Origin of the sequence: Microbacterium sp. SORGH_AS_0862 (assembly GCF_030818795.1) — a bacterium.
In the GTDB taxonomy this organism is placed as follows: domain Bacteria; phylum Actinomycetota; class Actinomycetes; order Actinomycetales; family Microbacteriaceae; genus Microbacterium.
Genome location: NZ_JAUTAY010000001.1, coordinates 1,709,159 through 1,765,021, shown reverse-complemented (window position 1 = coordinate 1,765,021; position 55,863 = coordinate 1,709,159). Strand labels below are relative to the sequence as shown.

The following is a 55,863-nucleotide window of genomic DNA, read 5'->3' as shown; positions in this document are numbered from 1 at the left end:
CCTCGGCCGCCACCCGCGGTGCGACCGTCCAGGAGTACCGCATCGCCCGCGCGCCGTACGTGGGCGAATGGTTCGAGTCCGACGGCGAGAACACGATCTACCTCGTCTCGGGTTCGCTGACGGTCGAGCTGGAGGACCGCGGTGCGTGGACGCTCACCGCGGGCGACGCTCTCTCGCACCCCGGAGCACTGCGCAACCGCTGGCGCATCGACGGCGCCGAGCCGGCCGCGCTCCTGCTCGTGCACGTCGCCGAGCGCTGAGCCCGCGCCCCCATCCGCCTACTCCCGGAGCCCCACCCCCGCTCCCCCGGAGGCTCGCCTCGCTCCCCCGGAGGCGCGTCTCGCTCCCCCGGAGGCCCCCTCCCCCGGAGGCGCGTCTCGCTCCCGGAGGCTCGCACTCGCTCCCCCGGTTCGCCTGTCACAGATCGACGCGGTCGCGTCGATCTGTGACAGGCGAACGGATCGGGCGGTTCCGCCGCACGGCTCGGCCGAGAGGTAACGCGCGCGAAACGTGATTGGTATGTGTAATCAACGATAGGTATCTACGATCGGCAGCGTGCCTCCCACCGCGCGCCTTTTTCTACCCGATCTCGTCGTCACGATGGACGACGAGCGCCGCGTCCTCACGGATGCGGGCGTCCTCGTCACCGGCGACACGATCACCGACGTCGCGCCCCGCGCCGAGCTGATCGCGGCGCACCCCGACGCCGAGCGCATCGAGCTGCCCGACCGTCTGCTCATGCCGGGCCTGATGAACGCCCATCACCACTCCGGGATGCTGCGCGGCACCGCCGAGCACCTGCCGGTCTGGGAGTGGCTGCGGCTGCACATCGACCCGATGCACCGCGTACTGCGGCCGGACGAGGCCGAGGCCGCCGCGTGGCTCTGCTACGCCGAGGGGCTCCTGTCCGGCACCACGACCGTGGTGGACATGTGGCGCTACATGGACGGCGCGGCGCGTGCCGCATCCGTCCTCGGCAACCGCGTCGTGACGGTCAACTACGTCGGCGAACACCCCGATTTCGACTACTTCGACACCCTCGACGACAACGAGCGGATGCTGGCGGAGTGGACGGGAGCGGCCAACGGCCGCGTCATGCCGTGGGTCGGACTCGAGCACCCGTTCTACGCGGATGCGGCGGGTCAGCGCCGCGCGATCGCGCTGGCGAACGCCTACGGCACGGGTCTCTACACGCACTGCAGCGAGTCGGAGATCGAGATCGCCGACTTCGCCGACCGTCACGGCGCGCGCCCCATGTTCGCCCTCGAGGAGCTCGGCTTCTTCGATGTGCCGCGCGCGATGATCGCCCACGCGGTGTGGCTGGATGCGGCCGAGGTCGACCTCATCGCCGCGCGCGGCGTCGGCGTCTCGCACAACCCGGTCTCCAACATGAAGCTCGCCAGCGGCATGGCGCCGGTCGCCGAGATGCTGGCCGCGGGTGTCAACGTGGGACTCGGCACCGACGGCGAGAAGGAGAACAACAACCTCGACATGTTCGAGGAGATGAAGGTCGCCTCGCTTCTGGGCAAGCTGCGCACGATGGATGCGGCCGCGATGGACTCGTGGCAGGTGCTGGGCATGGCGACCCGCGGCGGCGCGGCGGCGATCGGCCGCGGCGACGAGCTCGGCGCGCTGACGCCGGGCCGGAAGGCCGACTTCGTGGCCGTGCGCACCGACACCCCCCGCATGACCCCGTTCATGCCCGACGGCGCATATCCCAACATCCACCACAACCTCGTGCACGCCGTGCGCGGGTCCGATGTCGACATGACGGTCGTCGACGGCGAGATCGTCGTGCGGGACGGCCGTCTCGTGAACGCCGACCTGGGCGAACTCATCGACCGCGTGCGTGCGCTCGTCCCGGATCTCTTCGCCCGCCGCTCCGCCTGGATCGAGGCGCAGGGCGAGCTCGACGGACTGTTCCACGGAAAGGCCACGCCATGACCATCGCGCTCGATCACGGCCCGCTCCGGAAGCGAGTCGCCCGCTTCCTCGCCGACGACCCCGGACGCCTGCTCATCGGCGGGCGCTGGGTCGCCGCATCCGCCACCTTCGCCTCGCTCGACCCGGCGACGGGCGAGACGCTCGCGGAGGTGGCCCGCGCCGGAGCCGCCGACGTCGATGCCGCCGTCCGCGCAGCCGGCGCCGCGCTGGAGAGCCCGGCCTGGGCGCGGATGCGGCCGGCCGACCGCTCGAAGCTGCTGTGGCGCATCGCCGACGTCATGGAGGAGCACCTCGACGATCTCGCCGAGCTCGAGACCCTCGACCAGGGCAAGAGCCTCGGCACGGCCCGCTTCGGCGAGGTCCCCGCGGCCATCTCGCAGTTCCGCTACTACGCGGGCTGGCCCACGAAGATCACGGGCGAGACGATCCCCACCTCGCTCACCCGCACCCCCGAGGGCAAGAACGTCTTCGCCTACACGCGGCGCGAGCCGGTGGGCGTGGTCGCGGCGATCGTGCCGTGGAACTCGCCGCTCATCATGACGGCGATGAAGCTCGCCCCCGCTCTGGCGGCCGGCTGCGCGATCGTGCTCAAGCCCGCCGAGAACACCTCGCTCAGCGCGCTCTACCTCGGTCGCCTCCTGCAGGAGGCGGGGGTCCCCGACGGCGTCGTCAACATCGTCACCGGCTACGGACACGAGACGGGACAGGCGCTCGTCGAGCACCGCGGCGTCGCGAAGATCGCCTTCACCGGCTCCACCGCGGTCGGCAAGAAGCTGGTGGCGACCGCATCCGATCGCCTCGCCCGCCTCACGCTCGAGCTCGGCGGCAAGTCGCCCTCGATCATCCTGCCGGATGCGGATCTGTCCGCCGCCGTCGCGGGCGTCTCACGGGGCATCTTCGACAACGGCGGCCAGGTGTGCGTCGCGAGCGCACGCATCTACGCGCACCGCGACGTGTACGACGAGGTCGTCGCCGGGATGGCGGCCGCGGGTGACGCCCTGCGACTCGGCCACGGGCTCGCGGCCGGCACGGATCTCGGCCCCCTCGTGAGCGAGACGCAGGCGCGACGCGTCGCCGCCTACGTCGACGAGGGCGCGGCCGACGGTGTCACCGTCGTCACCGGCGGCGAGCGCACCGGAAGCGCCGGAACCTTCTTCACGCCGACGGTGCTGACAGACGTTCCCCCGCACGCCCGTCTCATGCGTGAGGAGATCTTCGGTCCCGTCGCCGTCGTGACCCCGTTCGACGATCTCGACGAGGTCGTCGGTTGGGCCAACGACAGCGACTACGGGCTCGCCGCGAGCATCTGGACCGAGGGACTCAGCAGCGCCCACCGTGTCGCCGCACGCCTGCAAGCGGGAACCGTCTGGGTGAACTGCCACTCCTTCCTGGGGCCCGAGCTGCCCAAGGGCGGGCACAAGGAGTCCGGATGGGGGTACGAGAACGGAGCGCAGGGGTTGGAAAACTACCTCGAGACGAAGTCGGTGGTGATGGTCGTATGACAAGGATCGCGCTCGGGGTCTTCGAGATGATGAACCCCTCCAACGGGATGCCGACGTGGACGCACCCGGACGGCCGCGGCGACGATTGGGACCGTCTCGACTACTGGGTCGAGCTGGCGCGCGAACTGGATGCGGCCGGGTTCGACTTCCTCTTCTTCGCCGACACCTACGGCTACGCCACGCTCGAGGGGCGGATGCCCGACGAAGTGGCGGCCCACGGCATCCAGTTCCCCGCGCTGGATCCGATGCTGGCGATCGCGACGCTCGCTCAGGCGACCGAACGCCTGGGCTTCGTCGTCACCTCGCCCACGACGGTGGAGAAGCCCTACGGCACCGCGCGTCGCTTCGCGACGCTCGACCGCTTCACCGGCGGACGCATCGGCTGGAACGTCGTGACCGGCAGCTCGCAGGCCACCACGGACCAGCTCTTCGGGGTGACCGAGACGCTCGACCACGATCAGCGCTACGACGCCGCCGACGAGTTCCTCGACACGTGCCTGCGTCTGTGGGAGCACAGCTGGGACGACGACGCCGAGCTGCGCGACCGCGATCGGGGCGTGTACGCGGATCCGGCGAAGCTGCACCGCGTGGAGGTCGCGGGCACGTACCAGCGCGCCGCAGGGATCTTCGCGGTCCCGCCCACCCCGCAGCGCACACCGGTGCTCTTCCAGGCCGGCACCTCGGACCGCGGCCGGGCCTACGCCGCCCGCAACGCCGAGGCCGTGTTCATCCAGGGCCAGTCGATCGCCGCCGCCAAGGCGCACGTCGACGACATCCGGGCGCAGGCCGTGACGCACGGTCGCGACCCGCACGACATCGCCGTGATCTCGGGCATGACCGTGACGGTGGCGGCGACCGAGGCCGAGGCACGCGCCCTGCGGGACGAGTACGAAGCCGTGCTGCAACGCGCGGATGCGGCCGTCATGTTCGCCGGGATCACGGGACTCGACCTGACCGGCATCGACCCCGACACCAGGGTCGTGGACCTGCGCACGGACCTCGGCCAGACCCTCATCCAGCGCTACGCGCGGCAGAACGCCGAGATGCGGGTGGGCGAGATCCTCGATCAGTTCCGCACGAAGGCGATCCGGGGGTTCCAGATCACCGGGTCCCCGGAACAGGTCGCCGACGAGATCGAGGCGATCGTCGACGGCTCCGGACTCGACGGCCTCATGCTGGAGCCGACTTTCGGCGGCCCGGCCGCCTACCGCGCGTTCATCGACCTCGTGGTGCCCGTGCTGGCCGAGCGGGGCCGGGTCAGCGCGCCTGCCGGCGCCACGCTGCGCGAGCACTTCGGCGGCGGCCCCCGCCTCGCCGCCACGCACCGCGCGCACCGCCTCGCGGCGCGCGAGACCGCATCCCTTCCGTCCTGACCCGACGCCCGCAAGAGACTCCACCCACCCGTCAGAAAGAGAGACCACATGAGAGCCGATGCCGTCGAGGCGGTGATCCGCGGGCTCAAGCGAGCCGGCGTCTCCGTCGCCACGTACCTGCCCGACTCGCTGCTGAAAGAGCTGTACCCGGCGCTGGATGCGGACCCCGACATCCGCACCATCCCGGTCACGAACGAGGGCGAGGGCGCCGCGATCGCCGGCGGCGTGTTCCTCTCGGGCAAGCGCGCCGTGCTGGTCATGGAGAACTCGGGGCTGCGCGCCGCGACCGAGCACCTCGCCCGCATGGGACTCGGCGCCGGCATCCCCGTCGTCATGATCATGAGCTACCGCGGCGAGATGGGCGAGAACAACTGGTGGGCCATCCCGCACGGCATCACGATGGAGCCGCTGCTGAAAGCCCTGCGCACGCCGTACACGATCGTCCGCGACGTCGACCAGCTCGAGACGGCGATCGTCCGCGCCTATGACACCGCCTACGCGTCGTACTACCACGCCGCCATCGTCCTCGGAGGGGATCTGGTCCGATGAGCTACTCCCGGTTCGAAGCCATGAAGCTGCTCGCCGCACGTCTTGCGGACGAGCTCGTCATCCTGTCCCTCGGCGGCGCCGTCGACGAGTGGTACAACGCGGCCCCGCACATGCGCGAGGCGAGTCTGTTCCAGCAGCAGCTCGGATGCGTGACGCCGGAGGCCTTCGGCCTCGCCGTGGGCCTCCCGCACCGCCGCATCGTCTCGCTGGACACCGACGGCGGCCTGCTGTTCAACCTCGGCATCCTCGCGACTCTCGGAAACGAGCGCCCGGAGAACCTCTTCATCGTCGTGTGGGACAACGAGCAGTATCAGTCGATCGGGGGACCTGCCACGCACACGGCGAAGGGACGCGTCGACCTCGCCGCGATCGCCCGCGGCGCGGGCGTCGAGAAGGCTTTCACCGCCGAGACGCTCGAGGAGTTCGACGCGCACTGCGCGGCGGGACTCGCCGCATCCGAGCCGTACATCGTCGTCGCGAAGACCGACGGGATCCTCGAGCCCGGGATCAAGCGCAAGCACTCCGACGGACGCGAGGACAAGTACATCTTCGTGCGCCACGTCGAGGCCACAGAGGGCATCAGCATCATGGGTCCGAGCGAGCACAACTGATGATCGCGCCTCGGATCGTGCCGGTCGCTCCACGAGCGTCGCGAGACGACACCCTCGCGCCCGGGAGCGCGTGATGCACCTGGCGCGCACCCCCGCCGCCGGCTACGATGAGATCGTGGTCGGCGGCGGGGCGGCCGGGTGCGTGCTGGCGGCGCGCCTGTCCGAGGATCCCGCGGTCCGCGTGCTCCTCATCGAAGCGGGCGGCGACCACCGCGGCGTGCGTGAGATCCTCGACGCCGCCCACTGGGATGCCCTCATCGGCGGCGCGTACGACCACGGCTACCGATCGACGCCCACTCCGCACGTGCTCGGTCGCTCGCTCGCGATGCCGCGCGGCAAGGTGCTCGGGGGATCATCCTCGACGAACGCCATGCTCTGGTACCGCGGCAACCGCGCGGACTACGACGCGTGGGCGGATGCGGGCGCCACCGGCTGGGGCTACGAGGATCTGCTGCCGTACTTCCGCCGATCGGAGGCCCGCGCCGGAGGCGACCCCGCGTATCGCGGGGTCTCCGGCCCCATGCGGGTCGGGCCTCTCGCGCACGTGCACCCGATCGCGCACGCGCTCATCGCCGCATCCGCCGAACGCGGTCTCCCGGTGATCGACGACGCGAACGCGGCGTCCAACGAGGGCGCGACCTACCCGGACTACAACGCGATCCAGAACGGCGACGGCTCCTTCGAGCGCTGGAGCACGGCGCGAGGCTACCTCGAGCCCGCGCTCGGCCGAGCGAATCTCGACGTGCTGGTCGACAGCCGCGTGCATGCGCTCGTGCTGACCGGAGACCGCGTCACCGGCGTGCGGCACACGGTCGGCGACGTCGCCGTGGAGACCACCGGAGCTCGGATCGTGCTGGCGGCCGGTGCGCTCGACACGCCGCGGCTCCTGCAGCTGTCGGGGATCGGGGACGCCGACCGGCTCGCCGCATCCGGCATCCGCGCGACGCACCATCTGCCCGGGGTCGGCGAGAACTTCCAGGATCACCCGTTGATCCTGGGCATGAACTTCCGTGCCCGGCGCGACCTCGGTCCGGTGGTCGGCAACGGGGGCGGCGCGATGCTGAACTGGCGCAGCTCCTACGCCGAGGCGGGCCCCGACCTCCACACCGTCGTCGCGCACGGCTCTCGCGGCGACGAGACGCTGCACGCGCGGCACGACCTGTCGGGAAACCGCGTCTTCGCCCTGGTCCCCGGTCTGTACCGCTCGCGGAGCGTGGGCTGGGTGCGGGTGCGCTCGGCGGATCCGGATGCGGCCGCCGACATCCATCCGAACTACCTCGCCGATCCGACGGACCTCGCCGCGATGGTCGAGGCGGTCGACGCCGTGCAGGATCTCGTCGCCGCATCCGCCTACGCCGACCTCGCGGAGGGCCCGATCACACCGGCTGCGGGAATCGCGCACACGGACAAGGTGCGTTTCGTGCGCGAGAACATCGGTACGTTCTTCCACTGCTCGGGCACCGCGCGTATCGGCACGGATGAGCTCGCGGTGGTCGACCCCGGCCTGCGGGTGCGGGGCCTCGAGGGGCTGTGGGTGGCGGATGCGTCGGTCATGCCGTCGATCCCCACGTGCAACACGCAGGCGCCGACGGTGGCGATCGCCGAGCGCGGCGCCGAGCTCGTCGCCGCCGCTCGCTGACCCCCGCTCTCACGGGAGGTCCATGAGAAGCGCGCGGGATGTCGTGTGCTCTAGGGTCTGAGCCTGAGCGCCCACGGCGGGCGGCTCGACGGGGGAGCGAGCATGGACCACAACGCCGAGCGACCTGCGACCGTCACGGTTTCCTTCTGGCTCTGGATCGTCACGGTCGTGCTGTCCGCGATCTCGATCATCACGTCGCTCGTGAACGGGAGCTATGTCATGGCCGACGTGGGCGGCGACGAGCAGGTCGCGGCCGCGGTCGGTCCCGCTGCCGCGATCATCGGTCTGGCCGTCGGGGCGACGCTACGGGTCCTGTTCGCCCTGTACATGCTGCGCGGGCGCAACTGGGCGCGCATCGTGCTGCTCAACCTCGCGATCATCGCCGTCCTGGCGGGGCTCCCTGCCTTCTCGGCGGGCGATCTCGTCGACATCTTCCTCGTCGCGGTGGTGCTCATGGCCGCCGTCCTCATGTATCTGCCGACCTCGAACCCGTACTTCCGTCGGCGCCCGTGACCGCAGAACGACGCTGACGCGCGGTCGTCTCGTACACCAGTTCAGCGCAGCGACGACGGAGCGATCCCGCCGCCGCGACACGAATCGACATCGAACGACACACGTCGTTGTCGGTCTGGTGGGCGCCCTCCTGTCGGCCCTAGCTTTCCGGGCAACCCCACCGCCGACAGGAAGTCAGCCATGCCCGCCATCCCCTCTGCGCTCCGCCGCACACCGCGACGCACCGTCGCCCTCACCGTCGCCGTGATCGGCGTCATCGCCCTTGCCGGGTGCGCCGCCGGAGGCACCGGCGGCGCAGAGGTGCCCCAGGTGCTCACGTACCTCGACGCCGAGGTTCCCACCAGCGCCCAGGTGCAGGAGAGCGGCACCTGGCAGACACGTGCGCTGCAGCAGAACGTCACCGATCGCCTCATCTCCCGCAACCCCGAGACGAACGAGCTCGAGCCGTGGATCGCCGAGAGCTGGGAGCAGAGTGCGGACGGCCTCGACTACACCTTCGTCATCCGCGACGGAGTCACCTACTCCGACGGCACGCCGCTGGATGTGAACAGTGTGAAGAAGAACCTCGAATGGCAGTCGGCCGGCGATCCCGACAACGGAGTGTCGGCCAACGGCCAGTTCCCCGCCGATATCACCGTGACCGTCGACGAAGCGGCCCGAGAGGTTCACGTCCACCTCGCCGAGCCCTACGCACCGTTGCTCAACGTGCTCAGCTCGTGGAGCGCCGGACTCGTCGCTGACGCGACGATCGACGCACCGTACGAGGAGCAGACGCAGTTCATCAACCTGATCGGCAGCGGCCCGTTCGTGGTGACCAGCGAGACGTATGCACAGGAGATCGTGCTCACGCGTCGCGACGGCTACGCGTGGGCTCCCCAGAGCTCCGAGAACCAGGGCGAGGCCTACCTCGAGACACTCACCTGGATACCCGTCGAGGAGGACAGCGTCCGTCTCGGGACGCTGACCTCCGGCGAGGCGGGCGCTATCCGCTACGTCGAACCGAGCGAGGAGGCATCACTGAGCGCACAGGGCTATCACGTGCAGTCGAAAACGGGCGTGGGCCTGTCCAATCAATGGTTCCTGCGCCCCACGACTGTGCCGCTGGACGACCTCGCCGTCCGCCGCGCCGTCTCGCACGCGATCGATCGCGAGGCGATCCTCGAGGCGATCTACACCGACAACTGGTCGGCGGCCACGAGTCCGCTCGCTCCCGGCACCGACGGGTACGTCGACGAGTCGGCCAAGTTCGCGTACGACCCGGTACAGGCGGCCGATCTCCTGGACGAGGCGGGATGGACCCGGAAGGATGCGGACGGCTACCGGACCAAGGACGGCGAGCGTCTGCATCTGAAGACCTACGTCGACGTCTACGACAACACGGCCAAGAGCCTCTTCCAGCACGTGCAGGCGCAGCTGAAGGATGCGGGCATCGAGCTCGAGCTCGACGAGTTGGACTACTCGAGCTACTGGGGTACGGCATTCGCCGATCCGGAGGTGGGCTTCCTGCGCGTCGGCTGGCCGCATCCGGACTCCGGCGTCGGTCTCGCCGAGTACTACTCGGCCGACGGATCCGACCTGCTGGGACTCGATGGCTCGGACTCGACCCTGGAAGAACTTCTGCAGCAGCAGTACACGCTGGTGTCGCCAGCGGACCGCGAAGCGGCTCTCGGCCGGATCCAGGACTACCTGATCGACAACGCCTACGTGCTGCCGATCCTCAACGACAGTCAGGTGATCGTCACGCGTCCGGAGGTCGAGGGCTTCGCCTTCACCGATGGCGCGCTTCCCTCCTTCTACAACGTGAAGATCACGTCCTGACGGACGTGGGCTGCGGAGACCGACCATGTCGAATGCCGGCTACGTCCTCAGGCGATCCCTCCAAGCGCTGATCGTCATCGCCATCGTCTACACGTTCACGTTCTTCATCCTGTTCGTGCTCCCCGGCGACCCGCTCGAGAACAAGATCACCAACCCGGTCAACCCGCTGCCGAGCTCCACGGCCGACGCGCTTCGGGCCTACTACGGGTTCGACCAGGGGCCGGTGGCGCAGTTCTTTGCCCATCTGGGCCGCCTGTTCACGGGAGACCTCGGCTTCTCGCTCGTCAACGGCCGCGCGGTGTCCGATCTGATCGGGCAGGCACTGGGCGAGACGATCGTCCTCGCCGGGCTCGCTCTGTTGTTCACCGCCGCGCTGTCGTCCGCCGTCGCGCTGACGGCCGTGTTCGCTCCGTGGCGATGGGTGCGCGAGGCGGCCCGGGGGCTTCCCGTGCTCTCGATCTCGGCTCCGAGCTTCCTCGTCGGCTACCTTCTGCTCGCGATGTTCTCCTTCCAGTTCGGGTGGGTGTCCTCCATCCGCGATCAAGGGCTGGCCTCCTTCGTGCTGCCCGCCCTGACTCTGGCGTTCGCCAGCAGCGGCACGCTCAGCCAGGTGCTCATCCAGGGACTCACCGGCGCATCGCGCCAGCCGTTCGTGGCCGTGCTCGAGGCCAAGGGCGTGTCCGGGATTGGGATCGTCCTGCGCCACATCCTGAAGAACGGCGCGATCCCCTCACTGACGCTCCTGGCCCTGGTCGTCGGGGACCTTCTGGCGGGTGCGGTGGTCGTCGAGACGATCTTCAACCGCCACGGTCTGGGCTACTTCACCTACACGAGCGTGCGCGACCAGGACACACCGGTGATCGTCGCGATCGTGCTTCTGGTCTCCGTGGTCTACATCGCGATCAACCTCGCCACCGACCTGCTCTACGTCCGGCTCGATCCTCGTATCGGGCAGTCCTTGATCCGTGCGGGGACGCGCCGACGCGCGCCTCGCCTGCAACAGCCGGAGGCGGTTCCCGCATGACGACGCAAGAGAACGCGGTCTCCCTTCTGGCCACGCCGCCGATCCCTCGCCGCACGGACGCCCTGCGGCGCACGGTGGCCCAGTTCACGGTGCTCGACTACGCCGCGATCACGGTGATCCTGCTGCTCGTGGTCGCGGTCGTCGCCCCGGCGGCACTCACCCCGTACGACCCTCTCGTGGGCGACGATGCGATCACGCTGGACCCGCCCTCTCTCGCCCATCCCCTGGGCACCGACAACCTCGGGCGCGATGTGTGGTCGCGCATCGTCCACGGCACTTCGGCGACCCTGCTCGCGTCGGCTGTGGCCGTCGCCCTGGGGCTCGGCGCGGGAACGGTGCTGGGGCTCATCGCGGCCGTCGTCGGCGGGGCGGTGGATGCGGTCATCAGCCGCGTCGTCGATGCGCTGCTGTCGATCCCGGGCCTCCTCCTCGCGATGGTTGTCGTCGTGTCGCTCGGCTTCGGCAGCCTCAACGCCGCGATCGCCGTCGGCGTGTCCACCGTGGCGACCTTCGCCCGCCTCATGCGGTCGGAGGTGCTCACGATCACCCAGCTCCCCTTCGTCGAGGCCAGTCGTCACATCGGTGGTCGATCTTTGTACGTGCTGCGTCGTCACGTCTTCCCGAACTCCTTCTCCGCCGTTCTGTCGCTGGCGGCGCTGCAGTTCGGGATCGCGATCCTGTGGATCTCCGCCCTCAGCTTCCTCGGGTACGGCGCGCCACCCCCGCAGCCGGAATGGGGACTGCTCGTCTCGGAGGCGCGCACCTACGTGGTCTCCTCCCCCTGGCTGGTGGTCTTCCCCGGCCTCGCCATCTTGATCACGGTGTGGGCCGTCAACCGGCTCAGCTACTCGGTGAGAGGAAACAGGAACGATGTCTGAACGCACCGCCACGCTGCTGAGGGTCGATGACCTGGCCGTCGCCTACGCCCGTTCGCGGTGCGACCGCGTCGCCCCCGACGTCGTGCACGGCGTCACCTTCTCGATCGACAGGGGCGACACCCTCGCCCTGGTCGGCCAGTCAGGCTCCGGCAAGAGCACGATCGCGCAGGCGATCTCGGGGTTGCTGCCGGCGAACGGCCGCATCAGCCGGGGAACGATCCGCCTCGACGGGCACACGGTGTCCGACTACGACCGCCGACGCTGGCGTCCGCTTCGAGGACGCACGATCGGCTACGTGCCGCAGGACCCGCTGAGCTCCCTCGATCCCCTCCAACGCGTGGGCGCGCAGATCGTCGAGGCGATCCGTGTCGTCACACCGAGCATCTCGAAGGCGCAGGCGCTCTCCCGCGCCGAGGAACTGCTCGAGCGGGTGGGGGTGAAGAACGCACGCGCGAGACTGCGGTCGTACCCGCACGAGCTCTCCGGCGGTCAGCTGCAGCGCGTGCTCATCGCGATCGCGATCTCGAGCGACCCTTCCTTCCTCATCGCGGACGAGCCCACGAGCGCGCTGGATGTCACCGTGCAGCGCCGCATCCTCGACCTGCTCGACGATCTGCGCGACGAGCGCGGCCTCGGCGTGCTGTTCATCACGCACGATCTCGCGCTCGCACAAGAGCGCAGCAGCCACATCGGCGTGCTGAATCTCGGCCATCTCGTGGAGCACCAGCACGTCGCCCAGATCGTGGCGCAACCCCGCCATGAGTACACCCGGAGCCTGCTCGCAGACGTGCCGTCTCGATCGCCGCACAAGTACGCCCATCTGCGCGTACCAGGCGTCCAGGACGAGGGGGCCGACGCCGTCGTCCGCGTCCACGGCGTGCGCAAGACGTTCGGCACGACCCGGCGTGGCACCGAACCCGTCGTCGCGCTCGACGAGGTCTCGCTGCGGGTGCGCCGCGGCGCGGTCCACGCGATCGTGGGGGAATCCGGCTCGGGCAAGACGACGCTCGCCCGCATCCTCGCGGGGTTGTCCTCCTTCGACGGCGGGGAGGTGTCGGTCCTGGGCCGATCCCTTGCGCCGACTCCCCCCTCGTACAACGCGCGCCCCGGCGACATGATGCTCGTCTACCAGAACGCGCTGGCCGCGGTGGATCCGCGCTTCCATGCCTTCGACATCATCGAGGAACCGCTGCGGATCGCCGGGGTGCCGCGACCCGAGCGCGAACGACGCACCCTCGAGACCCTCGACGCGGTGGAGCTGCCGCGCACCATCCTCGGCAAGCGGGCACGCGAGATCTCCGGGGGCCAGCGGCAGCGCGTCGCGCTCGCCCGCAGCCTGGTCGTATCCCCCTCGGTGCTCGTGCTCGACGAACCCACGAGCGCCCTCGACGTGAGCGTGCAGTCGCAGGTGGTGGACCTGCTGTTCGATCTCCGGAGCCGCTTGGGGCTCACCTATCTGTTCATCTCGCACGATCTCGGACTCGTGCGCCAGATCGCCGACCATGTGACGGTGCTCGAAGGCGGCAGGCTCGTCGAGGACGGCGCCGCCTCCGACGTGTTCTCGCACCCCGCCCACGAGTACACGCGTCTGCTTCTGGAGGCCGTGCCCGGGATCACGCGCCGCACAGCAGACGCCTCCGCAGCCTGATCCGAGATCACGTCGAGCTCCGCGGTGTTCGGGGACACCCTCGATCAGCGAGCAGGAGGATCAGCAGCGGCCGACGGCGGGGGTCAGGTCTCGAGGAGGGCGTCGAGGGCGATGAACGCGCCCTCGAACTCGCCGCGTAGGCGCGCCTTCGTGGCCGCATCCGCGAACGAGATGTCGATGCCCGCGAGAGCGATGCGCTTCGCCGTGGCCGCGTCGACGCCCAATGCCACGAGTCCCTCGCGGTACTCCTTGCCGATGTCGGTGCGGAAGAACATCGCGTCGTCGGTCGACACGCTGATCGTGAGACCCGCGTCGATCATGGCGCGCAGGCGGTGGCCCTCGTCCAGCGTCCACCCCGAGCAGATGGTCGTCGACACGGGCGTCGTCGCGAACCCGATGCCGCGCTCGAGCGCGAGAGCCACCACCGCAGGGTCGTCGACGATGCGGTAACCGTGGTCGAGACGGTCGCAGCCCAGCACCTCGATCGCCTCGCGTACCGCATCCGGTGTCGCCGTCGGCGTCTCCCCGACGTGCGCCGTCAGCTTCAGACCGGCGGATGCGGCGAGCCGGTACGCGGCCGCGAACCGGGTGGGATCCTCGGTGTTCTCCGGGGTGAGGTCGTCCTGGCCGATGCCCACGACCTCGGGGATGCCGTGCTCGATCACCTCGCGCACCATCGCGACCGCGGACTCGGGGCTGTCGCGCCGGTTGATCGCGGCGACGATGCGGAACCCGACTCCGAAGTCGGCCTCGGCGCGGCGCAGGCCCGCGATGATCGGGTCCATCACGTCCCGGTAGCCGATCCCGCGGTCGGCGAAGTACTGCGGGTTCACGTAGTACTCGCGGTAGCGCAGGTTGCCCTCGGCGACGGCGGCCCTCACGCCCTCCCAGGCGACCCGCTCGAAGTCCGCCGGCTCGCGCAGCACGTCGTGCGCGGCGCGGAAGGCGACGAGGAACTCGGGCAGGTCGGCGAAGTCGAAGAGCGTCTCGGGGTCGTCGCCCCACAGCTCCACGCCGTAGCGCGCGGCCAGCTCGATGAAGGTGGTCGCCGTCATCGTCGAGGCGAAGTGGCAGTGCAGCTCCGTCTTGGGCAGCAGCTGCAGGTAGTCGGCGTACGAGATCACGGCGTTCCTCCGGGTGTGCGGGGCCTGAGGACGCCCGCGCTCTTGACGACGAGAAGCCGGTACGGCTCCCCGTCCAGCGACCACCAGCGGTGCACGACGCCTCCGGGGAAGTGCACCGAGTCGCCGGCGGTCAGATCGTGCGCTTCGCCGTCGAGTTCGATACGGATGCCGCCGGTCACCACGTAGAGGAACTCCTCCTCCTCGTGGGTGAAGCTCTCACCGGGCACGAGGGCGTCGGCTGCGACCTCGACCGGGTGGAAGGCGCGCGCGTCGTGCGCCAGCATCCGCGCCGTGCCGGATGCGAACCCCTCGGGCACGGCGCCGGATCCGGCTCGTTGGATCTCGATCGCGGATGCGGCCTCGCGCGGCTCGTCGGAGGCGGCGATGAGCTCGATCGGACTCGTCTCCAGTGCCACCGCGATGCGCCGGAGCGATGCCAGGCTGGGCTGGGCGAGGCCGCGCTCCAGCTGGCTCAGGAACGGATGCGACAGTTCGGTCGCCGCGGCCAGGCGCACGAGGGTCAGTCCGCGCGCCTGGCGCAGCTCGCGGATGCGGGCGCCCAGACGCTGGCCGGCCGCATCCTCATCCGCGGCGATCGTGGCGACAGGATCGGTCATGGTCCGAGGCTATGCGGCGGGCATCGCGACGCCGTGGCGCGCCGCATAGTCTGCGACGGCCGCGAGGTAGCCGGCGCGGCGGGCCGGTGTCAGCCACGAGGCCTCGAACGAGTTGATCGCGAACTGCACCAGATCGGTCTCGGTCAGCCCCGCGTACTCGGCGAGCGCGACGTAGGTGTCGCCGACGTACGCGCCGAAGTAGGCCGGGTCGTCCGAGTTCAACGTGACCTTGGCGCCCTTGCGGAGCAGCCCCACGATCTCGTCCGCCTTCATCTGCTCGGTCACGAACGAGTTCGACACCGGGCACGTCGTGAAGCCGAGCCCGCGCTCGATGGCGAGGGCGACGAGTGCCGGGTCCTCGACGATGTTGGTGCCGTGGTCGATGCGGTCGACCTGGATCGTGTCGAGCACGGTGCGGATGTTGTCGATGGAGCCGGGCTGGTCGATGTCGCAGTGCATCGTCAGCAGGAAGCCTTCGGCGCGTGCCCGGGCGAAGACCTCGGCGAACTTCTCCGGCGGGTTGCCGCGCTCGTCGGAGTCCAGGCCGATCCCGAGGATCCACTGCTTGTACGGCAGCGCCTCCATGAGCGTCGCGAAGGCGAACTCGGCGGAGTAGTCGCGCAGGAAGCACATGATGAGCTCGGCCGAGATGCCGAGCTCACGCTCCGCGCGCACCACGGCACGGCGGTAGCCGCCGATCACATCGGCGAACGGCACTCCGCGACCGGTGTGCGCCTGCGGGTCGAAGAACATCTCGACGTGCACGACGCCCTGCGCCGCAGCCCGCTGGAGGTAGGCCCAGGCGAGGTCGTGGAAGTCGTCGGCCGTGACCAGGACCCGCATCGCCGGGTAGTACACCGCGAGAAAGCTCGTCAGGTCGGTGAAGTCGTAGGTGGCCTTCATCTCGTCGACGGTCTTCTCGGCGAGCTCGATGCCGTTGCGCTCGGCGAGCGCGAACTTGAGGTCGGGTTCGAGGGTGCCCTCGAGGTGCAGGTGGAGCTCTGCCTTGGGCAGGCCGTGCGCGAACGCGGCGAGATCGGTCATACCGAAGATCTTCCTGGAATCGGCGGATGCGGCGCGAGTCGCCGCGGGGGTCAGATACCGGTCTGGGCCCGCATGCCCATGCGGGCGAGCACCACGTTCTCGACGATCTGGATCACGTTGTACAGCACGAGCGAGACGATCGTGACGAGCACCACGGACGTCCAGAGCGCGCTGAACTGTGCCTGCGGGATGTAGCCGGCGATCGAGCCGCCGATCCCGCCGCCGACGGCGAGCCACTCGGCGAGCAGCGCACCGGTGATCGCACCGGGGACCGAGATGCGTACGGCGGCGAAGAACGCCGGGAGCGAGGACGGCATGGCGATCTTGCGCAGCTTGGCCCACGAACCACCGCCGTAGACCTCGACGAGGTCGTTCATCTGCGCGGAGGCGGACTTGAGACCGAACGAGATGTTCACCAGGGCAGGGAAGAGCACGACGATCCCGCCGATGACGGCCACGGTCGCGATGTCGCGGCCGAAGATCATGATGATCACCGGCGCCATCGCGATCAGGGGCACCGAGCGCAGGAGCATAGCGACCGGCATGAGCGCATGCTCGATCCCCTTGCTCAGCTGGAAGATGCTGGCGCCGAGGATCGCGACGACCAGTCCCGACACGAAACCGATGAGCGAGTGCCCCAGCGTGACGGCCAGGTTCCCGAACATCAGTTCACGGTTCGCCTCGGCTGCCGGCAGCGTGAAGAGGTAGTTCCACACGTCGATGGGGCCCTTGGCGATCATGGGCGAGACGTTGAGGAGCGCCAGGACACCGACCCAGAGGGCGAGCACGCCCACGAGGGTGCCGACGAAGGTCACCATTCCCCAGCCGAACGCCTTCAGGGCGCCGGACGCCACCTGCTTGCGCACTGTCACCTGGATATCGGGCTTCTGCGCGGGCGGCTGCGGGCCGGAGGGGGCGTTCATGGTTTCGGCGGACTGCCGTGTGCCGGTGGCCGCGACGGCTGCTTCGGTCACTTCTGGGCTCCCTTCGACCAGGGCGCGATGAGGCGGGCGACGAGTCCGACGAGGGCGAAGCCCGCGAGTGCCACGGCGCCGGAGGCGAGGGCGAGCGCCCAGACGAGGGGCGCGTCGGAGTTCTGCTGCGCGAGGATCATCGCCAATCCCACCCCGGCCTCGATCTTGCCGAAGAACTCACCGAGCACGGCACCGAGGAAGGCGGCAGGGACGGCGATCTGCAACGCGTTGAGGATGGCGGGAAGTGCTGCGATGAGCCGCACCTTGCGCAGCTGCGTCAGCTTGCTGCCGCCGTAGACGGTGATGAGGTCCAAGCTCGACCGGTCGGCCGACTTGAGCCCGAGCAGCGCTCCGACGACGGTCGTGAAGAAGACCGACAGGGCCGCCAGGAAGACCGCCGTACCGCTGGGTTCGCCCGCTTTCGGAACGGGGAACAGCACGACGGCGAGCATGCCGATCGCGACGATGGGCACGCAGTAGGTGAGGATCGCGAACTGCATGGCCACGCCCTCGAACCGTGGGACGAGGAGGACGATGAACGCGAGCGCGAGAGCGAGACCGTTCCCCCAGAGGTATCCGATGCCCGCCTCGACCAGGGTCACCGAGAAGTTGCGGGCGAAGTAGTCCCAGCCGGTCGTGATGTACGCGCCGATGACGTCGGGCGGGCTCGGGATGATCTGCCGGCCCGAGGGGTTGAGGAAAATCGTGGAGATCAGCCACCAGAAGGCGACGAGGGCGATCCCGCCCATGATCCCGATAACCCACGCGGGGAGGCGGACGTCCTCCCACTGGACCGCCTTGCCCTTGGGCGATGCGTCAGTGGTCGTCATCTGCCGCGGCCCCTCCCGCTCCGAACAGGAGCTCAGAGGCCTGATCGACGTACGAGTGGAACTCCGGGCTGCGCATCATCTCGGGCATCCGCGGGCGGGGGAGGTCGATCGTCATGACCTCCTTGATGCGGCCGGGGCGCGGGCTCATCACGGCGACCTGGTCCGAGAGGAAGATGGCCTCGGAGATGCCGTGCGTCACCAGCAGCGTGGTCGCAGGCTTCTCCGTCCAGATCCGCAGCAGCTCGAGGTTGAGCTTCTGGCGGGTCATGTCGTCGAGAGCGCCGAAGGGCTCGTCGAACAGCAGGACCTCGGGGCGCATGATGAGCGAGCGCGCGATGGACACGCGCTGCCGCATCCCGCCCGACAGCTGCGCCGGCCTGGCCTTCTCGAAACCGCGGAGCCCGACCAGGGCGATCATCTCGTCGATGTACGCCTTGTCGGGGCTCTTGCCCGCGATCTCGAACGGCAGACGGATGTTGGCGTAGACGCTGCGCCACGGAAGCAGCGCCGAGTCCTGGAAGGCGATCCCGAGCTTGTTCTCGCGACGCATCTCCTTGGGGCTCTTACCGTCGACGCGAGTCGTGCCGCTCGTGGGCTGCTCGAGGCCCGCGAGGATGCGGAGGATGGTCGACTTCCCGCATCCGGACGGCCCCAGCAGCGACAGGAACGTGCCCTGGTCCGTGTGGAGGTTCGTGTCCTGAAGGGCGACGACCGACTTGCGGCCGGTGGTGAAAACCTTGTTCAGGCCGGTGATCTGGAGGCCGGTGCCGAGCGCGGCATCGGTCGCGCCGGTCTCGACGACAGTCTGGGTCACGTCGATGGCTGCTTTCGCTCGGGGTCGGTGGGTCACCGACGGGGGGTGGGGAGTACGAGGGCGCCCGCGGACGGGCGCCCTCGCGGTGTCAACCTGCGTACTTGACCAGGTCGGGGTTCTCGCTGTAGAGCTCCTCGAGGAGCGAGGTGTCGAACAGCTGGTCGGCGGTCACGTCGATGCCGGCCTCCGACAGGCTCTTGATCGTGGCGTCCTTGAGGTCGTCGGAGATCGTGAACAGGCCGTTCTCGGCGGTCTCATCGGAGACGACGAGGTCACTCAGCTGGGCGGCGGCACCGGCCTCGGAGTTCTTCGGGTCGAGGTTGAGGTCCTTGCCGTAGTCCTCGTAGGCGAGACGCGCGCACTCGGCGGGGTCGGCGATCGCGTCGGTCCAGCCCTGGATCTCGGCCTTCAGGAACGCCTTGACCTTCTCCGGGTTGTTCTTGATCATGTCGTCGGTCGCCACGAAGGTCTCGGCCGGGAACGCGAGGTTGTTGTCGGCGAAGGGCAGGTTGACGGTCTCGTAGCCCTCGTTCGCGACGATGATCGCCTCGTTGGTCAGGTAGGAGACGAAGCCGTCCACCTCGCCGTTCGTGAGGGGCGCCGGGTCGTACTGCACGGGGACGACCGTGACGTCGGACGTGGTCATCCCGTTGGCGGCGAGGAACGCGTTGAACAGCGAGGTGTTCGGGTCCTGCACACCGATCTTCTTGCCCTTGAGGTCGGCGACCGTGGCGATGTTGCCGCCGTCCTTCAGCGAGAGGATCGTGAACGGGTTCTTCTGGTAGGTCGTGCCGATGATCTTCAGCGGCGCGCCCTCGCTCGCGACGACGGAGCCGATGGCGACGGCGTCGCTGAGACCGAAGTCGGCGGATCCGGCGATCAGCTCCGTGGCGCTCGTGGATGGGCCGGGCACGAGCGTGGCGCTGCTGAAGCCCGCGTCCGTGAAGTAGCCCTTCGAGTCGGCGAAGAACTCGCCGCAGAACTCCTCGTTCTTGATCCAGCTGAGCTGGATCGTGGTGTCGCCCAAGCCCGCGGCGTCGCCGCCGGAGGACGACGAGGATGCGGGGTCGCTGGATCCGGCGCACGCGCTGAGCGCGAGGGCCGAGAGAGCGACGGCGGCGATGGACACGGCGACGCGCGTGCGGCGTGCGGTGAAGCGGGACATAAGCTGTCTCCCGGTTTGTCGGGTGGTGCACTTCGGGTGGTTGGGATGCCGGCGCCTCCCGTGCTCGGGTTCATCCCGGCGGCAGCGGTCTGCGTGACGAGTCCGACGCTAAGCGATGTAGATTTCACGAACACTGGCGGTCGTGTTTCCGCACCGTTACACCTGACCTATCCACAGGTCGGCGTCAAGAGACTCGTGCGCGCACGCGTGGACCGATAGCCTGGCGGCCGTTCACCACAGCGAACACGTTCCCTTCAGCCTCCTCCGACGGCACAGCCGTCCGAGCGCGCCCGAAAGCGAGTGCCATGCGTACCTCCCGCCTCCTTACCGCCTCCGCCGTCATGGGGGCCGCCCTGTTCCTCGGCGGCTGTTTCCAGATCAGCGACCTCGGGGGCGGCCCCGAGGCGGTGCGCGACTCCGACACGGGCGAGGTGACCGACGCCGGCAAGGCCGACGTGTTCACCCTCTCGGTGGGCGACTGCCTCAACGACCAGTCCGGCGAAGAGGTCACCGACGTCCCGGTCGTGCCCTGCAGCGAGCCGCACGACAACGAGGTCTACTACGAGTTCTCGCTTCCCGATGGTGAGTTCCCGGGCAAGGACGGCGTCTACGCCGCCGCTGACGAAGGCTGCTACCCCGAGTTCTCGACCTTCGCCGGCATCGCCTACGAGGAGTCAACCCTCGAGTTCTCCTACTTCGCCCCGACCCAGCAGAGCTGGGATGAGGGCAACGACCGCCTGGTCTCCTGCATCATCTACGACACGGCAGGTCAGGTCACCGGCACGCTCGCGGGCGCCGCGCGCTGATCGATCGCACGCGAAGGGGGCCGGGTCATCCCGGCCCCCTTCGTCGTTGGCGGCGTCAGGCGGGGTGGCGACCCAGGCGCTCGGCCACGCGAGGCAGGTCCTCGTGCACGCGGATGGTCGCCTCCGGCGCGAGCGGGTTCGTCGACACCCCCTCCTCGCTGACGAGACGGCCGCCCACGTAGACCCGCTTGAGGTTGCGGGGCGTCATCGACAGCACGTAGCTGCGCACGGGGTGCCAGAGCGGACCGACATCGGGCTTGCGGGGGTCGACCACGACGAAGTCGGCGAACTTGCCGACCTCGAGGCTGCCGACGCGGTCGTCGACGCCCAGGATCGCAGCTCCGCCCAGCGTGTGCAGGCGCAGGACCCGCTCGGGCATCATCGACAGCGGGTCCTTCGTCCGGGCGCGCTGCATGAAGATGCCCGCGCGCATGTTCTGCCACGGGTCGGAGACGTCCGTGCAGGCCTGGTCGTCCAGCCCCATCCCCACCCTCATCCCCAGCGCCAGCATCTCCGGAACGAGGGCGACCCCGGAGGCGAGGCGTCCGTTGGATGCGGGCTGCCAGGACATGGAGGCGCCGCCGGCGGCGGTCTGCTCGATGATCTCGGGGGTGGTCTGGATGAAGTGGCCGAACATCATGCCAGGGCCGAGGGCACCCGCATCCCGGTACATCGCGAACTTGGACTGCTGCAGCGGCACGGCCTCCGGGGACTCGAGGAAGTGGGCCTGGTTGGTCACCCCGAACCGGCGCATCGCCTCCACCTCGACCTCGGCCGCATCCGGCCGCGGGGACCACTGCACCTGTCCCATGATCGACGCGCCCAGCGCGAACGCCGGGTCCATCGCGCGCGAGTGCGCGACCTCCGCGGCGAACCGGTCGAAGATCTCGTCGTCGCTGCCGACGGTGGCATCCATGCCGATCGCGTCGACGAAGCGGATGCCGGCGTCGAGGCACCCGTCGGCCTGGCGCGTGTGGTACTCGAGCCCCCTCATCGCGGCATTGCCGACGCGCTTGCCGTCGACCATCGACTCCCACGCCTGCAGCGGATCGGTGAAGTTGTAGGCGGTGGTGACGCCGTTGCCGAGGAAGTCGAGCGCGCCGTGCAGGGTCGACCAGTAGATGTCCTCCGGCGTCGCCGCGGAGGTCATGCCGAGCATGGAGTCGCACCATCCGTAGAGGGTCTCTCCCACGCCCAGTCCGCGCAGTCCGCTCGTGAACAGGTGCGAGTGGCTCGACACGAACCCGGGGGCGACGAACGCGCCGTCGACGTCGAGGACCTCATCGGCGGTGACCGTGGGAGCACCCGACCCGAGGGCCGCGATCCGCCCGTCCTCGACGAGCATCCAGCCGTCCTCGATGTAACCGGCGTCCTCGGTGCCGGCGGGCACGGTGATGAGGCGGGCGTGCGTGATCAGCAGGCTCATGGGGCTCCAGTTCGGTTCGGGCGGACGACGCGGATGTTGGTGACGGTAACACTGCGATGTTTCGAGCGCGTGGCGCCGGCGCCCCGCCCGAGGCGCACTTCCGGTGCCCGAGTTGCGTCGCTTCTGCGCAGATGCGCCACTTCTGCGCAGAAGCGCCAGTTCATGACTGTGGCGGATGCGGAAATGTGTCGCCCTCGAGCACGCGACGACCGATGGGGCGGCACACCACGCACGCACCACCCCGAATCCGGCACGCCACACACGACGCCGCCCCACATCCGACGCGGGATGCGGGGCGGCGGCGTTCAGGACTCAGCCGGCGTACGCGATGAGGTCCGGGTTCTCCTGGTAGACCTCGTCGAGCAGACTCATGTCGAACAGGTCGGACGCGTCCAGCGTGATGCCGGCGCCCGCGAGGCTGGCGATCGTCTGCTTCTGCAGGGCCTCGGAAACCGTGAACAGGCCGTTCTCGGCCGTCTCGTCCGTCGTGATGAGCGCGTTGGTGGCCAACAGGCCGGCGATCGTCTTGGCGGGATCCAGGTTCAGGTCGGCTCCGTAGACGTCCTTCGCGAGACGCGCGCCCTCGTCGGGGTCGGCGAGGGCGTCGGTCCACCCGCGGATCTCGGCGACGAGGAAGGCCTTCAGCATGTCGCGCCGGTTCTTGAGGGTGTCGTCGGTGACCGAGAACGTCTCGGCGACGAACGGCAGGCCGTTCTCGGCGAGCGGCAGGTTGGCCGTCTTGAACCCGGCCATCTCGACGGTGATCGCCTCGTTCGTGAGGTAGGCCGTGAAGCCGTCGACCTCGCCGTTGGTCAGCGGCGCCGGGTCGTACTGCACGGGGACGATGTCGACCTGGGAGGGGTCGATGTCGTTCGCGGCGAGCAGCGCCGAGAAGAGCGCCCGGTTCGAGTCCTGCACGCCGATGCGCTTGCCGATCATGTCCGAGGGCTTCAGGATGTTGCCGCCATCGGCCAGCGAGAGGATGGTGAACGGGTTCTTCTGCAGCGTCGCGCCGATGATCTTGATGGGTGCGCCCTCGGTGGCTACCGCCGTGCCGGCCGACACGGCGTCGTTGATCGCGATGTCGGTCGTGCCGCTGAGCAGCTCCGCGACGCCGGTCGAGGGACCGGGGATCAGCTGCACCTTTCCGAGGCCCGCTTCCTCGTAGTAGCCCTTCGAGTCGGCGAAGTACTCGCCGGCGAACTCCTCGTTGAGGATCCAGCTGAGCTGGAGGGTGACGTCGCCGAGACCGGCTCCGTCGGACGATCCGGATGCGGCCGGCTCCCCCGACGCGCCCGCGCAGGCGGTGAGGGCGACGGCGGAGACGACGAGGCCGGCGAGGGCGACTCCCAGGCGGGATCGGTGGCTGCGTGACATGGGTGCTCCTGGTGGTGGATGGGTGGGTCAGGGGGTCTTCACGGGCGGCGCGGCCAGGTCGGCGACCATGCGGTCGGCGCGCTGCTGCAGCTCGCGTTTGCTGTCCGCGTCGAGCCAGCTCGCCTCGATCGCGTTGTCGGTGAAGGATGCGAGGGTGTCGAGGCCGTACCCGAGCGCGTGAGCGAGGGCGCGGTAGTCGTGGGTGGGATCGGTGCCGAACATCGGCGGGTCGTCGGAGTCGATGGTCACGAGCAGTCCCGCATCCACCATCTGCTTGATGCGGAGGTGGCTGCCGTCCCCGCTGCCGGAGTACCGGCCGATGTCGCTCGACACGGGGGTGCAGGTGAAGGGGATGCGCTCCTCGACGCAGCGGCGCGTGATGTCCGGGTCGTCGACGATGTGGTAGCCGTGGTCGACGCGGCTGCATCCGAGCAGGTCGAGGATGGTCTCGATGTTGTGGGGCGGCCCCGACTCGGAGTGCGCGGTGCGCTGCAGACCGGCCTCGCCGGCGAGCCGGAAGGCCTTCCAGAACTTCTCGGGCGGCCCGATCATCTCGGAGTAGTCGAGACCGATCCCGATGACCTCGTCGTAGGGATTGGCGATCATCGTCTCGACCAGCTCGGTGGCGGCGCCCGGGGTGTCGTTGCGGTTGAGGCCGACGATGAGGTTGCTGCGGATGCCGGTGTCGGTCTCGGCGTCGCGCATCCCGGCGCGGACGCCGTCGATGATCGTGCGGTACGCGACGCCGGGGTGGCCGGGAGGACTGAGGAAGATCTCGCGGTAGAGCACGTTGTGCGCGGCTCCGCCCGCCGTCAGCGACTCGTAGGTGACGCGATGGAAGTCGTCGACGTCGCGGATGACGGAGCCCGCCACATCCAGCACACGGAGGAACTCGTCGAGATCCTCGTAGCTGGCGTGATCGAACAGGTTCTCGGCGGTGCGTCCGCCGTCGAGCACGACGCCGTGCTTGGCCGCCAGCTCGACGAGCGTCGTCGCCTGCACCGAGCCGATGAGGTGGCAGTGCAGGCTGACCTTGGGCAGTCCCCGCACGATCCGCTCGATCTCGACCGATGCGCTCATGGGACTCTCCGTGCTCTTCTAAACTGAGGGAAACACCCTCGGCGATAACTGACAGCATTCATAATCAATGGATGCGATGACGAGAGCATTCGGCGAACGTTTCCGGAGCGTAAATTGAGCGACCCCTCCCTCGATGCCGACCTCGGCTCGGTCGTCGGCGCCGAGATCCGCCGACTCCGGGACGCGGCCGGGCTCTCGACGCGCGAATTGGCCGCGGCGGCAGGGATGAGCCAGCCGTTCCTGAGCCAGATCGAGCGCGGCGCGAGCGCCCCCTCGATGGCGTCGGTCTACCGCCTCGCCCGCGCACTCGGGGTGCGGCCAGGCGACCTGCTGCCGGCCGTGGGCGCCGACGAGGTCGATGTCGTCCGCGCCGGCGAGGGGCGCCGCATCCCCGTCGCGGAGCGGGACGACGCCGCGCTCGGGCGAGCGCTGCTGCTGCGCGAGAGCTCGGCGCTCGAGGTCGTCGAGTACGCCTTCGGCCCCGACGAGTACATCGCCGAGTGGTTCGAGTCGCCGGGCGAGAGCGGCCTGTATCTGGTCTCGGGGCACCTCGAGGTGGATGTGCTCGGCGCCGGCACCTATGCGCTCGAGCCGGGCGACTTCATCCGATTCCCCGCGGGCGCCCGCGACCGCTGGCGCCTCGTCGGCGAGGAGCGGGTCGTCGCCCTCTTCGTCACGAGCGTCCCGCGCGCCCGCTGATCGGCCGGCGCGGCACCCTGGCGCGCTGCCCGGCGCGGTTTCGTGCCGAACTGCGTCGCATGTGCGCAGGTGCCACACAAATGCGCAGATGCGCCTGTCAAGAACTGTCGCGGATGCGGAGAAGTGTCGCGGAAGCGGGCGGCGTCGCCACCGAACGTCGAGCGGATACCGGAGTTCGCGGATGCGGAGAAGCATCGTGGATGCCGGACGGGTGCCCACCCGCATACGCATCTGATCATCGTTATCATCTACATAAATACATTGCTATGTGTTTATGTGTTGTGGTGTGCTGTCCGTGTGGAGCAGGACGCAGGACTCGAGGCGGCCGCGGCACTCTTCAAGGTGCTGGGTTCGGCGTCGCGTCTGCGCTTGGTCCGACTCTTGGCTGCTGAACCCGCGGGAGTCACGCACCTGGTGGCGAGCACCGGCATGTCGCAACCGCTGGTCTCTCAACACCTCGGGACGCTCCGCGCCGCGGGTATCGTCACCGTCGCCCGCGCCGGCCGAGAGGCGCTCTACAGCATCAGCGATGACCACATCGCCCACGTCGTCGACGATGCACTCACCCACGTCCTCGAAGAGGACGCGACCCATCAAGGAGAAGAACCATGAGCACCACCGACGTTCACGCCGAGCACGGCGTCGACGAGCACGAGCACGGCGCCGACTGCGGCCACGAGGCCGTGGACCACGGCGACCACGTGGACTACGTGCACGGCACGCACCACCACGCCCTGCACGGCGACCATTACGACGAGCACGAGAGTGTGGCAGAGCACTCGAGCGCCGAGCACGCCCACGGCGACGGATGCGGCCACGACACCGTCAGCCATGACGACCACGTCGACTACGTCCACGACGGCCACAAGCACGCCCCCCACGGCGACCACTACGACGAGCACTGACGCCCGCCGGTGGGGCGGGCCGCCCCGCCCCACCGGTCTCGTCACGCCGTGTTGTCCGGCTCCCCTCTCCCTGCCGAGTTGCGTCGCACATGCGCAGATGCCACAGAAATGCGCAGGTGCGCCAGTTGAAACCTGTCGCGGATGCGGAGAAGTGTCGCAGATGCCGGCCGCAGATGCCGAGCCGCAGCCGTCGAACCCCCGCAGCCCCCGAGCCGCAGGCCCCGAACCCCGCCCCCGTCAGCGCACGCGGACGTCGGCGGCGAGCGCGAGCACGGACTCGGCGAGGGCACGGATGCCGAGAGCCACGTCCGGTGCCGAGACGGACTCCCCCGGATGGTGGCTGATGCCGTCAGGGTTGCGCAGGAACAGCATCCCCACGTCGGTGATCGCGCCGATCGACATCGCGTCGTGGCCGGCGCGGCTGAAGATCACGGCCGGGTCGTCGCCGCCGGGCGCGTCGGCGGCGCCGATGCCCTCGCGCACCACGTCCTGCAGGAGCGGCGCGCACATGACGGCCGCGGCGCTGTGCACCTCGCGTGAGCTCCAGCGCAGCCCGCGGCGACCCATGATCGCGTCGAGTTCGCGGGAGAGCTCGTCCCACACGTGGTCGCGGGTCTCGTCGAACTCTCCGCGGAGGTCGAGGGAGAAGCGCGCCTCGCCGGGCACGACGTTGACCGCACCCGGGTACGCCTCGAGCTGACCGACGGTGCCGATGATGTGGTGCTCGTCGCGGCAGATGCGCTCGACCGCGAGCGCCGCCTCGCTCGCACCCAGCAGCGCATCGCGACGCATGTCGTACGGCGTGCCACCCGCATGGCGGGCCTCCCCCTCGACGACGAGCTGGAAGCGGCGGGCGGAGGCGATCGAGGAGACGACCGCGAGCGGCTCACCGCGCCGGTCGAGCTCCGGCCCCTGCTCGATGTGCGCCTCGAGATAGCCGATCAGCTCTTCCGGTCGTCGGGCGGCCTCGGCGATGCGCGCCGGGTCGAGCCCGAACTCGAGGAACGCCTGCCGCAGGCTCGTGCCGTCGGCATCCGTCAGCGCCCACCAGTCCTCGTCCCATAGTCCCGCGACCGCCGAGGAGCCGAGCAGGGCCTTGCCGAATCGCGTGCCCTCCTCATCCGAGAACGCGACGATCTCCAGCGCGAACGGGAGAGCGACGCCGAAGCGCCCGTCACCGACGGGCGTCCGCAGGAGCCGGGCGATCTCGAGCCCCATCAGCACGCCCACGATCCCGTCGAAGCGTCCCGCATCCAGCACGGTGTCCAGGTGCGAGCCGATGATCAGCGCGGGCGCGTCCGGGTCGAGCGTGTCGCCGACGATGCGGTCGAGTCGGCCGATCTGGTTGCCCGCCGCATCCTGTCGCGTGCGCATGCCGAGCTCGCGCATCCACTCCGCCGCGAGGCGGTTCACCCGTGCGTGCTCGGGAGAGAGGTAGACCCGCTCGATGCGGCCAGGCGTCGCTGTGACGCGCGCGAGCTCGTCGCACCTCGCCATCACGCGCCGCGCGGCGGCCGCGATGCGGTCCGGCGAGACCTCCAACATCATGCGCGCCCCGCGAAGACGTCGGATGCGGCCTCCACGCCGCCGCCGGCGGGAACCGCGACGCCGTGGCGGCGCAGCACCGCCTCGAGAGCGGCCAAGGTCGTGAGCACGGTGTCCTTGCGGGCGTTGTAGCCCATCGTGCCGATGCGCCACACCTTGCCGTGCAGCGGGCCGAAGGACGTGCCGATCTCGATGGCGAAGTCCTCGAGCATCGCGGTGCGCGCGGCATCGCCGGGCACCCCGTCCGGGATGTACACGGCCACGACGTTGCTCATCTTGTGCCCGACGTCTCCGAAGACGGCGAGGCCGAGCGCCTCGACGCCGGCGAGCATCGCGCGGCCGGCGAGTTCGTGCCGGGCGATCACCGCCTCGCGGCCCTCGAGGAGCAGCAGGCGCGCACACTCGCGGGCGCCGTAGAGCATGCTCGTCGCCTCGGTGTGATGGTTGAGTCGGCGCGGGCCCCAGTAGTCGAGGATCATGCCGAGGTCGAAGTAGTTGGAGCGGACGAAGTCGGGCGCGTCCTCGTCGCCCGCCTCGCGGATGCCGGCCTCGATCCGCTTGCGGGAGCGGATGACCTCGACGGCGCGCTCGCTGAGGGTGATGGGGGCGGAGCCGCTCGGGCCGCCCAGGCACTTCTGCAGACCGGCGGTCGCCGCATCCAGTCCCCAGGCATCGGCCTCGAACGCGTTGCCTCCCAGGGATGCGGTGGCGTCGGAGTAGAAGAGCACGCCGTGCGCGCGGCAGATCTCGCCGATCTCCTCCAAGGGCTGGAGCATCGTGGTCGAGGTGTCGCCCTGCACCAGCGCGAGGAGCGTCGGCTTGACGCGCACGACGGCCTCCTCGATCGCCGCGGGCGTGAAGACCTGACCCCACTCGGTCTCGATCGTGTGCACCTCGGCGAGCGCGCGTTCGGCGATCTCGGCGAGCAGGTGGCCGAAGCGTCCGAACACGGGCACGAGCACGCGGTCGCCGGGGCGCACGAGGCTCACGATCGCAGCCTCGATACCGGCGCGCGACGTTCCGTCGACGAGCAGGGTCGCGTCGTTCCCGGTGGCCCACACCTGGCGGTACAGCTCTTGCGTCTCGTTCATCGTGTGGGTCATGAACGGGTCGTACTGGCCCACGAGCGGCGCCGACATGGCGCGCAGCACGGACGGGTAGGCGGAGATGGGGCCCGGCCCCATGAGCAGGCGGGCGGGCGGGTCGATCGGGAGGGTGTCGGTCATGAGTGCTTCCTGGGGGAGCGCGGTCAGAGCGCGGCGAGGCGGCGTCCGAGGCGGACGAGGGCGATGTCGGTGCCGCTGCGTGAGACGAGGCAGACCCCGACGGGCGCGGGGCCGAGCTGCGAGCGGACGGTGAGCAGCGGGATCGAGAGGGCGGGTGTGCCGGCGACGGCCGCGGGCGTCGTCATGCGCAGCGTCGCCTGGCGCACCGCATCCACCTTCGCCGGATCGGACGTGCGCATGGGCGCGGGGCCGGGCACGGTGGGCAGCAGCAGCACGGCGTTCTGCAGGAGGGCGTGCACGCGCTCACGGAGCGGCTCGAGCGCCTGACGCGCGACGCGCTCCGCCGCGGCCGTGACCTCGCTGGCGATGCGGAACCGCTCGGCGACAGCTGCCCCCGTCGATCCCGGGTGGGCGCGGAGCCACTCGCGGTTGTTGCGCCAGGCCTCCGCCGCCTGCACCGTGCGGAACGGATCGAAGTACTCGTCGAGGTCGCCGATCGAGACCGTGTCGATCTCCGGCGCGCCCTCGGATGCGGCGAGCCGCTCCACATAGGAGTCGAACGCCGCGCGGGTGTCGGGCTCGACGTGGGTCAGCACGTCCTCGGGGATCACGAAGCGCCAGGGCAGGTCGCCCGCGGACTCGCCGAACACGCTCTCGGTCGACTCCGAGCCGTCGTAGCTCAGGCACCAGTCGACCACCCGCTGGAGGGTCTTGCCGTCGCGCGTGAGCCAGCCGATCGTGTCGAAGGACTGCGCGAGGGGCAGCATTCCCTGACGCGGCACGAGGTTGTGGGTCGTCCGCAGGCCCCACAGCCCCTGGTACGAGGCGGGCACGCGCACGGATCCCGCGGTGTCGGTGGCGAGTCCCACCTCCGCCTGACCCGTCGCGACGGCGGATGCGGGTCCGCTCGACGATCCGCCCGGCAGAGCGCCCGGGAGCGCACCGTTGGGAGGGGTGCCGTAGTGGGCGTTGTCTCCCGCGATCGAGTAGGCGAACTCGTCGGTGCGTGCGATGCCGCGCAGCGACGCCCCGCCGCGCAGCAGATCGGCGACGGCCGGAGCCGTGGTGGACTCGGGCCTCGCCGTCTCGAGGAAGGTCGGGTTGCCCGCGCCGATGCGGTAGCCCTTGATGGCGAAGAGGTCTTTGACGGCGACGTTGAGGCCCTCGAGCGGACCCTCCCATGCGCCCTGCCACAGCGGGTCGCCGACCGTGCGCCAGACCGACCGGTCGAGCGCCTGCGCCTTGCCCGTCACGTGCGCGGCCTCGATGACCCATCCGCTCCCGCCGCGCCGCCAGAGCTGGGTCTGCAGCCCCGTGCCGCCCCCGGTGAAGCGCGACACCGAGACGAGCAGGGCGAGGTCGTCGGCGAGCGGACGGTACTCGATCCGCTGGATCGTCCGCGGCGCGACTCCGCCCCGCACGCCCCGGAAGGCGCTGATCACGTCGTGGCCGACGAGGAGCCCCGCCGCATCCCCGCGCAGCGTCTCGTCGCCGGGCGCGAACATCTCGTCGAGCACCGCGAGGTCGTTGTCGAGGATGGCCCGCTCGTAGCGGTCGAAGGCGGCGCGGAGGTCGGCGGGGATCTCGCTCATGCCCGGCCCTCCGCATCCGTCGTCGCCTGCGCAGGAGAATCCGGCGCGGAATCTCCTGATGGGGGGAGATCTCCTGCGGAAGCGGCGCCGGAAACCGGGGCTCCCGCGAAGTCGGCCTCCCGGATGCGGGCGTGCACACCGCACACGATGTCCACGACCTGGGAGATGTCGAAGTCGGTCGCGGCGGAGAGGTACGCGTAGGCGAGGTGCTCGGCCATGCCGTACCGCGCTTGGAGCAGGGTGAGCGCCGCGCGCACGCAGCGGCGCATCGCCTCGCCGAGATCGGGATCGAGCCCCGTCGGAACGAGGTACTCGTCGGTGCGCACGAGCGGGCCGAGGAGCTCGCCGAACTCGGCCAGCGCGACCGAGCGCGGCACGACGTCGAACCGCAGCGTGGCCCGCAGCGACGCCTCGAGCGCGGTGAGTGCGACCTCGCCGTCGCCCTGGGCGAAGTGCGGATCGCCGACGTACGCGAGTGCGCCCGCGACCTGCACCGGCAGGTAGAGCACGGCGCCCTCGGTCAACAGCTTGATGTCGATGTTGCCGCCATGGGCGCCCGGCGGCACGGAGTGCGGGCGGTCGGAGCCTGCGACCGCCACCCCCATCGTGCCGAGGAACGGTGCGAGCGGGAAGGCCACCGCCGCCGGTCCCCCCTCGACCAGAGGCAGCGCGCCCACGAGAGCGCCGTCCTGCTCCACGACGGGGGTGAACACGCTCACGTTGTGCTCACCGCGGGGCAACTCGCCCACGAGCGCGCCCTTCCCGTGACGATTGCTGATCACGCCGTAGGGCACCCGCGGCTCGAGTCGGACGACCGTGATCTGCAGCAGATCGCCCGGCTGGGCGCCGGCGACATGGATGGGGCCGGTCACCACGTGGGGACCGTCGGCCATCACGTCGCGCGAGAGGGATGCGGCGATCGCCACGGCATCGTCGAGCACCTGCTCGGTCGCCACGCCGTGCGCCCCGAAGAAGGCGCGGGGGTCCTTGCCCTGATCCTCGAGGATGCCCTCATGGCTGACGGTGTCGACCGTCACGGTGGCACCAGGCTCGATCCGGAGCACCGGCGCGTCGGTGGCGCAGGGCAGCCGACCCCAGAAGACGTTCTCGACGGCGGCGGGAAGGTAGTGCTCGCCCGCGATGTCGCCGACGCCCGGCTGCAGGATGGGTGTGCTCACTGGCGCTCCTCGTCGATTGCCGCGATCAGCTCGCGTCCGGTGCGCGCGAGCAGACCCTCGCCGCGACGGTACACCGGCTCGCCGTGCAGCCACGTCTCGGCGACGACGCCCGTGAGGCTCGCCCCGTCCCACGGCGAGAGCGGGTTGCGGTACTCGAGGGCCGCCGCATCCACCGTGAACGTCTCGTCGGGCGCGAAGACGGTCAGATGGGCGGGCCCGCCGACCGCGATCGTGCCGCGCGAGCCGAGTCCGCCCACGCGCGCCGGCCCCGTCGTCATGAGCGGCAGGAACGCCTCCAGCGGGATGCCGCGCTCGCGCGCTCTCGTGTGCACGCTCGACAGCCCCGTCTGCAGGCCCGAGATCCCGCCCCACGCGAGGCCGAAATCCGGTTCGCCCTTGAGCTCCGGGGTCGCGGGCGAGTGGTCGCTGACGATCGCGTCGATCGTGCCGTCGAGCACGCCCTGCCAGAGCAGGTCCTGATTGGCGAGGTCGCGGATCGGCGGGCAGCACTTGAACGATGCGGCGCCGTCGGGGACGGCCGCCGCATCCAGGGTCAGGTAGTGCGGACACGTCTCGACCGTGATCCGCACGCCCTCGGCCTTGGCCGCCCTGACGTCGTCGAGGGCCGTGCCGTCGGAGACGTGCACGATGTGCACACGCGCACCCGTGCGCCGGGCGGTCTCGATCACGAGCTGGATCGCGGCCCGCTCGCTGGCGGGGGGCCGGGAGGCGAGGAAGTCCGCGTAGTGCACGCCGAGCGCGCCGTCGGCGTGCAGGTGCGCGGGGTGCTCGGCGTGCACGATGAGCAGTCCGTCGAAGGCGGCGAGCTCGGTGAGCACCTCATCGAGCTGCTCGGCGCTGAGGTGTCCGAACTCGTCGATGCCCGACGGCGAGAGGAAGCACTTGAAGCCGACGACGCCCGCATCGGCGAGCTCCCGCAGGCGACCGATGTTCTCCGGCACGGCGCCGCCCCAGTAGCCCACGTCGACGGCGATGCGTCCCCTCGCGGCGGCCCGCTTCTCGGCCAGGGCTTCCGGGGTCGTGGTGACCGGAATGCTGTTGAGCGGCATGTCGAGCACGGTCGTGACTCCGCCCGCCGCGGCCGCCGCGGTCCCCGTGTCGAAGCCCTCCCAGCTCGCACGACCCGGGTCGTTCAGATGCACGTGCGAGTCGACGAGGCCCGGCAGCAGCACGAGGTCGTCCGGCAGAGCGTGTTCCGCATCCGGATCGAAATCGCCGATCGCGCTGATGCGCCCGTCGGTCACGGTCACGGTGGCGGGGCGGAAGGCCCCGTCGAGGAACACGCGTCGCGCCGCGATGACGGCGGGTGCGGGGGTCGTCATGCCGACAACGCTAAGTGCTCCACATTTCGCAAATGTAACTGTTACCAACATTCCGGACTCACATCCCCGGCGGGTCACCCGACGGCAATGCGGGCTGGGTAGGGTGACGCGCATGCAACTGGACGAATTCAACGCCCTCGACGCCGCCGAGGCATCGCTGCTCGTGTCGGTGTGGGCGGCGGTGCCGGGCTGGGTCGACGCGATCGTCGCCGCGCGCCCCTTCGCCTCCATCGAGGCTCTCCGCTCCTACGCCGGGGATCTCGCCGGCGTCTGGTCGCGCGCCGACCTGGATGCGGCCCTCGCCCACCATCCGCGGATCGGAGAGAAGCCGACGGGGTCGGGGGCCGAGGCCGACGCGTCCCGCAAGGAGCAGGCCGCGATGTCGACCGCTGCGGACGATGTGGCGGCCGCGATCTCCGCGGGAAACCGGGCCTACGAGGAGCGCTTCGGTCGCGTCTTCCTCATCCGCGCCGCGGGTCGCAGCCCCCAGGAGATGCTCGCCGAGCTGCACCGCAGACTCGGCAATGACGACGACACCGAGGCCCGCGAGGCGACCGCGCAGCTCGCCGAGATCGCGCTGCTGCGCCTGGACTCGACGATCGTGGCCGACGAGACCGAACCGGAGGAGGCGGAATGAGCCACCTGACGACCCACATCCTCGACGCGACCGCCGGAACGCCCGCGCCGAACGTCGCGGTCACCCTGCACCGGCATCACGAGGGCGGTGCGATCGAGAGCGTCGCCGAGGGATTCACGGATGCGGACGGCCGGCTCGCGATCGGCCCGGATCAGCTCGAGGCGGGCATGTACGCGCTGACCTTCGCGACCGGCGCGTACTTCGCCGACCGCGGCGTCGAGACCTTCTATCCGCTCGCGACGGTGACCTTCACGGTCGCCGACCGCCCGCACTACCACGTGCCGCTGCTGTTGAGCCCGTTCGCGTACTCCACCTACCGCGGCAGCTGACCCGCCGGCGACCGGGCGCGACATCTGCACGACGCGTGGTGCAAGTGTGAACGTCCGGGGCTGGCGGGGCGCCCTCCGCGCAATCGGTCGTGCAGACGTTCCCCGCGCGATCCCTCCGCAGCGACCGCGACGACTCAGCGCCGCAGCTCGAGGATGAAGGGCACGACGAAGCTCGCGAGCGCCACCGCGACAGCAGCGATCACGAGCCACACCGGCGCGCCCAGGACACCGAGGACGAACCAGGCGAGCAGCGCCGGAAGGGCGAGGAAGAACACCGCGACGGCCAGCGCGAACACCCAGCCGAGACAGCCGATGACGAACATGCCGGCCGCCGCGAGCGCGAACACGCTCACGCCCCCGGTGTACCCCGAGGCGTAGCCGTTCGCCCACCGCACGCCGCCGATCTGGACCCCGAGCGCGAGGACACCGATCACGAGGACGATCCATCCGCTGACTCCCCCCGCGAGCAGCCCGACGACGACCCCGACGCACACGACGATCGACGTGATGATGACGGTGCGCAGGAAGTGCGTGGCCACGAGGCGCATGAACCTCGTCCACATCCAGGACCATCCCCAGGCGGGAAGCGCAAGCAGGCCCACCCATCGCCGCGCGTCGAATCGCACCCGCGGCCGGATCCGCACGGCCGCGGCGACCGTGATCGCCGCCCAGCCGAACGGGACGTAGACGAGGCCGACGAGCAGGATGGTCGCCTCGTCCACCCGTCCCATGACGGACAGCGGGCAGACGATGAGCCCGATCGTCGCCAGCAGCAGGTAGGTCGCCGGCAGCCACGACGGATGCGGGCGGTACAGGGAGTCCATCAGCGAGCGTCAGCGGATGCGGCGGAGTCCATCGAGGGTGTGTGCTCGCGCAGGTCTTCCACGATCGCGTCGACGATGGCCGCCGCGAGCTCCGCGCCGTCCGCGGGCCAGTCGGACGCCTTGCGGCGCTTCGGATACCACCCGCGCTTCTTGAACGACACGGACTCGGCCCCCTTCGCGGTCTTGCGCCCGAACCAGGCGGGCACGTCGCCGTACTGCGATGCGCCGAACGAGTACGCGGCCACGGCCTCTCCTCCCGCGGATGCGTAGGAGAACTCGAACGCCAAGGCGCCGCGACCGACTTCTCCCTGCCGTGTCGACTCGCGCGTCCGGCGCATCTCGACGATGCCGGCATCGAGCAGCCGACGATCGATCACCGGTTTGGACTCGGCAGGATCGATGCCGCCGGCGAGGTGGCGTCCCACCGCATCCATCAGCGTTCGCGACTGCTGGTACGTGTCCTCCGTGTCGGCGATCACGAGCCTCGCCTGCTCGCTGTTGAGCGACACTTCCGGGAACCGGCGCTCGCCCACCTCCGGCTGTCCCAAGAGACGCGGACGCCAGAGCTGCCACCCCCTGGTCCGCGCCGGACGGCGACGACGGATGCTGAGATCCGACCGGCGGCGCCAGCGCGTGTTCCCGAGGGAGTACTCGAAGACCGCGGCGGCGAAGCTCGACTCCGCCCCGGAGCCGGCCTGGGTCCAGGGCAGGAGTTCGTACTGGCGCATCTCGTCGCCGGGAGAGGTCTGCGCGTGACGAAGGCTGATGGTGAGCGCGCCGTCCTTCTGATTCACCGGCAGCAGCACGTAGTCGTTGCCCTCGCCGACCCACGGCGCCTCCCCGTCACCATCGGCCGCCTGGCGTTCCTGGAGGGTGAGGAAGTGCGCTCCCGGCGGAACGATCGGGTACACGGCCGTCACCGCATCCGTTCCGTCCGTACGCACATCGATGCGCACGTCGCGGGCGACCTGTTCGGACTCGTTCACGATCACGATCCCGCGCACTCCGGCGGAGCGGATGCGGTCGTGCGGCACCACGGTCCAGGCGACCACGCGAGCGGCCTGGGCGACAGCCGTCCGCCGCATCTCGAGAACGAGCGCGAGCACGGCGATCGGCACGGCGAACGCCGCGATCACCGTCGCGATCTGCGCCCAGAAGTCCCAGTCGACATTGCCGTCCGGCATACCCGTGTCCTCTCGCCGTGCGTCATGACGCCTCGACGCTAGGTGCCGCGGAGGGTCGAGTCCGTCCGGGAATGCCACTCCCGGACGAATCCGGACATCGGATGCGCCCGCTCAGTTCGCGTTGAGCCCGTGAGCGCGGCTGTCGAGGGCGAGCTTCCAGAACGACTCGCGCTGCAGGATGGTCTCCGCACGGGTCTTGGGGTCGAAGATCTCGAGGATCGAGTACTGGAAGTGTTCGACGATGTGACCGTCGCCGCGCGTGAGCTTGAGCAGCTCGAGATCCCGGTTGCCGCCGGAGAGGTTGCCGAGGTGCGCGTAGCCCGCCCACCGCTGCCACAGGCCGTTCGCCTCGCCCGAGGCGGAGCCGACATAGAGGCGTCCGTCGCTGAGGTCCGTGATGACGTACACGCCCTTGACGCTGGAGAGGGCGTCCTTCCAGCTCGGCTCGTCGTTCGCGATGATGCGCTGCAGCTCGCGGTGCCGCAGCCGCACGTTCTGGTAGCCGGGGAAGGCTCCGAGCTTCACGTCCGGGGCCAGCTCGTACACCTCCGGGCCGAGCGGGCCGTCCTGCAGGTTGTCATAGGAGCGGAGATAGAGGTTGCGGCCGATGGGTTCGTTCAGCTTCACGATGAGGCGCTTGACGTACTCCGCGTACCGGCCGAGCGGGGTGAGCCGATAGCCGTCGTCGCCGAACGTCTCGGGGACGCTCGGTTCGACGCGGAAGAAGCCGCCGAACATGAAGTACTCCGGCCCGTAGGGGTAGTACTGCGCGAACGCGAGGACATATTCCGCGCGGCCCATATTGTTGTTCTGCTGTCGCGAGCGGTACCTGGTCATCGCCAGCCAGGGCTCGGGATCGTCGGCCATCAGCAGGTCGTAGGCGGCCGCGCCGCCCACGCCCGCACGGATGTTGAACTTCACTTTCGTGCGCTCGGGTGCGGGCACGGGCATGAAGTCGGCGAATCTGATCACGATGCTCCTCGGGCTCTGGCCCGAGCGTACGGTCGGGCCGGAGCCCGAGGAGCGGTCGCGGCCGCATCCCGAACGAACCCGGACATCCAGCCGGGCTCATCGTGAGCGGATCGAGACGAAACACCCCGCGGGCGCCCGCGGCGCGCTACGCTCACCGCATGTTGGGGACCATCTCACGCGGCGTCGCGATCTTCATGCTCGTCTTCGGACTGCTCGCCCTCGGCGTCTCCGTCGCAGGTCTCATCATCGAGCCGACGGGCTGGCTCTGGTTCTCGCTCGTGCTCGGCGCGCTGCTGACGATCCGGGGGATCATCGGGCTCGTGCGCGACGAGACCGCGTCGCGCGGGTAGCGACGACGTCCACCGCCCCCTCGCCGCAGGCGTGTGCGGCGACATCTGCACGATCGACGGGGCAGGTGGTGCGCGCGCGGTCGCGCCGGCCGACATCCGCCCCGCTCGCCGTGCAGATGTCGCGGCATCACCCCTGCTTGCCGTGCGGATCGGACTGGTTGAGCGTCTGAACGACCTGGTCGTAGTCGCCGCGCGCCTCGCCGTACCGCAGGAACTTGACACGTTCGACCTGGATCTCCGGCGCGTCGGGTTCGTCGCGGAGCAGCTGCATGACCTCGTCGGCGAACGCATCGAGCGGCATCGCGAACGCGCTCTCGCGCTGGCCCGGAAGGAGGTCGGTCGCCACGGAGGGCGGCTCGAGCTCCTTCACCGCGACGGACGTTCCCGCCAGCTGCAGGCGCAGCGACTCGCTCAGCATGTGGATGGCCGCCTTCGACGCGTTGTAGCTCGGGGTCGCGGCGAGCGGGGCGAAGGCGAGCCCGGACGAGACGGTGACGATCGTCGCGGACGGCTGCGCGCGCAGCTGATCGATGACGGCGGCGATGAGCCGGATCGGGCCGAGCACGTTTGTCGTGACGGTCTGCTCGGCCGAGGCGAGGAAGCCGTCGGGCGTGCTCCAGTCCTCGACGTGCATGATGCCCGCCATCGTGACGAGCACGTTCAAAGAGGGGTGACGTGCGATGACGGATGCGGCGGCTGAGCGCACGGATGCCGCATCCGCCGTGTCGATCTCGACGGTGTCGATGCCGGGGTGTGCCTCCGCGATCTTCTCGAGGAGCTGCCGGCGCCGGCCGCCGACGATGACGGTGTTGCCCGCCTCCTGCAGGGGGAGCGCGAGTGCCAGGCCGATGCCGCTGGTCGCGCCGGGAATGAAGACGGCGTTTCCGGTGATGTCCATGTGTCGAGCGTCGCCGGAGTCACCGCATCCGAGAAGGAAGTGGTCATCGGGGGATCGCCGGTCCCCCGATGACAGGGATGGCGAATGCCCGCTATTCGTGTTTCACTATTAGTGTGTCACGGATACAGGCGCGGCAGGATGCGCAGCTCACGCGAGCGGTGCTTCCGCTGATCACGCTGCAGCTCATCGATGCGCACGAGTCGTACGGCTACGAGCTCGTCGAGCGGCTCGCTGCGCTCGGCCTGGACGCGAGCACGGGTCTCGTCTACCCGGTGTTGAACCGGATGGAACGCGACGGCTGGGTGACGACGACCTCCAAGCCCTCGCCGAGCGGTCCGCCGCGGAAGTACTTCACGCTCACACCGGCGGGGGCCTCGGCACTGGCCGACGCGCGCATCCAGTGGGAACAGGCGGCAGCGGCCGTCGATCTGGCCCTCGCCCCCGGAAAGGAACGCGCATGACCGGCTCACGACTCACCCGGCGCTCGACGGGGCTGCGCGCCTCGCTGTATCTGACCCGCCTCGAGTGGCACCTGGAGGGCGTGGTGCCGGCATCCGAGCGGCGACGCATCCTGCGCTCCTTGCGCGACGAGATCGACCAGGATCCGCGGCCCCTCGAGGCGGCACTGGCCGACCTCGGGTCGCCGCGCACGCTCGCGTCGCGGTACGCAGAGGGAGGACGGATGAGGCCGCTCTGGTCGATCGGCGTGCTCACCGCCACGGCTGCTCTCTTCACGTACTGGGTGATCTTCCTTGCCTTCGCAGGAGGGATGCTGGCGGTCGTCGATGCGGCCGCGCCCATGAGCGCCCAGGCGCACTTCCTCTTCGTCCCCGTCATCGCGTTCTCGAACCCGGACGGCATCGGCATCGGCTGGTCCGGAGGCGCAGAGTGGCTCGTGGTCCCCGCCGTGGTGGTGGCCGTCGCGCTCCTTCTGGGCGCGCGGTCGTGGCGCCTGTTCCAGCGCGCCGAGCTCGCCTAGGGCTCGTTCTCGATGAGATTCACCTGCGTGCCGTCGAGGTCGATGAGGTGCGCGACCCGACGCCCCCAGGTCTGACGGAGCGGGGCGTGCAGCCGCGGGTGCCCCTGGGTCCGCTCAGCCACACCGCTCGCCCGGATGGCGTCGTAGAGCGTGTCGAGATCGTCGACGCGCAGGCCGCACATGAAGGAGCTCTGCGTCGGATCCAGATCGGCAGCGGGGAAGAACTCGAGCTGCAGGTCGCCGCGTTCGATGATCAGCCACTCGCGGTCGCGATACGTGGGCTGGAACCCGAATCCGCCGTAGAACGCGACCGTCGCCTCGAAGTCACGGGACGGGAGGTGGGGTACCGCTCGATCGGTCATGCGCGGGACCTTAACCATGGCACCCGGACCCGCTCAAGCCCTCCCACGAGCTCCGTTGACGTGGCGGACGGATCGTCGATCCCTGGTTCCGGATACGGCGCTCCGCACACAATGGACGCATGGATCGCGCCGCCCTCGCCGACTTCCTCCGCTCACGCCGCGAACGGCTGCGCCCCGGCGACGCGGGGCTGCCGACAGGGCCCCGCCGGCGCGCGACGGGGCTCCGCCGCGAGGAGGTCGCGCAGCTCGCGGCGATGTCGACCGACTACTACACGCGCCTCGAGCAGCAGCGCGGCCCGCAGCCGAGCACGCAGATGCTCGCCTCGCTCGCGCGGGCACTGCGGTTGTCGGCGGATGAGCGCGACTACCTGTTCCGCGTCACCGGGCACAACGCTCCCGACCGCATTCTGGCGCGAGACCATGTCGCGCCCCCGCTGCAGCGCGTGTTCGACCGCCTCGGCGATACGCCGGCGGTGATCATCTCGTCGCTGGGCGAGACGCTGCTGCAGAACCGGATGGGTGCGGCGCTGCTCGGCGATCACGCGGGGGCGAGCGGATGGGAGCGGTACGAGGCGTACCGCTGGTTCGCGCATCCGGACGTGGCACGCGCCCGCTATCCGCGTGACGACCACGAACGGCAGTCGCGCGCGCTCGTATCGGGGCTCCGCGCCGTGATGGCCGTCGAGGGGGCACGCGCTCAGGCGCTCGTCGGCGAGCTGCTCCGGGTCAGCGAGGAGTTCTCCGCCCTCTGGGAGAGGCAGGAGGTCGCGCGCCGGTTCAGCGATCACAAGGTGCTCCTGCACCCCGAGATCGGACCGATCGAGGTGGACTGCCAGGTGCTGTTCACCGAGGACCAGTCGCAGTCCCTCCTCGTACTCACCGCGGCGCCCGGGTCGAGCGACGAGGAGAAGCTGCGGCTGCTGGATGTGGTCGGCGTCCAGGAGTTCCGCCGCGTCGAGTGACCGCCCCGCGCAGGTCGCCGAGCGCCCGAGCCGCTCGATTCACCGGGCGCGCATCGACGCGAGGCGCCTCCGCCACCGCGTGAGGATCGACCGTTCCGGATCCGCATCCGGAGCCGGTGGACGGTGGGCATCGACGTAGTCGAAGACCTCCCGCCAGGCGCGACGCGTCCGCTGCGGGTCGAGGCCCGCGAACACGACGGCCATGCCCGCGAAGGTGATGACCACCATGCAGAAGACCAGGACGAACACCAGGTTCGGCAGCGACCAGCTCTCGGTGAGCCGGGGAACGAAGCCCATCGTGGCCACGACCAGAGCGGTGGCCGAGACAGCGACCGCCGTGTTCGTCTGGGCCTTGCCTGCGAGCGCGATGCGCATCTGCAGGCGTTCCTCTGCCGAGAGCGAGGCGTACGTCTTCACGTCGGCGGATGTGGGCTTCCGCCCGAAATCGAACAGCGTGATCATTCGGCCACGATCCCAGGAGGTCCCGACGCTGCGGCGCGACATCTCCCCGGGGGCCGCTCGGGCGACCGGCTGAAGCCACCGGTCGCCCGAGCCTGGGGCGATCAGGGCATGACCAGGACAGCCTTGACCGCCGCGCCGGACTGCGTGTCGGCGATCGCCTTCTCGATCTCGTCGAACGGGTAGGTCGTCACGAGCGTGTCGAACGGGAACTCGCCCGCCTTGTACATGGCGAGCAGCTTCGGGATGAAGGTCTGCGGCACGGCGTCGCCCTCGATCGCGCCGACGAGCGTCACGCCGGAGCCCGAGAACAGCGCGACGGGGGCGACCGCATCAGGCTTCGGAACGCCGACCGTGGCGATCTTCGCGCCGAAGCGGGCCGACGCGATGAGGTTGCCGATGACCGCGGGGATCGCCGTCGTGTCGAGCGCGTACTCGGCACCGACGCCGCCGGTGGCTGCCTTGATCTGGTCGACGACGTCGTCCGCCTTGCCGTCGACGAGATGCGTGGCGCCGAGGCGCTTCGCGACTTCGAGGCGCTCGGGGAGGACGTCGACGGCGACGATCGTGGTCGCGCCCGCGGCCTTCGCGGCCATGATCGCCGAGAGCCCGACGGCACCCGTTCCGCTGACCACGAGCGCGTCACCCGCGCCGACGCCGAGCGAGTTGAGCACGGTTCCCGCGCCGGTCTGGATGCCGCATCCGAGCGGACCCACGAGCTCGAGGGGGACGTCTTCGTCGATCTTCACCGCGTTGCGCGCCGCGACGAGGGCATGCGTCGCGAAGGACGACTGTCCGAAGAAGCTGCCGACGACCTCGCCGCCGTCGGAGAGAGCCATCGTGCCGGTTCCGTCGGCGCGTACGCCGCCGATATTGAGGAGCATGAACTGCAGGCAGTACGCCGGGCGTCCCGCGAGACAGTTCTCGCAGCGACCGCACGAGGCGAATGACACGGCGACGTGGTCGCCCTCCGCGAAGCCGGTCACGTCGGCACCGACCCGCTCGACGACGCCGGCGCCTTCATGGCCCAGCACGCGCGGGAAGGCGCTCGGGATGTGGCCGTGCTGCACGGCGAGGTCGGTGTGGCACAGGCCGGCCGCGACGATGCGGACGAGCAGCTCGTCGGGACGGGGATCCTGGAGTACGACGTCTTCGAAGACGAACGACTCGTCGACTCCGTTGAGTACGGCTGCGAGGGCGGTGGTGGACATGGCAAACCTCCTGAAAAAACTCAATGCGCACGTATGTAACCGTGCGCATCGTCAGGCTACGCCCGCCCCCGGAGGCAAGGATCCGAGATCGATTCTCAATTCTCCCGGCCCTGGAGCGCGCGGCTCCTGCCGGGGTGCTGGGCTGCGCGGTGGCCTCACGAAGCAACGGTCGCAGGGCGTCGGCGGTGCAGCGGGTCGAACGAGATGCGGCGCTCGCGGGCCGACGTCGCGATGTCGGAGGCCCCTCGTACTCTTAGAACATGTCTTCGAAGGTTGCGGGTGTCGTCGGTCTCTCCGACGCGGATGCGGCGGCGCTCGCCTCCATCGCACACCAGGTGGACGCGGCGCAGGCAGACCTCGCCGCAGCGCAAGCGCGTCTGGTACGCGCTCTCGCCCGCGCAGAGGAACTCGCATGCCGGATGAGCGACGGGCAGAGTCGCTCGGCGCGCGGCGCGGACATAGCCCACCGCGCGATCGCGAGCGAACTGGCGGTGCCACTGCGGATCTCCGACCGCACGATGCAGCGCCGGATGGCCGAGGCCGCCGAGCTCGTGACGAGCTATTCCGCAACCGTCGACGCGTGGGAGGCGGGACTGATCACGCAGGCGCACGTCCGCGTGATCAGCGAGAGCGGCGGAAGTCTTCCCGCGCACACGCGGGCGGAATTCGAGCAGCACGCGCTCGTACGGTGCGAGGAAGACACCGCGGGCCGCGTGCGCACCAGCGTGCAGATGATCGCCGAGCGGCTGCATCCGCGCACGCTCACGGAGCGCCACCGCGAGGCGGCCGAGATGCGCGCGGTGACCGTGCAGCCGCTCGACGACGGGATGTGTGAGCTGACCGCCACCATCCCCCTGCTGCTGGGCGACGCGATCCACGACCGCCTGACCCGGATGGCTGGCGTCATCCACGACGCCCGGGGCGCCGCCGCGCAGCGCCTGCGCGCGGGCGGCGACCGAACAGACGAGATCGTCGCCTCAGACGCGCGGACGATGGATCAGGTGCGTGCGGACGTCTTCACCGATCTCCTCCTGAGCGCGGCCCCGTCGATCGACCCCACCGCGAGCGGCGACCAGCCCGGCGCTCTCGGCGCCATTCGCGCCCACGTGCAGGTCGTCGTGCCCGCGCTCACTCTGCTGCACGCATCCGAGCACCCGGCCGACCTCGCCGGACGCGCGCCGATCGACGCCGACACCGCCCGACTCCTGGCCGGGGCGGCACCGGGCTGGGATCGCCTCCTGACCGATCCCGCGTCCGGCCAGGTGCTCGCCACCGACCGCTATCAGCCCACCCCCGACCTTCGACGCCGGCTGCGCGCCCGCGACGCGCACTGCCGATTCCCCGGATGTCGCGTGCCCGCCATCCGCCACGAGCACGATCACACGCACGATCATGCTTTGGGCGGGCGCACCACGCTCGAGAACCTCGAGGGGCTGTGTCAACGCCACCACTCCATGAAGCAGTTCACCGGCTGGCGCGTGAAGCAAGTCCACGGGGGCGCCCTCGCCTGGACCTCACCGCTCGGCTACACCTACATCGACGAACCACCAGCGCCGAGCGTGCACTTCGTCCCCGAGTTCCGGTCGCCCGAGGCCGATCACCCACCCGCGGGTCCACCCCCGCCGTTCTGAACCCGAGTCGCCTGCTGTCCTGCGCAACTGTTGCCCGCATGCGGCTACTCGGCGCTGCGCGGCTGCGAGGAGCGCTCGGCGACCAGGAGCGGACGCGGCGACGAGGAGCCGGCCGTCAACGAAGAGCCACGCGGCTGCTCGGCCAGGCGCCAGCGCAGGGCCAGGCGCCAAAGCAGAGCCAGGCGTCAGAGCAGAGCCAGGCGTCAGAGCAGAGCCGGACGTCAGCGACCCGTAGCCGTGCGCCTCGAAATCGGGAGGAGCGGGACGGCAAGCCCGAGGAAAGCGACAAGCGGCCACCAGTTCGCGGCGGCCAAGGCGAGCGCGACGCCGAGCAGAGCGAGTCCGAGCGCGAGCGACCAGACCGCGACGCGAAGCCAGGCGGGCACGTCGGGCGAAACGGCATCCATGCACTGACGATAAGACGACATCGAGCGTCCCCGGCAAGGTTCACACGAGCACCCCAGCCATGCGAGCGATGGATGCTGCGCGCGCCGGATGCAAGGGCCCATACTCGGCAGCATGACGCCGAACGAGCGCGCGCGGGACATCCGCGTCGTCGCACCCGCCATCGGGCTCGCAGCCCTACAGATCGTCGCGACCGGCTTCGTCCTGTTGTTCGCATTCTGGGACGCGTTCTCCCAGATCGGCTGCGCCGAGTGCTTCCCCACTGTGCGGACCGCGCGCTGGGTGCTCACCGGAGCCTTGGTCCTCGGCTGGGGGATTACGCTGGCGGGGATCGTGACCGGCTACACGAGGCAACGAGCACGGTCGTGGGCTCCACTGGTGGGCAGCGCCGTCATCGTCGGCGGCTATCTGCTGTTCCGCAGCATCCTCTTCGCCGCCTGATCACGAAGTCGCGCCTCGTGCTCCTCGCCCGAGCATCGCGAGACAGACGCACCGGCCCGGCGACCGCGAGTGCCGATCCGATGCGGGCGAACCGCGGCGCTCAGGCGTGGAAGACCGAGTGCAGGTCGTCGTGCCCGGCGACCGAGCGGCCACCCAGCGCGTCGAGCTCCATGAGCACGGCAACGCCGGCCACCGAGCATCCGATCCGCTCCACCAGGTCGCGCGCCGCGGCGATCGTGCCGCCCGTCGCGAGGACGTCGTCCAGCAGCAGCACGCGGGTTCCCGGAGCGATGTCGTCGTGCATCTCGATCGTCGCGGTGCCGTACTCGAGCGCGTAGTCGACGGATGCGGCCGGCCGCGGCAGCTTGCCCGCCTTGCGGATCGGCACCAGGCCCACGCCCGCAGCGATGGCCGCGGCGCCGGCCAGCAGGAAACCTCGCGCCTCGATACCGGCGACCACGTCGTAGGTGCCCGCGAACGGCTCGAGCATCGCATCGATGACCGCACGGAGGCCTTCACCGTCGGCGAGCAGCGGGGCGATGTCGCGGAAGAGCACGCCGGGCTCCGGATAATCGGGGATGACGGCGATGAGCTTTTCGGCGCGCTCGAGCGCGGCGGAATTCGAGGGGGTCACCCATCGATGGTAGTCGGCGCACCGTGGACGCCGCAGCGATCGAGACCGGGGCGACCGATGGACGCCTACGGAAAACCGGGCTTCGAATCGATACGATCGCACCGAGTAACATCGAGGCATGACCTCGACGCACGATGCTTCGACCTTGATCGCCGCGCCCGGATCCGAATGGTGGCGCACCGCCGTGATCTACCAGATCTATCCGCGCTCGTTCGCGGACGCCAACGGCGACGGCATCGGCGACCTCCCCGGCATCACCGCCCGCCTCGACTCGCTCGCCGAGCTGGGCATCGACGCGATCTGGCTGAGCCCGTTCATGGTCTCGCCCCAGAAGGATGCCGGCTACGACGTCGCCGACTACTGCGACGTCGACCCGCTGTTCGGCACGCTCGACGATTTCGACGCCATGCTGGCCAAGGCGCACGGCCTCGGCATCCGCGTGATCGTCGACCTCGTGCCCAACCACTCCTCCGACCAGCACGTCTGGTTCCAGCAGGCCCTCGCCGCCGCCCCCGGCAGCCCGGAGCGCGCGCGGTACATCTTCCGCGACGGCAAGGGCGAGAACGGCGAGCTGCCGCCCAACAACTGGGAGTCCGTGTTCGGCGGGGGGATGTGGGAGCGCGTCGTCGAGGCAGACGGCACCCCGGGCCAGTGGTACCTGCACATCTTCGACGTGAGCCAGGCCGACTTCGACTGGACCAACCCCGAGGTGCAGGAGTACTTCCGCGGCGTGCTGCGGTTCTGGCTCGACCGGGGCGTCGACGGATTCCGGGTGGATGTCGCCCACGGCATGATCAAGAAGGACGGCCTGCCGGACTACACGCCTCCCGCCGACGGCGACTCGATGGGCGGCGACGACGACGACGTGCCGTACTGGGGCCAGCCCGGCGTCCACGACATCTACCGCGACTGGCACAAGGTGCTGGCCGAGTACGACGGCGACCGCGCTCTGTGCGCCGAGGCGTGGCTGCCCACACCGGACAAGACGGCGCTCTGGGTGCGCCCCGACGAGATGCACCAGGCGTTCAACTTCCCGTACCTGACGACGGCGTGGGATGCGGACGCCCTCCGCACGGTCATCAGCGACTCGCTGCGCGCCTTCCCCGCGGTCGGGGCCCCGGCCACCTGGGTGCTCTCGAACCACGACGTGATCCGTCATGCCTCGCGTCTCGCGCTGTCGGCCGAGAGCCCTCAGGGCGAAGGCATCGGACCGCTGTCCGAGGCCCAGCCCATCCCCGCGCTCGGCCTGCGCCGCGCCCGCGCGGCCACCGCGGTGATGCTCGCCCTGCCCGGTTCCGCCTACATCTACCAGGGCGAGGAGCTCGGGCTCCCCGAGGTCATCGACATCCCCGACGACGCACGCCAGGATCCGACCTGGTTCCGCACGAACCACGAGAAGTACGGCCGCGACGGATGCCGCGTCCCGATCCCGTGGGAGGCCGCATCCCCCGCCTACGGCTTCAACGGCACGGGCGCATCGTGGCTGCCGCAGCCCGCGGAGTGGGCGCAGCACGCGCGCGACGTGGAGCAGCGCGATCCCGACTCGACGCTCGCGCTCTACACGCAGCTGCTCCAGGCGCGGAAGGCGCACGGCCTCGGCGCGGCCCCCTTCACATGGCTCGACGGCTACCCCGAGACGGTGCTCGCCTTCCGCAGCGGCGACGTCACCGTGATCGCCAACCTCGGCACCGACGCGATCGACCTGCCGGCCGGGGAGATCCTCGTCTCGAGCGAGCCGCTCGAGGAACGTCTGCTTCCCGCCGACACGGCGGTGTGGCTCGCCGACGCCTGATCGTCACGCCCGACGCACGCCGGCGCGCCCTCCCGGGTCGCCGGCGTGCTCGTGTGCGCGGGGACCTCGGCGCGCTCACGTCTGCGGGTACCCAGGCGCGCTCGCGCCTGCGGGGACTTCTCCGCTCAGGGCTCCCGAGTAGGGTCGGGACATGACCCTGGACCTCGAAGCGCTGTACATCGACCTGCACCGCCACCCCGAGCTGTCGTTCCAGGAGACGCGCACCGCGGGCGTGGTCGCCCGCACGCTGGAGACACTCGGGATCCCCTTCACCGAGGGCGTCGGGCGCACCGGCGTTGTGGCGACGCTCGCCAACGGAGAGGGGCCGGTCGTCTGGTTGCGTGCCGATATGGACGGCCTGCCGGTCGCGGAGCGCACCGGACTCCCCTACGCGAGCACGGCGCGCGGCGTCGACCCGCAGGGGGCGGACGTGCCGGTGATGCACGCGTGCGGCCACGACATGCACGTGACCGCACTGCTCGGTGCGCTGGAACGACTCGTGGCGACCGCATCCGAGTGGTCGGGAACGGTCGTCGCCGTCTTCCAGCCCGCCGAGGAGTTCGGCGCCGGTTCGAAGGCGATGATCGCGGACGGTGTGCTGGATCGCTTCCCGCGCCCGGACATCGTGCTCGGTCAGCACGTGACGCCCTTGCCTGCGGGGACGATCGGCGTGCGACCCGGAACCCAGATGGCGGCCTCGGACGGCCTCACCGTCACCCTGCACGGACGCGGCGGGCACGGGTCGCGCCCCCACGCCACCATCGACCCGATCGTCATGGCCGCCGCGACCATCATGCGTCTGCAGACCGTCGCCGCGCGCGAGGTCGACCCGCGCGAGGTCGCCGTGGTCACGGTGGGATCGGTCCACGCCGGCCTCAAGCACAACATCATCCCCGCCGAGGCGACGCTGCAGCTCAGCCTCCGCTACGCGGACGACGGGATGCGGGAGCGCGTGCTCGAACGGGTCGAGCGGATCATCCGGGCGGAGGCCGACGCCTCCGGCGCAGAGGTGACGCCCACGATCGTCAACGACCACACGCTGCCTCCCACGATCAACGATGCCGACGCGACCGCTCGACTCGCCGACGCGTTCCGACGCGCCTACGGCGACGCGGCGGTCGTCGACCCCGGCATGTTCACCGGCAGCGAGGACGTCTCGTGGTTTCGCGCGCGAGGCCGGCGTGCCGCTCGTGTTCTGGTTCTGGGGCGGCGTCGACCCGCAGTTGTTCGCCCGCGCGAGCGCCGAGGGGACGATCGACCGCGACGTGCCGACGAACCATTCGCCCTTCTTCGCCCCGGTGCTCCATCCGACGATCGAACGCGGCGTCGAGAACCTCGTCATCGCCGCGCGCGAGTGGCTGGTCTGACCGGGATCTGAGGGCGTCGCGCTCGTGGTCCACGATGATGGACCACGTCGACGTCAGCGTTACGAACACGGCGCGGTCGCCGGCACGGATGTCATACAACATCACGGACAGGAGGGCGCGATGACCGCACCGGTGGACTACACCCCCTCTACGAGCCGCCCGCGCCGGTCGAGGACTGGAACCCGCTCGCGCAGATCGTGCAGATCTTCGCGGAGGACAACGGGTGGCCGTACTACCCGCTCGCGGTCCGTCAGCCGCTTCCCGGTGTCGTCTTTCGGGAGCGCGACGGCAAGCCGCGCTCCATGCAGCGTTCGGTCAACATCGTGCGCATCCCCGGACCGCCGCTGACCGAGATCGGCAACAGCTTCTACACCGAGATCGCGGTGGGCAATCAGTTCACCCAGAGCTGGGGCTACGTCGCTCTACAGCTGGATGCGCCGGCGCCGCCTCTCGTTCTCGTGAACCAGCGGCTCGCCCCCCGCTCACCGCTGCCCTCCCTCCCCGACGTCACACCCATGCCGTTCAAGGAGCAGGACCGATTCCTGCTCTACGCAGACCCCGGCGCATTCGCGTGGGCGGACTGGCTGTTCGACGACGAGGTGCAAGCGCTCCTCGACGACGGAACACTCGGCTTCCACGTCGAGATCGCACCCGGGTCGCTCTTCCTCTACGCGCCGCATCCGCTCACCGTCCCCGACCCCGCCGTCTGGCAGCGTCTGATCGCCCTCATCAGCGCGCTGCGCACCCGTCTCGGCGGTCGTCTCCCCGAGCCGGACGCCCCCATCGCGTCGCCCGGCCCGCCCGTCCCGAATGAGCCGCCCTACGTCAGCGCACCGGTCCCGCCCGCGAGCGCCACGGATAGGGCCCGCGTCCCCCAGCCGGCGTCACTCCCCATGCGCTCGAACGAACTCGCCGTCAACTTCCGGCGCACCTGGGTGGTGTGGGCGCTGGTCCTGGCCGGTGGCGTCGTGGCGGGTGGCGCATCGATCATCCTCGCCGCGTTGCGCTGATCAGTGCCCGGCGCCCGCATCCACCGTCGCGCGGACGGCGGCCGGCTTCCGCATCCGCCGCTCCAGCACTCCGAGTCCCTTGTCGATGAGGATGTAGACGTAGGCGACGACCTCGAGCGCGAGGGTCAGACCGACGATCCAGAGCACGACACCGTCCAGCCCGTTGCGCTCGACATTCATGAACGGATACGGGTACTGGCCGCCGCCGGCGAACCGGCCGCCGGCAGCGCCGTAGACGAACGCGAACGCGAGGTACACGTAAGGGATGAGTGTCCACAGGGGCGGATCGAACCAGCGGCTGCGACCTTTGGGCACGAACAGCAGCCAGTCGGCGATCGCCAGCGAGGGCGTGATGATGTGGATCAGGTTGTCGGTCAGCGTGAACGGCTCGTAGCCGTTGCCCTGCGTGTATGTCTCGGGCACGAGCACGATCAGGTAGATCAGCATCGTCACCGTGATCGCGAAGGCGACGGCGAGCGAGAATCGCGGGGAGGGCGTCGACGCCCCACGCGGTCCGTCCGAGCGAAGGTCAGCGACGGTGCGAACGGCGAGGACCACCATCCAGACGAGGCAGAGCAGGTTGCTGAGCACCGTGTAGTAGAGGAACTCGACGGGGCTGGGTCGTCCGTCCAGGATGCCGGTGACCCTCCCGATCCCCCACGCCATGAGCACCGCCGCGACGAGGCGATAGGCGAGAGCGAGGCGGCGATCGGACACATGCATGCGCTACATCGTAGGTCGGCGCACGAACCGTCGATCATCACGGAACGATGACGGCATGGCAAACAACCCCCCGCTCGCGTTGCGCGGCCTGAGCGATCGGCGTAGTGTCGCGCGTCGTGGCAAACGACAGCGCCGAGCCGGCGCCCGAGACTCCGATCGCGAAACGCCTGCTGATCGGGGACCCTCTCGCATCCACGGATGCGGACGATCATCTTCTGCGCAAGCGCATGGCGCTGCCCATTTTCGCGTCCGACGCGCTGAGCTCCGTGGCCTACGCGCCGCAGGAACTGCTCATGATCCTGATGATCGGCGGACTGTCGTTCCTGGCCTTCAGCCCCTGGATCGCGGCCGCCGTCGTCGTGCTGCTCATCGTGGTGGTGCTCTCGTACCGCCAGCTCATCAAGGCATACCCGTCCGGGGGCGGCGACTACGAGGTGGCACGAACGAACCTGGGCGAGATCCCCGGCGTCATCGTCGCCTCGGCACTGCTGGTCGACTACATCCTGACGGTCGCCGTCTCGGTCGCGTCCGGCGTCGACAACATCATCTCCGCGCTGCCGGGGCTGAACCCCTGGCGCATCGAGCTGGCGGTCGGCTTCGTCATCCTGATCGTGATCGTCAACCTCCGCGGCGTGCGCGAAGCCTCGCGCGCCTTCGCGCTGCCGACGTACATCTTCATCGGATCCGTCGCGCTCATGATCGTGACCGGCATCATCCGCTGGATCCTCGGCGACCCGCCGGTCGCCTCCAGCAGCGCGTTCTCCGTGCAGGCCGAGAGCCTCACGCAGGCGGCCGTCATCCTGCTGATCCTGCGCGCGTTCTCCAGCGGCTGTTCCGCCCTCACCGGCGTCGAGGCCGTCTCCAACGGCGTGCCCGCGTTCCGCCGCCCCAAGGTGAAGAACGCGCAGCGCACCCTCGTCGCGATGGGCGCCGTCGCCATCCTGCTCTTCTCCGGTCTGACGATCCTCGCGCTCGTCGCGGGCGTGCACTACGCCGAGAATCCGTGCCACCTCATCGGGTTCGACTGCACGCAGCCCCAGCCGAGCCTCATGGCGCAGGTCGCGGCCGCCACCTTCGGGATGAACTCGATCCCCTTCTTCATCATTCAGGCGGCCACTGCCTGCGTCCTGCTGCTCGCGGCCAACACCGCGTTCAACGGCTTCCCGCTGCTGGGCGCCGTGCTCGCGCGCGATGGATACGCCCCGAAGGCCATGAACACGCGCGGCGACCGCCTCGTGTTCTCCAACGGCATGATCCTGTTGGGTCTCGCGGCGATCGTGGTGCTGATCGCCTCACAGGCCAACCTGACGACCCTCATCCAGCTCTACATCATCGGCGTGTTCGTGTCGTTCTCACTCGGACAGATCGGCATGGTGCGCCACTGGCGGCGCGAGCTCCGCGCGCTGAACCAGTTGCCCACCGCAGCCCGCAACCAGAAGTCGGGGCGCTTCGAGCGGCGAGAGATCATCTCGGGTCTGATCATCAACTCGCTCGGCGCGGGCCTGACGGCGGCGGTGTTCATCATCGTCACGATCACCAAGTTCACGCACGGCGCCTGGCTGGTTTTCCTCGCGATCCCGGTGCTGTCGATCCTGATGATCGGCGTGCACCGCTACTACCGCGACGTCGAGCACGAGATCACCTACGACGACGACACCCACTTCGGCGCCGCCGGCGACATCGCCATCGTTCTGGTGGGGCGCCTCCAGAAGCCGGTCGCGAAGGCCATCGACTACGCCCTCGCCGCACGGCACGACAAGACGATCGCCCTGCACGTCGCCGTCACGAAGGAGTCGGCGGATGCGGTGCAGAAGGAGTGGGAGGACCACCGTCCGCCCGTGCCGCTCGTGATCGTCGAGTCTCCCTACCGGACCTATGCCCAGCCGGTCATCGCCTTCATCGAGAAGTACCGGGAGAAGCACGGGTCCGCGGTCGTCACGGTCTACCTGCCGCAGTACATCGTCGGTCACTGGTGGGAGAGCTTCCTGCACAACCGCCGCGCGCGCCGCATCGCGCAGCAGCTCATGCTCGTGCACGGGGTCACGATCACCCTCGTGCCGTGGCTGCTGGACTCGTCCGAGGTCATCTACGGCCGCCGCTCCCGCCCGCTCCCCGGTCAGGAACGTGCGGGACGCCCCACCACGCGCACCGTCAGCGTCGCGCGCCACGGCGGCGAGGGGCAGAGCCGGAACTGACGCGGAGCGGGCGCGCCCGCGTTCCACGCCCGCATCCGTCCGGTCCTGCAGCCGCATCCGACCGGTCCCGCATCCGCAGCGCCGGCACGGAGCCGGGTGCCCGCGGCACAACTAGCCTGGAGGGGTGAGCTCCTCCCCCCTCGACGCCGCCGCCCTGCGCGCCGACTTCCCGATCCTCGAGCAGATGATCGGCGATGCGCCGCTCGTCTACCTCGACTCCGGCGCGACCAGCCAGAAGCCCCGCGCCGTGATCGACGCGGAGGTCGACTTCCTGCTGCGTGCCAACTCCGCCGTGCACCGGGGGGCGCACACCCTCGCCGCCGAAGCGACGGAGCTGTACGAGGATGCGCGCGCTCGGGTCGCGGGCTTCGTCGGCGCCGATGAGGAGACGCTGGTGTGGACCGGCGGGGCGACCCTCGCCCTGAACCTCGTCGCCTACTCGATCGGCAATGCGACCGCGGGTCGCGGATCCGCCGCATCCGCTGATCTGGCCCTGCGCCCCGGCGACGAGATCGTCGTGACGGAGATCGAGCACCACGCGAACCTCATCCCCTGGCAGGAGCTCGCCGCGCGCACGGGCGCCGTGCTGCGTCACATCCCTGTGCATGACGACGGCACCCTCGACCTGGATGCGGCGGCCGCGCTGATCGGCGACCGCACGCGCGTCGTCGCGTTCACCCACGTGTCGAACGTGCTGGGCATCGTGAACCCGGTCGCCGAGCTCGTCGCGCTGGCGCGCGAAGTCGGCGCGCTCACCGTCATGGACGCCTGCCAGTCGGCACCGCACCTGGCGCTCGACCTGCCCGCGCTGGGAGTCGATCTCGCCGCGTTCTCCGGTCACAAGATGCTCGGCCCGTACGGCATCGGTGCCCTCTACGGGCGCCGCGAGGTACTCGAGGCGCTGCCGCCGTTCCTCACCGGCGGATCGATGGTCACCACGGTGACGAAGGATGCGGCCGAGTTCCTGCCGCCGCCGCAGAAGTTCGAGGCCGGCACGCAGCCGGTGTCGCAGACCGTCGCCCTCGCGGCCGCTGTCGACTACCTCGACGCCCTCGGGATGGATGCGGTGCACGAGCACGAGCGCGTCATCGGGCGGCGCATGATGGCGGGTCTCAGGGACATCCCCGGCATCCGGCTGCTCGGCGACGCCTCCGACGCCGATCGGGTCGGGATCGCGGCCTTCGCCGTCGACGGTGTCCACGCGCACGACGTCGGCCAGTTCCTCGACGCACGCGGCATCGCGGTGCGGGTGGGGCATCACTGCGCCAAGCCGCTGCATGCCAGGTTCGGGCTCACCGCATCCGTGCGGGCGTCCGCGTCGGTGTTCACGACCGAGGCGGACGTCGACGCCCTGCTGGGTGCGGTCGGCGACGTGCGCGCGTACTTCGGAGCGGACGCATGAGCGGACTCGACGGGCTGTACCAGGAACTCATCCTCGACCACTCCAAGCATCCGCACGGCACGCCCATGGCGGAGGCCGAGGGGCGCACGGCGACCTCGCATCAGCGCAACCCGATCTGCGGCGATGAGATCGAACTGCGGGTGCGCCTACACGACAACGGCACGGTACGCGACGTGACCTTCACCGGTGCAGGGTGCTCGATCTCGCAGGCCTCCGCATCCATGCTGGCATCCCTCGTCGACGACATCATCGACGAGAAGGGCTCGCTGACGGCGGATGCGGCCCGCGAGCGCATCGACCGCTTCCGCACGGCGCTGCGTTCGCGCGGCACCGTCGCCCTCGACGAGGAGACCTTCGGCGACGCGGCGGCGCTGTCCGGGGTGTCGAAGTTCACCGCCCGCGTGAAGTGCGCGATGCTCGCCTGGGTCGCGCTCGAGGACACCCTCGCCCGCGCCTGATTCTCAGGGCTGCTGCGCCACCTGTGGCTCGGGTCTGATCCTGCGGTGCCCGAGTTGCGACGCATCTGCGCAACCGCCACACCTATGCGCAACAGCGACAGTCAACGACTGTGGCGGATGCGGAGAAGTGTGGCAGACCGGGGCCCCACCCAGCAGCGGGGCAAGGCAGAGGCAGATGCCCGAGCCCGCCCGTGGTGCCTCAGTGTCGAACCGCGCCCCATATGCGCAACCGCGCCACTTCTGCGCAACAGCGACAGTCAACGACTGCGGCGGATGCGGAAAGCTGTGGCACAAGAGGCACCACCGCGCCTGAACCTGCCCGAGTCCGCCCCGACCCGGCCTCCGCCCAAGTCACGCCACACATGCGCAACCGCGCCACTTCTCCGCATCCGCGACAGTGAACGACTGCGGCGGATGCGGAGAAGTGGCGCGGTTACGGAGACAAACCCAGCGAGCGCCGTGAAACGGGCCCGCCCGTGATAAGGCTCAGCAGAACGAGCAACAGCCCGTGGCTCAGGCGGCGGAGCCTCCGGAGCGCCCGCGGCCACCGCGACGGCGGCGGCGCGGCGCGTCAGCCGAACCCGCACCCGCGGCGGAGCGCTCGGAGCCCGAACGACCGGATGCGGCATCGCCGCCCCGTGCGAGCGACTCCACCCAGGCGCGCTGCTGCTCGCTCACGGAGTCGCCGATCGTGCGTCCGCCGCGCGGCGCCACGTTCTCGGCCGTGTGGCCCTGGGGGCGTCCGGCGCGACGGTTCGGCGTGCGCTCGGCCGCGGCGCTGTGACGCGCCTCGACCGGAGCGGCACCCCGGACGGGAGCATCCGTACGACCACCGGCACGGCCCGCACCGGCAGCAGCGCCCGCGGAGCGACCAGCCGCAGCGCCCGAACGGCCTGCGCCGGCCGACCGACCGGATGCGGCGCCCGACCGACCGGATGCGGCGCCCGAACGAGCCGGAGCAGCGCCCGAACGGCCCGCACCACCGGACCGTCCCGACGCGCCGCCCGAACGCGAACCGCCGGAGCGACCGCCCTGAGCGGGTGCGGTGACGGGCGACGGCTTCACAAGCGGCGCCGGTGTGCCGACGAGCTCGGAGACGGCGGCGTGCGACGCATCCACGCGCTCGAGAGGAGCAGAGATCGAGGCCTTGCGGAGCATATCGGCCAGGTCGCGGCGCTGCGAGTCAAGGACGACGGTGACGACCGTGCCCTCGGCGCCGGCGCGCGCGGTGCGGCCGGAGCGGTGCAGGTACGCCTTGTGCTCGGCGGGCGGGTCGACGTGCACGACGAGCTCGACGTTGTCGACGTGCACACCGCGGGCGGCGACGTCAGTGGCGACGAGAACGCGCACGCCGCCCGCATCCGGATCCGCGCCGAAGGCGGCGAGGTTGCGCT

General features: G+C 70.0%; 55 protein-coding genes and 1 pseudogene (2 of these 56 only partly in view). 30 read left to right on the top strand and 26 right to left on the bottom strand.

Annotated elements, in window-relative coordinates:
• From QE377_RS08520 to QE377_RS08465, 12 genes are all read left to right on the top strand, one after another.
• A protein-coding gene (locus tag QE377_RS08520) for a helix-turn-helix domain-containing protein (RefSeq protein WP_307321838.1) crosses the window boundary here: on the top strand, positions 1-260 show its final stretch. 355 nt of this gene lie to the left of the window's left edge; 260 of the gene's 615 nt are visible here — the last part of the coding sequence; the start codon falls outside the window, past its left edge; its stop codon occupies positions 258-260.
• A gap of 295 nt (positions 261-555) precedes the next feature.
• Entirely contained in the window at positions 556-1,944 is a 1,389-nt protein-coding gene (locus QE377_RS08515) for an amidohydrolase (RefSeq protein WP_307321835.1), read from the top strand.
• Positions 1,941-3,446, top strand: coding sequence for an aldehyde dehydrogenase (locus QE377_RS08510; protein ID WP_307321830.1), 1,506 nt, complete (start codon positions 1,941-1,943; stop codon positions 3,444-3,446). The genes QE377_RS08515 and QE377_RS08510 overlap by 4 nt, the downstream gene beginning before the upstream one ends.
• Entirely contained in the window at positions 3,443-4,819 is a 1,377-nt protein-coding gene (locus QE377_RS08505; RefSeq protein ID WP_307321827.1) for an NtaA/DmoA family FMN-dependent monooxygenase, read from the top strand. The genes QE377_RS08510 and QE377_RS08505 overlap by 4 nt, the downstream gene beginning before the upstream one ends.
• 48 nt (positions 4,820-4,867) lie before the next feature.
• Entirely contained in the window at positions 4,868-5,368 is a 501-nt protein-coding gene (locus QE377_RS08500; protein WP_137418374.1) for a thiamine pyrophosphate-binding protein, read from the top strand.
• A complete protein-coding gene (locus tag QE377_RS08495) occupies positions 5,365-5,979 on the top strand; it encodes a thiamine pyrophosphate-dependent enzyme (protein ID WP_307321821.1) in 615 nt (204 codons plus the stop codon). Before QE377_RS08500 ends, QE377_RS08495 begins: the two co-directional genes overlap by 4 nt.
• 73 nt (positions 5,980-6,052) lie before the next feature.
• Positions 6,053-7,618 (top strand): GMC family oxidoreductase, encoded by a 1,566-nt coding sequence (locus tag QE377_RS08490; protein ID WP_307321818.1) that lies wholly within the window; start codon positions 6,053-6,055, stop codon positions 7,616-7,618.
• Positions 7,619-7,720: 102 nt separating this feature from the next.
• Positions 7,721-8,131: a hypothetical protein gene (locus QE377_RS08485; RefSeq protein ID WP_307321815.1), complete on the top strand. Its 411-nt coding sequence runs from the start codon at positions 7,721-7,723 to the stop codon at positions 8,129-8,131.
• A 180-nt stretch (positions 8,132-8,311) separates the two neighbouring features.
• Positions 8,312-9,949 (top strand): ABC transporter substrate-binding protein, encoded by a 1,638-nt coding sequence (locus QE377_RS08480; protein WP_307321812.1) that lies wholly within the window; start codon positions 8,312-8,314, stop codon positions 9,947-9,949.
• Positions 9,950-9,974: 25 nt separating this feature from the next.
• Positions 9,975-10,973 (top strand): ABC transporter permease, encoded by a 999-nt coding sequence (locus tag QE377_RS08475; RefSeq protein WP_307321810.1) that lies wholly within the window; start codon positions 9,975-9,977, stop codon positions 10,971-10,973.
• Positions 10,970-11,851 carry an ABC transporter permease gene (locus QE377_RS08470; RefSeq protein ID WP_307321807.1) on the top strand — a complete coding sequence of 294 codons (882 nt, stop codon included), beginning with the start codon at positions 10,970-10,972 and terminating at the stop codon, positions 11,849-11,851. Before QE377_RS08475 ends, QE377_RS08470 begins: the two co-directional genes overlap by 4 nt.
• Positions 11,844-13,499, top strand: coding sequence for an ABC transporter ATP-binding protein (locus QE377_RS08465; protein WP_307321804.1), 1,656 nt, complete (start codon positions 11,844-11,846; stop codon positions 13,497-13,499). Before QE377_RS08470 ends, QE377_RS08465 begins: the two co-directional genes overlap by 8 nt.
• Before the next feature lie 83 nt (positions 13,500-13,582).
• Here QE377_RS08465 and add (QE377_RS08460) read toward each other — a convergent pair whose 3' ends face one another.
• The 7 genes from add (QE377_RS08460) to QE377_RS08430 form a co-directional block, all read right to left on the bottom strand.
• Positions 13,583-14,623, bottom strand: a complete 1,041-nt coding sequence (gene add, locus QE377_RS08460) for an adenosine deaminase (protein ID WP_307321801.1) — start codon at positions 14,621-14,623, stop codon at positions 13,583-13,585.
• On the bottom strand, positions 14,620-15,240 hold the full coding sequence (locus tag QE377_RS08455) for a helix-turn-helix domain-containing protein (RefSeq protein WP_307321798.1): 621 nt from the start codon (positions 15,238-15,240) through the stop codon (positions 14,620-14,622). Before QE377_RS08455 ends, add (QE377_RS08460) begins: the two co-directional genes overlap by 4 nt.
• 9 nt (positions 15,241-15,249) lie before the next feature.
• On the bottom strand, positions 15,250-16,284 hold the full coding sequence (gene add / locus QE377_RS08450) for an adenosine deaminase (protein WP_307321793.1): 1,035 nt from the start codon (positions 16,282-16,284) through the stop codon (positions 15,250-15,252).
• Positions 16,285-16,334: 50 nt separating this feature from the next.
• Entirely contained in the window at positions 16,335-17,258 is a 924-nt protein-coding gene (locus tag QE377_RS08445) for an ABC transporter permease (protein ID WP_307321791.1), read from the bottom strand.
• Positions 17,255-18,088, bottom strand: a complete 834-nt coding sequence (locus tag QE377_RS08440) for an ABC transporter permease (RefSeq protein WP_307321787.1) — start codon at positions 18,086-18,088, stop codon at positions 17,255-17,257. Before QE377_RS08440 ends, QE377_RS08445 begins: the two co-directional genes overlap by 4 nt.
• Entirely contained in the window at positions 18,075-18,902 is an 828-nt protein-coding gene (locus QE377_RS08435) for an ABC transporter ATP-binding protein (protein WP_307321784.1), read from the bottom strand. Before QE377_RS08435 ends, QE377_RS08440 begins: the two co-directional genes overlap by 14 nt.
• Positions 18,903-18,990: 88 nt before the next feature.
• Positions 18,991-20,067 (bottom strand): ABC transporter substrate-binding protein, encoded by a 1,077-nt coding sequence (locus QE377_RS08430; protein ID WP_307321781.1) that lies wholly within the window; start codon positions 20,065-20,067, stop codon positions 18,991-18,993.
• 305 nt (positions 20,068-20,372) lie between these two features.
• On the opposite strand from QE377_RS08430, the gene QE377_RS08425 reads away from it, so the two are divergent.
• Entirely contained in the window at positions 20,373-20,873 is a 501-nt protein-coding gene (locus QE377_RS08425) for a septum formation family protein (protein WP_307321778.1), read from the top strand.
• A 55-nt stretch (positions 20,874-20,928) separates the two neighbouring features.
• Here the strand turns inward: QE377_RS08425 and QE377_RS08420 are convergent, their stop codons facing one another.
• The 3 genes from QE377_RS08420 to add (QE377_RS08410) all read right to left on the bottom strand — a co-directional run bounded on the left by QE377_RS08420 (position 20,929) and on the right by add (QE377_RS08410) (position 24,756).
• Positions 20,929-22,299: an amidohydrolase family protein gene (locus QE377_RS08420; RefSeq protein ID WP_307321776.1), complete on the bottom strand. Its 1,371-nt coding sequence runs from the start codon at positions 22,297-22,299 to the stop codon at positions 20,929-20,931.
• Positions 22,300-22,611: 312 nt separating this feature from the next.
• Positions 22,612-23,676, bottom strand: a complete 1,065-nt coding sequence (locus QE377_RS08415) for an ABC transporter substrate-binding protein (protein WP_307321772.1) — start codon at positions 23,674-23,676, stop codon at positions 22,612-22,614.
• A 27-nt stretch (positions 23,677-23,703) separates the two neighbouring features.
• Positions 23,704-24,756: an adenosine deaminase gene (gene add, locus QE377_RS08410; protein ID WP_307321768.1), complete on the bottom strand. Its 1,053-nt coding sequence runs from the start codon at positions 24,754-24,756 to the stop codon at positions 23,704-23,706.
• A 114-nt stretch (positions 24,757-24,870) separates the two neighbouring features.
• Here add (QE377_RS08410) and QE377_RS08405 point away from each other — a divergent pair, with 114 nt between their 5' ends.
• The 3 genes from QE377_RS08405 (at position 24,871) to QE377_RS08395 (ending at position 26,360) form a co-directional block, all read left to right on the top strand.
• Complete coding sequence (locus QE377_RS08405) at positions 24,871-25,455, top strand: helix-turn-helix domain-containing protein (RefSeq protein ID WP_307321765.1); 585 nt, start codon at positions 24,871-24,873, stop codon at positions 25,453-25,455.
• A gap of 297 nt (positions 25,456-25,752) precedes the next feature.
• Entirely contained in the window at positions 25,753-26,067 is a 315-nt protein-coding gene (locus QE377_RS08400) for a helix-turn-helix transcriptional regulator (RefSeq protein ID WP_307321762.1), read from the top strand.
• Positions 26,064-26,360: a hypothetical protein gene (locus QE377_RS08395; protein WP_307321760.1), complete on the top strand. Its 297-nt coding sequence runs from the start codon at positions 26,064-26,066 to the stop codon at positions 26,358-26,360. The genes QE377_RS08400 and QE377_RS08395 overlap by 4 nt, the downstream gene beginning before the upstream one ends.
• Positions 26,361-26,597: 237 nt before the next feature.
• On the opposite strand, the gene QE377_RS08390 is transcribed toward QE377_RS08395, so the two are convergent.
• The 5 genes from QE377_RS08390 to allB are packed head-to-tail and all read right to left on the bottom strand — an operon-like array spanning position 26,598 to position 33,244.
• A complete protein-coding gene (locus QE377_RS08390; protein WP_307321757.1) occupies positions 26,598-27,908 on the bottom strand; it encodes an allantoate amidohydrolase in 1,311 nt (436 codons plus the stop codon).
• Positions 27,905-29,131 carry an alanine--glyoxylate aminotransferase family protein gene (locus tag QE377_RS08385; RefSeq protein ID WP_307321754.1) on the bottom strand — a complete coding sequence of 409 codons (1,227 nt, stop codon included), beginning with the start codon at positions 29,129-29,131 and terminating at the stop codon, positions 27,905-27,907. Before QE377_RS08385 ends, QE377_RS08390 begins: the two co-directional genes overlap by 4 nt.
• Positions 29,132-29,154: 23 nt before the next feature.
• Complete coding sequence (locus QE377_RS08380; protein ID WP_307321752.1) at positions 29,155-30,723, bottom strand: AtzH-like domain-containing protein; 1,569 nt, start codon at positions 30,721-30,723, stop codon at positions 29,155-29,157.
• Positions 30,720-31,901: an acetamidase/formamidase family protein gene (locus QE377_RS08375; RefSeq protein WP_307321750.1), complete on the bottom strand. Its 1,182-nt coding sequence runs from the start codon at positions 31,899-31,901 to the stop codon at positions 30,720-30,722. Before QE377_RS08375 ends, QE377_RS08380 begins: the two co-directional genes overlap by 4 nt.
• The gene (gene allB / locus QE377_RS08370; RefSeq protein WP_307321748.1) at positions 31,898-33,244 is read right to left on the bottom strand and encodes an allantoinase AllB; all 1,347 of its coding nucleotides are present in this window, start codon (positions 33,242-33,244) and stop codon (positions 31,898-31,900) included. Before allB ends, QE377_RS08375 begins: the two co-directional genes overlap by 4 nt.
• Positions 33,245-33,356: 112 nt before the next feature.
• On the opposite strand from allB, the gene uraD reads away from it, so the two are divergent.
• Both uraD and uraH read left to right on the top strand, forming a co-directional pair.
• The gene (gene uraD, locus QE377_RS08365; protein WP_307321746.1) at positions 33,357-33,881 is read left to right on the top strand and encodes a 2-oxo-4-hydroxy-4-carboxy-5-ureidoimidazoline decarboxylase; all 525 of its coding nucleotides are present in this window, start codon (positions 33,357-33,359) and stop codon (positions 33,879-33,881) included.
• A complete protein-coding gene (gene uraH, locus QE377_RS08360; protein ID WP_307321744.1) occupies positions 33,878-34,210 on the top strand; it encodes a hydroxyisourate hydrolase in 333 nt (110 codons plus the stop codon). The genes uraD and uraH overlap by 4 nt, the downstream gene beginning before the upstream one ends.
• Positions 34,211-34,344: 134 nt before the next feature.
• Here uraH and QE377_RS08355 read toward each other — a convergent pair whose 3' ends face one another.
• From QE377_RS08355 to QE377_RS08345, 3 genes are all read right to left on the bottom strand, one after another.
• A complete protein-coding gene (locus QE377_RS08355) occupies positions 34,345-35,034 on the bottom strand; it encodes a hypothetical protein (RefSeq protein WP_307321740.1) in 690 nt (229 codons plus the stop codon).
• Positions 35,034-36,218 (bottom strand): hypothetical protein, encoded by a 1,185-nt coding sequence (locus QE377_RS08350; protein ID WP_307321738.1) that lies wholly within the window; start codon positions 36,216-36,218, stop codon positions 35,034-35,036. Before QE377_RS08350 ends, QE377_RS08355 begins: the two co-directional genes overlap by 1 nt.
• A 111-nt stretch (positions 36,219-36,329) precedes the next feature.
• The gene (locus tag QE377_RS08345; RefSeq protein WP_307321735.1) at positions 36,330-37,190 is read right to left on the bottom strand and encodes a GIY-YIG nuclease family protein; all 861 of its coding nucleotides are present in this window, start codon (positions 37,188-37,190) and stop codon (positions 36,330-36,332) included.
• Positions 37,191-37,348: 158 nt separating this feature from the next.
• Between QE377_RS08345 and QE377_RS08340 the strand changes: the two genes are divergently transcribed.
• Entirely contained in the window at positions 37,349-37,540 is a 192-nt protein-coding gene (locus QE377_RS08340; RefSeq protein ID WP_307321733.1) for a hypothetical protein, read from the top strand.
• A 127-nt stretch (positions 37,541-37,667) separates the two neighbouring features.
• On the opposite strand, the gene QE377_RS08335 is transcribed toward QE377_RS08340, so the two are convergent.
• A complete protein-coding gene (locus QE377_RS08335) occupies positions 37,668-38,438 on the bottom strand; it encodes an SDR family oxidoreductase (protein ID WP_307321731.1) in 771 nt (256 codons plus the stop codon).
• Between the two features lie 113 nt (positions 38,439-38,551).
• Here QE377_RS08335 and QE377_RS08330 point away from each other — a divergent pair, with 113 nt between their 5' ends.
• Both QE377_RS08330 and QE377_RS08325 read left to right on the top strand, forming a co-directional pair.
• On the top strand, positions 38,552-38,899 hold the full coding sequence (locus QE377_RS08330) for a PadR family transcriptional regulator (RefSeq protein WP_307321729.1): 348 nt from the start codon (positions 38,552-38,554) through the stop codon (positions 38,897-38,899).
• On the top strand, positions 38,896-39,417 hold the full coding sequence (locus QE377_RS08325; protein ID WP_307321727.1) for a hypothetical protein: 522 nt from the start codon (positions 38,896-38,898) through the stop codon (positions 39,415-39,417). Before QE377_RS08330 ends, QE377_RS08325 begins: the two co-directional genes overlap by 4 nt.
• Here the strand turns inward: QE377_RS08325 and QE377_RS08320 are convergent.
• On the bottom strand, positions 39,414-39,779 hold the full coding sequence (locus QE377_RS08320; protein ID WP_307321725.1) for a bleomycin resistance protein: 366 nt from the start codon (positions 39,777-39,779) through the stop codon (positions 39,414-39,416). The genes QE377_RS08325 and QE377_RS08320 overlap by 4 nt on opposite strands.
• A gap of 119 nt (positions 39,780-39,898) precedes the next feature.
• Here QE377_RS08320 and QE377_RS08315 point away from each other — a divergent pair, with 119 nt between their 5' ends.
• Positions 39,899-40,741: a helix-turn-helix transcriptional regulator gene (locus QE377_RS08315; RefSeq protein WP_307321723.1), complete on the top strand. Its 843-nt coding sequence runs from the start codon at positions 39,899-39,901 to the stop codon at positions 40,739-40,741.
• Between the two features lie 39 nt (positions 40,742-40,780).
• On the opposite strand, the gene QE377_RS08310 is transcribed toward QE377_RS08315, so the two are convergent.
• Both QE377_RS08310 and QE377_RS08305 read right to left on the bottom strand, forming a co-directional pair.
• The gene (locus QE377_RS08310) at positions 40,781-41,203 is read right to left on the bottom strand and encodes a hypothetical protein (protein WP_307321721.1); all 423 of its coding nucleotides are present in this window, start codon (positions 41,201-41,203) and stop codon (positions 40,781-40,783) included.
• Between the two features lie 101 nt (positions 41,204-41,304).
• Entirely contained in the window at positions 41,305-42,411 is a 1,107-nt protein-coding gene (locus QE377_RS08305; RefSeq protein WP_307321719.1) for an NAD(P)-dependent alcohol dehydrogenase, read from the bottom strand.
• A gap of 260 nt (positions 42,412-42,671) precedes the next feature.
• Between QE377_RS08305 and QE377_RS08300 the strand changes: the two genes are divergently transcribed.
• Positions 42,672-44,042 (top strand): HNH endonuclease signature motif containing protein, encoded by a 1,371-nt coding sequence (locus tag QE377_RS08300; RefSeq protein ID WP_307321716.1) that lies wholly within the window; start codon positions 42,672-42,674, stop codon positions 44,040-44,042.
• A gap of 221 nt (positions 44,043-44,263) precedes the next feature.
• Here QE377_RS08300 and QE377_RS08295 read toward each other — a convergent pair whose 3' ends face one another.
• Positions 44,264-44,449 carry a hypothetical protein gene (locus QE377_RS08295; protein WP_307321714.1) on the bottom strand — a complete coding sequence of 62 codons (186 nt, stop codon included), beginning with the start codon at positions 44,447-44,449 and terminating at the stop codon, positions 44,264-44,266.
• Between the two features lie 112 nt (positions 44,450-44,561).
• Here QE377_RS08295 and QE377_RS08290 point away from each other — a divergent pair, with 112 nt between their 5' ends.
• Positions 44,562-44,888 carry a hypothetical protein gene (locus tag QE377_RS08290; protein ID WP_307321712.1) on the top strand — a complete coding sequence of 109 codons (327 nt, stop codon included), beginning with the start codon at positions 44,562-44,564 and terminating at the stop codon, positions 44,886-44,888.
• A 100-nt stretch (positions 44,889-44,988) separates the two neighbouring features.
• Here the strand turns inward: QE377_RS08290 and QE377_RS08285 are convergent, their stop codons facing one another.
• Positions 44,989-45,522: an adenine phosphoribosyltransferase gene (locus QE377_RS08285; protein WP_307321710.1), complete on the bottom strand. Its 534-nt coding sequence runs from the start codon at positions 45,520-45,522 to the stop codon at positions 44,989-44,991.
• A gap of 118 nt (positions 45,523-45,640) precedes the next feature.
• Between QE377_RS08285 and QE377_RS08280 the strand changes: the two genes are divergently transcribed.
• From QE377_RS08280 to QE377_RS08270, 3 genes and pseudogenes are all read left to right on the top strand, one after another.
• On the top strand, positions 45,641-47,314 hold the full coding sequence (locus QE377_RS08280; RefSeq protein WP_307321708.1) for a glycoside hydrolase family 13 protein: 1,674 nt from the start codon (positions 45,641-45,643) through the stop codon (positions 47,312-47,314).
• A gap of 151 nt (positions 47,315-47,465) precedes the next feature.
• Positions 47,466-48,681, top strand: a pseudogene (locus QE377_RS08275) (amidohydrolase).
• Positions 48,682-48,878: 197 nt separating this feature from the next.
• Positions 48,879-49,691 (top strand): hypothetical protein, encoded by an 813-nt coding sequence (locus tag QE377_RS08270; RefSeq protein ID WP_307321706.1) that lies wholly within the window; start codon positions 48,879-48,881, stop codon positions 49,689-49,691.
• On the opposite strand, the gene QE377_RS08265 is transcribed toward QE377_RS08270, so the two are convergent.
• Positions 49,692-50,414, bottom strand: a complete 723-nt coding sequence (locus QE377_RS08265; protein ID WP_307321704.1) for a Pr6Pr family membrane protein — start codon at positions 50,412-50,414, stop codon at positions 49,692-49,694.
• Between the two features lie 227 nt (positions 50,415-50,641).
• On the opposite strand from QE377_RS08265, the gene QE377_RS08260 reads away from it, so the two are divergent.
• The 3 genes from QE377_RS08260 (at position 50,642) to sufU (ending at position 54,469) form a co-directional block, all read left to right on the top strand.
• Entirely contained in the window at positions 50,642-52,609 is a 1,968-nt protein-coding gene (locus QE377_RS08260) for an APC family permease (protein WP_373459560.1), read from the top strand.
• 124 nt (positions 52,610-52,733) lie between these two features.
• Positions 52,734-54,011, top strand: coding sequence for an aminotransferase class V-fold PLP-dependent enzyme (locus tag QE377_RS08255; RefSeq protein WP_307321700.1), 1,278 nt, complete (start codon positions 52,734-52,736; stop codon positions 54,009-54,011).
• Complete coding sequence (sufU, locus tag QE377_RS08250) at positions 54,008-54,469, top strand: Fe-S cluster assembly sulfur transfer protein SufU (protein WP_307321698.1); 462 nt, start codon at positions 54,008-54,010, stop codon at positions 54,467-54,469. Before QE377_RS08255 ends, sufU begins: the two co-directional genes overlap by 4 nt.
• A gap of 513 nt (positions 54,470-54,982) precedes the next feature.
• On the opposite strand, the gene QE377_RS08245 is transcribed toward sufU, so the two are convergent.
• Positions 54,983-55,863, bottom strand: the 3' portion of a protein-coding gene (locus tag QE377_RS08245; protein WP_307321696.1) for a DEAD/DEAH box helicase. 841 nt of this gene lie beyond the right edge of the window; only the last 881 of its 1,722 coding nucleotides appear in the window; the start codon falls outside the window, past its right edge; the stop codon is at positions 54,983-54,985.

Bases quoted from the DNA above. Each gene is read 5' to 3' on its own strand.
- QE377_RS08510 (WP_307321830.1), top strand. From the start codon at position 1,941: ATGACCATCGCGCTCGATCACGGCCCGCTCCGGAAGCGAGTCGCCCGC.
- QE377_RS08505 (WP_307321827.1), top strand. From the start codon at position 3,443: ATGACAAGGATCGCGCTCGGGGTCTTCGAGATGATGAACCCCTCCAAC.
- QE377_RS08500 (WP_137418374.1), top strand. From the start codon at position 4,868: ATGAGAGCCGATGCCGTCGAGGCGGTGATCCGCGGGCTCAAGCGAGCC.
- QE377_RS08495 (WP_307321821.1), top strand. From the start codon at position 5,365: ATGAGCTACTCCCGGTTCGAAGCCATGAAGCTGCTCGCCGCACGTCTT.
- QE377_RS08490 (WP_307321818.1), top strand. From the start codon at position 6,053: ATGCACCTGGCGCGCACCCCCGCCGCCGGCTACGATGAGATCGTGGTC.
- QE377_RS08485 (WP_307321815.1), top strand. From the start codon at position 7,721: ATGGACCACAACGCCGAGCGACCTGCGACCGTCACGGTTTCCTTCTGG.
- QE377_RS08480 (WP_307321812.1), top strand. From the start codon at position 8,312: ATGCCCGCCATCCCCTCTGCGCTCCGCCGCACACCGCGACGCACCGTC.
- QE377_RS08475 (WP_307321810.1), top strand. From the start codon at position 9,975: ATGTCGAATGCCGGCTACGTCCTCAGGCGATCCCTCCAAGCGCTGATC.
- QE377_RS08470 (WP_307321807.1), top strand. From the start codon at position 10,970: ATGACGACGCAAGAGAACGCGGTCTCCCTTCTGGCCACGCCGCCGATC.
- QE377_RS08465 (WP_307321804.1), top strand. From the start codon at position 11,844: ATGTCTGAACGCACCGCCACGCTGCTGAGGGTCGATGACCTGGCCGTC.
- QE377_RS08455 (WP_307321798.1), bottom strand. From the start codon at position 15,240: ATGACCGATCCTGTCGCCACGATCGCCGCGGATGAGGATGCGGCCGGC.
- add (WP_307321793.1), bottom strand. From the start codon at position 16,284: ATGACCGATCTCGCCGCGTTCGCGCACGGCCTGCCCAAGGCAGAGCTC.
- QE377_RS08440 (WP_307321787.1), bottom strand. From the start codon at position 18,088: ATGACGACCACTGACGCATCGCCCAAGGGCAAGGCGGTCCAGTGGGAG.
- QE377_RS08430 (WP_307321781.1), bottom strand. From the start codon at position 20,067: ATGTCCCGCTTCACCGCACGCCGCACGCGCGTCGCCGTGTCCATCGCC.
- QE377_RS08425 (WP_307321778.1), top strand. From the start codon at position 20,373: ATGCGTACCTCCCGCCTCCTTACCGCCTCCGCCGTCATGGGGGCCGCC.
- QE377_RS08420 (WP_307321776.1), bottom strand. From the start codon at position 22,299: ATGAGCCTGCTGATCACGCACGCCCGCCTCATCACCGTGCCCGCCGGC.
- QE377_RS08415 (WP_307321772.1), bottom strand. From the start codon at position 23,676: ATGTCACGCAGCCACCGATCCCGCCTGGGAGTCGCCCTCGCCGGCCTC.
- add (WP_307321768.1), bottom strand. From the start codon at position 24,756: ATGAGCGCATCGGTCGAGATCGAGCGGATCGTGCGGGGACTGCCCAAG.
- QE377_RS08395 (WP_307321760.1), top strand. From the start codon at position 26,064: ATGAGCACCACCGACGTTCACGCCGAGCACGGCGTCGACGAGCACGAG.
- QE377_RS08390 (WP_307321757.1), bottom strand. From the start codon at position 27,908: ATGATGTTGGAGGTCTCGCCGGACCGCATCGCGGCCGCCGCGCGGCGC.
- QE377_RS08385 (WP_307321754.1), bottom strand. From the start codon at position 29,131: ATGACCGACACCCTCCCGATCGACCCGCCCGCCCGCCTGCTCATGGGG.
- QE377_RS08380 (WP_307321752.1), bottom strand. From the start codon at position 30,723: ATGAGCGAGATCCCCGCCGACCTCCGCGCCGCCTTCGACCGCTACGAG.
- allB (WP_307321748.1), bottom strand. From the start codon at position 33,244: ATGACGACCCCCGCACCCGCCGTCATCGCGGCGCGACGCGTGTTCCTC.
- uraD (WP_307321746.1), top strand. From the start codon at position 33,357: ATGCAACTGGACGAATTCAACGCCCTCGACGCCGCCGAGGCATCGCTG.
- uraH (WP_307321744.1), top strand. From the start codon at position 33,878: ATGAGCCACCTGACGACCCACATCCTCGACGCGACCGCCGGAACGCCC.
- QE377_RS08355 (WP_307321740.1), bottom strand. From the start codon at position 35,034: ATGGACTCCCTGTACCGCCCGCATCCGTCGTGGCTGCCGGCGACCTAC.
- QE377_RS08350 (WP_307321738.1), bottom strand. From the start codon at position 36,218: ATGCCGGACGGCAATGTCGACTGGGACTTCTGGGCGCAGATCGCGACG.
- QE377_RS08340 (WP_307321733.1), top strand. From the start codon at position 37,349: ATGTTGGGGACCATCTCACGCGGCGTCGCGATCTTCATGCTCGTCTTC.
- QE377_RS08335 (WP_307321731.1), bottom strand. From the start codon at position 38,438: ATGGACATCACCGGAAACGCCGTCTTCATTCCCGGCGCGACCAGCGGC.
- QE377_RS08325 (WP_307321727.1), top strand. From the start codon at position 38,896: ATGACCGGCTCACGACTCACCCGGCGCTCGACGGGGCTGCGCGCCTCG.
- QE377_RS08320 (WP_307321725.1), bottom strand. From the start codon at position 39,779: ATGACCGATCGAGCGGTACCCCACCTCCCGTCCCGTGACTTCGAGGCG.
- QE377_RS08315 (WP_307321723.1), top strand. From the start codon at position 39,899: ATGGATCGCGCCGCCCTCGCCGACTTCCTCCGCTCACGCCGCGAACGG.
- QE377_RS08310 (WP_307321721.1), bottom strand. From the start codon at position 41,203: ATGATCACGCTGTTCGATTTCGGGCGGAAGCCCACATCCGCCGACGTG.
- QE377_RS08305 (WP_307321719.1), bottom strand. From the start codon at position 42,411: ATGTCCACCACCGCCCTCGCAGCCGTACTCAACGGAGTCGACGAGTCG.
- QE377_RS08300 (WP_307321716.1), top strand. From the start codon at position 42,672: ATGTCTTCGAAGGTTGCGGGTGTCGTCGGTCTCTCCGACGCGGATGCG.
- QE377_RS08295 (WP_307321714.1), bottom strand. From the start codon at position 44,449: ATGGATGCCGTTTCGCCCGACGTGCCCGCCTGGCTTCGCGTCGCGGTC.
- QE377_RS08290 (WP_307321712.1), top strand. From the start codon at position 44,562: ATGACGCCGAACGAGCGCGCGCGGGACATCCGCGTCGTCGCACCCGCC.
- QE377_RS08280 (WP_307321708.1), top strand. From the start codon at position 45,641: ATGACCTCGACGCACGATGCTTCGACCTTGATCGCCGCGCCCGGATCC.
- QE377_RS08265 (WP_307321704.1), bottom strand. From the start codon at position 50,414: ATGCATGTGTCCGATCGCCGCCTCGCTCTCGCCTATCGCCTCGTCGCG.
- QE377_RS08260 (WP_373459560.1), top strand. From the start codon at position 50,642: ATGGCGCTGCCCATTTTCGCGTCCGACGCGCTGAGCTCCGTGGCCTAC.
- sufU (WP_307321698.1), top strand. From the start codon at position 54,008: ATGAGCGGACTCGACGGGCTGTACCAGGAACTCATCCTCGACCACTCC.